The 56175-nt window shown below is 71.3% G+C and carries 51 protein-coding genes, 1 pseudogene and 1 riboswitch (2 of these 53 only partly in view); of the genes and pseudogenes, 24 read left to right on the forward strand and 28 right to left on the reverse strand.

The window, feature by feature from the left end; all coding sequences use genetic code 11:
* The 6 genes from J7F03_RS13890 to J7F03_RS13915 form a co-directional block, all read right to left on the reverse strand.
* Positions 1-10, reverse strand: partial view of a ribonucleotide-diphosphate reductase subunit beta gene (locus tag J7F03_RS13890; RefSeq protein ID WP_214949309.1) — the 5' end (the start) only. The gene continues 1025 nt to the left of window position 1, outside the view; 10 of the gene's 1035 nt are visible here — the first part of the coding sequence; its start codon is at positions 8-10; the stop codon falls past the left edge of the window.
* Positions 10-2406 carry a ribonucleoside-diphosphate reductase subunit alpha gene (locus J7F03_RS13895; RefSeq protein WP_214949310.1) on the reverse strand — a complete coding sequence of 799 codons (2397 nt, stop codon included), beginning with the start codon at positions 2404-2406 and terminating at the stop codon, positions 10-12. Before J7F03_RS13895 ends, J7F03_RS13890 begins: the two co-directional genes overlap by 1 nt.
* Positions 2407-2581: 175 nt before the next feature.
* Positions 2582-2664, reverse strand: a riboswitch (cobalamin riboswitch).
* Between the two features lie 91 nt (positions 2665-2755).
* Positions 2756-3253, reverse strand: coding sequence for a GNAT family N-acetyltransferase (locus J7F03_RS13900; RefSeq protein ID WP_214949312.1), 498 nt, complete (start codon positions 3251-3253; stop codon positions 2756-2758).
* Positions 3254-3340: 87 nt separating this feature from the next.
* Complete coding sequence (locus tag J7F03_RS13905) at positions 3341-3538, reverse strand: YbdD/YjiX family protein (RefSeq protein WP_214949313.1); 198 nt, start codon at positions 3536-3538, stop codon at positions 3341-3343.
* Positions 3535-5688 carry a carbon starvation CstA family protein gene (locus tag J7F03_RS13910; RefSeq protein WP_214949315.1) on the reverse strand — a complete coding sequence of 718 codons (2154 nt, stop codon included), beginning with the start codon at positions 5686-5688 and terminating at the stop codon, positions 3535-3537. The genes J7F03_RS13905 and J7F03_RS13910 overlap by 4 nt, the downstream gene beginning before the upstream one ends.
* Positions 5689-5912: 224 nt before the next feature.
* Positions 5913-6677, reverse strand: coding sequence for a GntR family transcriptional regulator (locus J7F03_RS13915; RefSeq protein ID WP_214949462.1), 765 nt, complete (start codon positions 6675-6677; stop codon positions 5913-5915).
* A 295-nt stretch (positions 6678-6972) separates the two neighbouring features.
* Here J7F03_RS13915 and J7F03_RS13920 point away from each other — a divergent pair, with 295 nt between their 5' ends.
* The 4 genes from J7F03_RS13920 to J7F03_RS13935 all read left to right on the forward strand — a co-directional run bounded on the left by J7F03_RS13920 (position 6973) and on the right by J7F03_RS13935 (position 11883).
* Positions 6973-8256 carry an extracellular solute-binding protein gene (locus tag J7F03_RS13920; RefSeq protein WP_214949317.1) on the forward strand — a complete coding sequence of 428 codons (1284 nt, stop codon included), beginning with the start codon at positions 6973-6975 and terminating at the stop codon, positions 8254-8256.
* Positions 8257-8449: 193 nt separating this feature from the next.
* Complete coding sequence (locus J7F03_RS13925) at positions 8450-9475, forward strand: carbohydrate ABC transporter permease (RefSeq protein WP_214949319.1); 1026 nt, start codon at positions 8450-8452, stop codon at positions 9473-9475.
* A gap of 56 nt (positions 9476-9531) precedes the next feature.
* The gene (locus J7F03_RS13930) at positions 9532-10368 is read left to right on the forward strand and encodes a carbohydrate ABC transporter permease (RefSeq protein WP_251071905.1); all 837 of its coding nucleotides are present in this window, start codon (positions 9532-9534) and stop codon (positions 10366-10368) included.
* A gap of 6 nt (positions 10369-10374) precedes the next feature.
* Positions 10375-11883, forward strand: a complete 1509-nt coding sequence (locus J7F03_RS13935) for a glycoside hydrolase family 3 protein (RefSeq protein ID WP_214949320.1) — start codon at positions 10375-10377, stop codon at positions 11881-11883.
* A 145-nt stretch (positions 11884-12028) separates the two neighbouring features.
* Here J7F03_RS13935 and nagB read toward each other — a convergent pair whose 3' ends face one another.
* On the reverse strand, positions 12029-12814 hold the full coding sequence (gene nagB / locus J7F03_RS13940) for a glucosamine-6-phosphate deaminase (RefSeq protein WP_214949321.1): 786 nt from the start codon (positions 12812-12814) through the stop codon (positions 12029-12031).
* Positions 12815-13060: 246 nt separating this feature from the next.
* Between nagB and J7F03_RS13945 the strand changes: the two genes are divergently transcribed.
* On the forward strand, positions 13061-13654 hold the full coding sequence (locus tag J7F03_RS13945) for a TetR/AcrR family transcriptional regulator (protein WP_214949323.1): 594 nt from the start codon (positions 13061-13063) through the stop codon (positions 13652-13654).
* 396 nt (positions 13655-14050) lie between these two features.
* On the forward strand, positions 14051-15520 hold the full coding sequence (locus tag J7F03_RS13950; protein ID WP_214949466.1) for a sensor histidine kinase: 1470 nt from the start codon (positions 14051-14053) through the stop codon (positions 15518-15520).
* Between the two features lie 170 nt (positions 15521-15690).
* Here J7F03_RS13950 and J7F03_RS13955 read toward each other — a convergent pair whose 3' ends face one another.
* Both J7F03_RS13955 and J7F03_RS13960 read right to left on the reverse strand, forming a co-directional pair.
* Entirely contained in the window at positions 15691-15948 is a 258-nt protein-coding gene (locus tag J7F03_RS13955) for a WhiB family transcriptional regulator (RefSeq protein ID WP_004937597.1), read from the reverse strand.
* Between the two features lie 332 nt (positions 15949-16280).
* Positions 16281-17246, reverse strand: coding sequence for a diacylglycerol kinase family protein (locus J7F03_RS13960; protein ID WP_214949325.1), 966 nt, complete (start codon positions 17244-17246; stop codon positions 16281-16283).
* A gap of 85 nt (positions 17247-17331) precedes the next feature.
* On the opposite strand from J7F03_RS13960, the gene J7F03_RS13965 reads away from it, so the two are divergent.
* Entirely contained in the window at positions 17332-17769 is a 438-nt protein-coding gene (locus J7F03_RS13965) for a hypothetical protein (protein ID WP_214949327.1), read from the forward strand.
* Positions 17770-17798: 29 nt separating this feature from the next.
* On the opposite strand, the gene J7F03_RS13970 is transcribed toward J7F03_RS13965, so the two are convergent.
* The 3 genes from J7F03_RS13970 to J7F03_RS13980 form a co-directional block, all read right to left on the reverse strand.
* Positions 17799-18851 carry an RNA polymerase sigma factor SigF gene (locus J7F03_RS13970; protein ID WP_214949329.1) on the reverse strand — a complete coding sequence of 351 codons (1053 nt, stop codon included), beginning with the start codon at positions 18849-18851 and terminating at the stop codon, positions 17799-17801.
* On the reverse strand, positions 18848-19261 hold the full coding sequence (locus tag J7F03_RS13975; RefSeq protein WP_214949331.1) for an anti-sigma regulatory factor: 414 nt from the start codon (positions 19259-19261) through the stop codon (positions 18848-18850). The genes J7F03_RS13970 and J7F03_RS13975 overlap by 4 nt, the downstream gene beginning before the upstream one ends.
* A 226-nt stretch (positions 19262-19487) precedes the next feature.
* Complete coding sequence (locus J7F03_RS13980) at positions 19488-19748, reverse strand: UBP-type zinc finger domain-containing protein (protein ID WP_214949333.1); 261 nt, start codon at positions 19746-19748, stop codon at positions 19488-19490.
* A 64-nt stretch (positions 19749-19812) separates the two neighbouring features.
* Between J7F03_RS13980 and J7F03_RS13985 the strand changes: the two genes are divergently transcribed.
* Positions 19813-21393 (forward strand): Na+/H+ antiporter, encoded by a 1581-nt coding sequence (locus J7F03_RS13985; protein WP_214949338.1) that lies wholly within the window; start codon positions 19813-19815, stop codon positions 21391-21393.
* A gap of 21 nt (positions 21394-21414) precedes the next feature.
* On the opposite strand, the gene J7F03_RS13990 is transcribed toward J7F03_RS13985, so the two are convergent.
* The 4 genes and pseudogenes from J7F03_RS13990 to J7F03_RS14005 form a co-directional block, all read right to left on the reverse strand.
* On the reverse strand, positions 21415-22305 hold the full coding sequence (locus J7F03_RS13990) for a 1-aminocyclopropane-1-carboxylate deaminase/D-cysteine desulfhydrase (protein WP_214949340.1): 891 nt from the start codon (positions 22303-22305) through the stop codon (positions 21415-21417).
* A 114-nt stretch (positions 22306-22419) separates the two neighbouring features.
* Positions 22420-23010: an N-acetylmuramoyl-L-alanine amidase gene (locus J7F03_RS13995; RefSeq protein ID WP_214949342.1), complete on the reverse strand. Its 591-nt coding sequence runs from the start codon at positions 23008-23010 to the stop codon at positions 22420-22422.
* Between the two features lie 88 nt (positions 23011-23098).
* A pseudogene (locus J7F03_RS14000) lies at positions 23099-24023 on the reverse strand (globin domain-containing protein).
* A gap of 167 nt (positions 24024-24190) precedes the next feature.
* Positions 24191-24643, reverse strand: a complete 453-nt coding sequence (locus J7F03_RS14005; RefSeq protein ID WP_214949345.1) for an Rrf2 family transcriptional regulator — start codon at positions 24641-24643, stop codon at positions 24191-24193.
* Between the two features lie 226 nt (positions 24644-24869).
* Here J7F03_RS14005 and J7F03_RS14010 point away from each other — a divergent pair, with 226 nt between their 5' ends.
* The 4 genes from J7F03_RS14010 to J7F03_RS14025 all read left to right on the forward strand — a co-directional run bounded on the left by J7F03_RS14010 (position 24870) and on the right by J7F03_RS14025 (position 28783).
* Positions 24870-26276 (forward strand): family 2B encapsulin nanocompartment shell protein, encoded by a 1407-nt coding sequence (locus J7F03_RS14010; protein WP_214949348.1) that lies wholly within the window; start codon positions 24870-24872, stop codon positions 26274-26276.
* 46 nt (positions 26277-26322) lie between these two features.
* On the forward strand, positions 26323-27369 hold the full coding sequence (locus J7F03_RS14015) for a family 2 encapsulin nanocompartment cargo protein polyprenyl transferase (RefSeq protein ID WP_214949350.1): 1047 nt from the start codon (positions 26323-26325) through the stop codon (positions 27367-27369).
* A 159-nt stretch (positions 27370-27528) separates the two neighbouring features.
* A complete protein-coding gene (locus tag J7F03_RS14020; RefSeq protein WP_214949352.1) occupies positions 27529-28116 on the forward strand; it encodes a GNAT family N-acetyltransferase in 588 nt (195 codons plus the stop codon).
* A gap of 82 nt (positions 28117-28198) precedes the next feature.
* The gene (locus tag J7F03_RS14025; protein ID WP_214949353.1) at positions 28199-28783 is read left to right on the forward strand and encodes a dihydrofolate reductase family protein; all 585 of its coding nucleotides are present in this window, start codon (positions 28199-28201) and stop codon (positions 28781-28783) included.
* A 343-nt stretch (positions 28784-29126) separates the two neighbouring features.
* Here the strand turns inward: J7F03_RS14025 and snpA are convergent, their stop codons facing one another.
* Entirely contained in the window at positions 29127-29786 is a 660-nt protein-coding gene (snpA, locus tag J7F03_RS14030; RefSeq protein WP_214949354.1) for a snapalysin, read from the reverse strand.
* Positions 29787-29997: 211 nt separating this feature from the next.
* Between snpA and J7F03_RS14035 the strand changes: the two genes are divergently transcribed.
* From J7F03_RS14035 to J7F03_RS14045, 3 genes are all read left to right on the forward strand, one after another.
* Positions 29998-30930 carry a LysR family transcriptional regulator gene (locus tag J7F03_RS14035; protein ID WP_214949355.1) on the forward strand — a complete coding sequence of 311 codons (933 nt, stop codon included), beginning with the start codon at positions 29998-30000 and terminating at the stop codon, positions 30928-30930.
* Between the two features lie 419 nt (positions 30931-31349).
* On the forward strand, positions 31350-32276 hold the full coding sequence (locus tag J7F03_RS14040; protein ID WP_251071863.1) for a DUF4097 family beta strand repeat-containing protein: 927 nt from the start codon (positions 31350-31352) through the stop codon (positions 32274-32276).
* A gap of 1 nt (position 32277) precedes the next feature.
* Entirely contained in the window at positions 32278-33213 is a 936-nt protein-coding gene (locus J7F03_RS14045) for a PadR family transcriptional regulator (RefSeq protein WP_214949357.1), read from the forward strand.
* A 208-nt stretch (positions 33214-33421) separates the two neighbouring features.
* Here the strand turns inward: J7F03_RS14045 and J7F03_RS14050 are convergent, their stop codons facing one another.
* Together J7F03_RS14050 and J7F03_RS14055 are read right to left on the reverse strand one after the other, a co-directional pair.
* A complete protein-coding gene (locus tag J7F03_RS14050; protein WP_214949359.1) occupies positions 33422-34384 on the reverse strand; it encodes a zinc-binding dehydrogenase in 963 nt (320 codons plus the stop codon).
* Between the two features lie 117 nt (positions 34385-34501).
* Positions 34502-35704 carry an NADP-dependent malic enzyme gene (locus J7F03_RS14055; RefSeq protein ID WP_214949361.1) on the reverse strand — a complete coding sequence of 401 codons (1203 nt, stop codon included), beginning with the start codon at positions 35702-35704 and terminating at the stop codon, positions 34502-34504.
* A 526-nt stretch (positions 35705-36230) separates the two neighbouring features.
* Between J7F03_RS14055 and J7F03_RS14060 the strand changes: the two genes are divergently transcribed.
* The 3 genes from J7F03_RS14060 to J7F03_RS14070 are packed head-to-tail and all read left to right on the forward strand — an operon-like array spanning position 36231 to position 38934.
* The gene (locus tag J7F03_RS14060; protein ID WP_214949363.1) at positions 36231-37187 is read left to right on the forward strand and encodes an ABC transporter substrate-binding protein; all 957 of its coding nucleotides are present in this window, start codon (positions 36231-36233) and stop codon (positions 37185-37187) included.
* 38 nt (positions 37188-37225) lie between these two features.
* The gene (locus J7F03_RS14065; protein WP_214949365.1) at positions 37226-38167 is read left to right on the forward strand and encodes an ABC transporter permease subunit; all 942 of its coding nucleotides are present in this window, start codon (positions 37226-37228) and stop codon (positions 38165-38167) included.
* A complete protein-coding gene (locus tag J7F03_RS14070) occupies positions 38167-38934 on the forward strand; it encodes an amino acid ABC transporter ATP-binding protein (protein ID WP_285440448.1) in 768 nt (255 codons plus the stop codon). Before J7F03_RS14065 ends, J7F03_RS14070 begins: the two co-directional genes overlap by 1 nt.
* Positions 38935-39033: 99 nt before the next feature.
* Here J7F03_RS14070 and J7F03_RS14075 read toward each other — a convergent pair whose 3' ends face one another.
* Positions 39034-39723 (reverse strand): class I SAM-dependent methyltransferase, encoded by a 690-nt coding sequence (locus J7F03_RS14075; protein WP_251071911.1) that lies wholly within the window; start codon positions 39721-39723, stop codon positions 39034-39036.
* A gap of 148 nt (positions 39724-39871) precedes the next feature.
* Here J7F03_RS14075 and J7F03_RS14080 point away from each other — a divergent pair, with 148 nt between their 5' ends.
* A complete protein-coding gene (locus J7F03_RS14080; RefSeq protein ID WP_214949368.1) occupies positions 39872-40501 on the forward strand; it encodes a CGNR zinc finger domain-containing protein in 630 nt (209 codons plus the stop codon).
* Here J7F03_RS14080 and sodX read toward each other — a convergent pair.
* A complete protein-coding gene (gene sodX, locus J7F03_RS14085; RefSeq protein WP_214949370.1) occupies positions 40405-40872 on the reverse strand; it encodes a nickel-type superoxide dismutase maturation protease in 468 nt (155 codons plus the stop codon). The two genes, J7F03_RS14080 and sodX, sit on opposite strands and share 97 nt — an antisense overlap.
* Before the next feature lie 183 nt (positions 40873-41055).
* On the opposite strand from sodX, the gene sodN reads away from it, so the two are divergent.
* Positions 41056-41451 carry a superoxide dismutase, Ni gene (gene sodN, locus J7F03_RS14090; protein WP_214949372.1) on the forward strand — a complete coding sequence of 132 codons (396 nt, stop codon included), beginning with the start codon at positions 41056-41058 and terminating at the stop codon, positions 41449-41451.
* Between the two features lie 89 nt (positions 41452-41540).
* On the opposite strand, the gene J7F03_RS14095 is transcribed toward sodN, so the two are convergent.
* Entirely contained in the window at positions 41541-41729 is a 189-nt protein-coding gene (locus J7F03_RS14095; protein ID WP_214949374.1) for a DUF6104 family protein, read from the reverse strand.
* Between the two features lie 138 nt (positions 41730-41867).
* On the opposite strand from J7F03_RS14095, the gene J7F03_RS14100 reads away from it, so the two are divergent.
* Positions 41868-43100, forward strand: a complete 1233-nt coding sequence (locus tag J7F03_RS14100; RefSeq protein ID WP_251071864.1) for an HEXXH motif-containing putative peptide modification protein — start codon at positions 41868-41870, stop codon at positions 43098-43100.
* A gap of 109 nt (positions 43101-43209) precedes the next feature.
* Here the strand turns inward: J7F03_RS14100 and J7F03_RS14105 are convergent, their stop codons facing one another.
* The 4 genes from J7F03_RS14105 to J7F03_RS14120 form a co-directional block, all read right to left on the reverse strand.
* Positions 43210-47103 (reverse strand): multifunctional oxoglutarate decarboxylase/oxoglutarate dehydrogenase thiamine pyrophosphate-binding subunit/dihydrolipoyllysine-residue succinyltransferase subunit, encoded by a 3894-nt coding sequence (locus J7F03_RS14105; RefSeq protein WP_214949376.1) that lies wholly within the window; start codon positions 47101-47103, stop codon positions 43210-43212.
* Positions 47104-47361: 258 nt separating this feature from the next.
* Positions 47362-48456 (reverse strand): HAMP domain-containing sensor histidine kinase, encoded by a 1095-nt coding sequence (locus J7F03_RS14110; RefSeq protein WP_308379487.1) that lies wholly within the window; start codon positions 48454-48456, stop codon positions 47362-47364.
* The gene (locus J7F03_RS14115; protein WP_214949377.1) at positions 48453-49196 is read right to left on the reverse strand and encodes a response regulator transcription factor; all 744 of its coding nucleotides are present in this window, start codon (positions 49194-49196) and stop codon (positions 48453-48455) included. The genes J7F03_RS14110 and J7F03_RS14115 overlap by 4 nt, the downstream gene beginning before the upstream one ends.
* A 200-nt stretch (positions 49197-49396) precedes the next feature.
* Entirely contained in the window at positions 49397-51169 is a 1773-nt protein-coding gene (locus J7F03_RS14120; RefSeq protein WP_214949378.1) for a glycoside hydrolase family 3 protein, read from the reverse strand.
* Between the two features lie 253 nt (positions 51170-51422).
* Here J7F03_RS14120 and J7F03_RS14125 point away from each other — a divergent pair, with 253 nt between their 5' ends.
* Positions 51423-52130 (forward strand): TetR/AcrR family transcriptional regulator, encoded by a 708-nt coding sequence (locus tag J7F03_RS14125; protein ID WP_214949379.1) that lies wholly within the window; start codon positions 51423-51425, stop codon positions 52128-52130.
* Between the two features lie 62 nt (positions 52131-52192).
* Here J7F03_RS14125 and J7F03_RS14130 read toward each other — a convergent pair whose 3' ends face one another.
* Both J7F03_RS14130 and J7F03_RS14135 read right to left on the reverse strand, forming a co-directional pair.
* On the reverse strand, positions 52193-52735 hold the full coding sequence (locus tag J7F03_RS14130) for a GNAT family N-acetyltransferase (RefSeq protein WP_214949380.1): 543 nt from the start codon (positions 52733-52735) through the stop codon (positions 52193-52195).
* A 138-nt stretch (positions 52736-52873) separates the two neighbouring features.
* On the reverse strand, positions 52874-53200 hold the full coding sequence (locus J7F03_RS14135) for a protealysin inhibitor emfourin (protein ID WP_214949382.1): 327 nt from the start codon (positions 53198-53200) through the stop codon (positions 52874-52876).
* A 465-nt stretch (positions 53201-53665) separates the two neighbouring features.
* Here J7F03_RS14135 and J7F03_RS14140 point away from each other — a divergent pair, with 465 nt between their 5' ends.
* Positions 53666-55132 (forward strand): hypothetical protein, encoded by a 1467-nt coding sequence (locus J7F03_RS14140; RefSeq protein ID WP_214949384.1) that lies wholly within the window; start codon positions 53666-53668, stop codon positions 55130-55132.
* A gap of 225 nt (positions 55133-55357) precedes the next feature.
* Positions 55358-56175 carry the 5' portion of a sulfurtransferase gene (locus J7F03_RS14145; RefSeq protein WP_214949386.1) on the forward strand. The gene runs 40 nt beyond the window's last position, so only the first 818 of its 858 coding nucleotides appear in the window; the start codon lies at positions 55358-55360; its stop codon lies off the right edge, out of view.

Here is a 56175-nt window from a genome sequence, read left to right on the forward strand (position 1 = left end):
TGGAGCTCATTACTGGCAGGCCTCGCAGGACTCGGGGTTCTCAAGGGAGCAGGCCAGCGCGTCGGCGTCGACGGCCTGCGGGAGGGGCGTGGCGGCGGCCGGGACGGTGCTGCCGGAGGCGGCGCGGGCGATCTTCGTCGCCGGGCGCGAACGCAGGTAGTACGTGGTCTTCAGGCCCTGCTTCCAGGCGTACGCGTACATCGAGGACAGCTTCCCGATGGTCGGCGTCTCCAGGAACAGGTTCAGCGACTGCGACTGGTCGAGGAACGGCGTACGGGCCGCCGCCATGTCGATCAGGCCGCGCTGCGGGATCTCCCACGCCGTCCGGTACAGCTCGCGCACCTCCGCCGGGATCCAGCCGAAGCCCTGGACCGAGCCGCTGGCCTCGCGCAGCGCCTCGCGGGTCTGGGCGTCCCAGACGCCGAGCCGCTTGAGCTCCTGCACCAGGTAGCCGTTGACCTGGAGGAACTCCCCGCTCAGCGTCTCGCGCTTGAAGAGGTTGGAGACCTGCGGCTCGATGCACTCGTACACGCCCGCGATGGAGGCGATGGTCGCCGTCGGGGCGATGGCCAGGAGCAGCGAGTTGCGCATGCCGCTCTTCGCGACACGGGCGCGCAGCGCGTCCCAGCGCTCCGGCCAGTTCAGCTCGACGTCGTAGTGGTCGGGGTGCAGGACGCCGCGCGCGGTGCGGGTCTGCTCCCACGCCGGGAGCGGGCCAACGCGCTCGGCGAGGTCGCACGATGCCTCGTAGGCGGCCAGCATGATGCGCTCGGAGAGCTTGGTGGACAGGGCCTTCGCCTCGGGGGAGTCGAAGGGCAGCTTCAGCTGGAAGAAGACGTCCTGCAGGCCCATGGCGCCCAGGCCCACCGGGCGCCAGCGGGCGTTGGAGCGGCCGGCCTGCTCGGTCGGGTAGAAGTTGATGTCCACGACGCGGTCGAGGAAGGTCACGGCGGTGCGGACGGTCTCGTCCAGCCGCTCCCAGTCGATCTCGCCGTCCACGACGAAGGCGCCGAGGTTGACCGAGCCGAGGTTGCAGACGGCCGTCTCGCCGTCGTTGGTGACCTCGATGATCTCGGTGCAGAGGTTCGAGGAGTGGACGACGCTGCCCGGCTCGGCGGTCTGGTTCGCCGTGCGGTTGGAGGCGTCCTTGAAGGTCATCCAGCCCTGGCCGGTCTGCGCGAGGGTGCGCATCATCCGGCCGTACAGGTCGCGCGCGGGCATGGTCTTGCGGGCCAGGCCCCCGGCCTCGGCCTTGCGGTACGCGGCGTCGAACTCGTCGCCCCACAGGTCCACCAGCTCGGGGACGTCGGCCGGGGAGAACAGCGACCAGTCGGCGTCGGCGTTCACGCGGCGCATGAACTCGTCCGGCACCCAGTGCGCCAGGTTCAGGTTGTGCGTACGGCGCTGGTCCTCGCCGGTGTTGTCGCGGAGCTCCAGGAACTCCTCGATGTCCGCGTGCCAGGTCTCCAGGTAGACGGCGGCGGCGCCCTTGCGGCGGCCGCCCTGGTTCACCGCCGCGACGGAGGCGTCGAGGGTCTTCAGGAACGGCACGATGCCGTTGGAGTGGCCGTTCGTGCCGCGGATCAGCGAACCGCGGGCGCGGATGCGGGAGTACGAGAGGCCGATACCGCCGGCGTGCTTGGACAGGCGTGCGACCTGGTGGTAGCGGTCGTAGATCGAGTCGAGCTCGTCCAGCGGGGAGTCCAGCAGGTAGCAGGAGGACATCTGCGGGTGCCGGGTGCCGGAGTTGAAGAGGGTGGGGGAGGAGGGCAGGTAGTCGAGGCGGCTCATCAGCCGGTACAGCGAGGCCACTTCCTCGACGGCCTGGACCGAATCGTTCTCGGCGAGGCCGCAGGCCACGCGCAGCATGAAGTACTGCGGGGTCTCGATGACCTGGCGGGTGATCGGGTGGCGCAGCAGGTAGCGGCTGTGCAGGGTGCGCAGGCCGAAGAAGCCGAAGCGGTCGTCCGCGCCCTCGGCGAGCGCGTGCTCGACCAGCGCGTCGAGCCGGTTCGCGTGCAGGCGTACGAAGTCCGCGGTGCGCTCCGCGATCAGCCCCTCGCGGTGGCCGACCTCGACGGAGCCGGAGAAGGAGGTGGCGCCCTGGCCGGCGGCCTCGTCGCGGACGGCCAGCGTCAGCAGGCGGGCGCCGAGGCGGGAGTATGCAGGGTCCTCGGAGATCAGCCCGGCGGCCGCCTCGGTGGCGAGCGTACGCAGCTCCGCCTCGTCGGCGGCGGCGCTGCGGCCGCGCAGCGCGGCGGCGGCGACCCGGCCGGGGTCCGTGTCGGGCAAGTCGGCGGTCAGCTCGGTGAGCGTGCGCAACAGCGCGGCCCCAGGGCCCCCGGTCACCGTGTCGTATGCGGACGGGTCGGACTCGGCGCGCGGTGCGGAAGGCGCGATGGTCACGGGGGGAGCTCTCCTCGCTCGGCCCGGGAACACCGTGGTGCGGGGCGCGAGGGGGCGCACGTGGAAAAGCGCGGGCCCGGCAGGGCACACATGCACCACGTGGCGTCCACCGGCCCAACCGCGGGGCCCGGACGTATCTGCACCCGGTTCGGTCGAGCCGGGCGCACTGTCGACAGGTCCTCGGACTTGCGGATGCGCCGAGCGGATCGGTGCATTTCATACCGTTGCGGGACAGTTCCGGATTCTCACCGGATTCCCCTGCGGCGACAGCGAGCATGAGCATACATGTGGGGGCGGTCCCTCGCGGTAGCCCCCACATGTTGTGTCGTTCACCGAAGTCGGCGCACCGTCACAGCTCGACACGGTAGGTGAGCAGGGGGAGCCCCGGGACCGGGTACCAGTCCCGTTCCGGCGTCCGGACGAAGCCCAGGCGGTCGTAGATCCGGTGGGCTCCCAGCATCTTCTCCGTGGTCGAGAGCACCAGGTGGCTCACGTCCTCCAGGTCCCGGGCGCGGGCCATGCAGGCCCGCACCAGGGCCTCGCCGGCGCCGCGGCCGCGCGCCGCGGGGGACACGGCGAGCATCCGGAACTCCGCCTCGCCGGGTCCGGCGATGTCGGCCAGCGGGCTGCCGGGAGGGGCGAAGGTCACACAGCCGAGCAGCGTGCCGTCGTACTCCGCGACGAGCACCTCGCCGTCGGCGGCCCGGCCGGCGACATCGCGCAGCCGGCCCAAGTAGGGGTCGCCCTCGGCGAAGTCCAGCAGCCCGTCGTCGAGGTACGCCCGCGCGGTGATCTCGCCCAGCTCTTCGTATTCGGCGGCCACTGCCGGCCTGATGAGGATGTCCATGGCTCCGAGTGTGCGACAGGGCGGGAAAAAGGGCCGCCACGTTTCCCGCGGTGCGGGAGGCGTGACGGCCCTGTAGGACCCACGGATTCAGCAGCAGCGGAACCCTTCGCGCGGGTCGGCCTCGCGGGCGTCCGTACGGGCGCGTTCGAAGGCCCGGCGGGTCTGGACCTCCGCGTCCGGGTCGTGCGTACGGGCGTGGGCGACGTAGCGGTCGTACGCCGCCTCGCCCGAGAACTCCCGTACGAAGAACCGGGCGCGGCCCAGCGCACGGCGAAGGCCCGTCACGTGACGGGCTCCTTCACGCGGCCCCCGCCCGTGTCGAGGCCGGCGGCGGCGAGTTCCGCGCGCTCCTCGGCGGTCGGGATCAGCCCGGCCGGCGCGACGAGCCTGGACTCGGTCCAGGGTACCTCGGCCAGGGTGACCGACTCGGGCTTGCGGATGGCCTTGAGACAGGTCCGGGCCGCGTCCACCAGCACGATGATGATCAGCAGCGCGAAGAACACCGACAGGACACCGTCCACCGTGGCGTTGGTGACCACGGTGTGCATCTCGTCCATGGTCTTCGCGGGCTTGAGGACCTTGCCCGCGTCGATGCCGTCCTGGTAGACGTCCCGCTGCGCGAAGAAGCCGATCTTCGGGTTGTCGGAGAAGATCTTCTGATAACTGGCGGTGAGCGTGACGGCCAGGTCCCACGCCAGTGGAACACCCGTCACCCAGGCCCACTTGAGCCGGCCGGACTTGATCAGCAGGGTGGTGCAGACGGCCAGGGCGACCGCGGCGAGGAGCTGGTTCGCGATGCCGAACAGCGGGAAGAGCTGGTTGATGCCGCCCAGCGGGTCCTTGACGCCGACCCACAGGAAGTAGCCCCAGCCGCCGACGACGACCGCGCTCGCGAACCAGACGCCAGGCTTCCAGCTGACGTCCTTGAAGGACTTGTGCACGTTGCCGAGGGTGTCCTGCAGCATGAAGCGGCCCACGCGGGTGCCCGCGTCGACCGTGGTCAGGATGAACAGGGCCTCGAACATGATCGCGAAGTGGTACCAGAACGCCTTCATCGAGGCGCCGCCGATCACGGCCGAGAAGATCTCCGACATTCCGAGTGCGAAGGTCGGCGCGCCGCCCGTACGGGAGAGCAGGCTGGTCTCTTCCACGTCCTTCGCGGCCTGCGCGAGGGCCTCGGGGGAGATGGCGAAGCCGAAGTTCGTCACCGCCTGCGAGGCGGTCTCGACGGTGGCTCCGACGACTCCGCCGGGGGAGTTGATCGCGAAGTACAGGCCCGGATCGATGATGCAGGCGGCGATGATCGCCATGACGGCGACGAAGGACTCGGTCAGCATCGCGCCGTAGCCGATGACCCTGACCTGGGTCTCCTTCTGGATCATCTTCGGGGTGGTGCCCGAGGAGACCAGCGAGTGGAAGCCGGACAGTGCTCCGCAGGCGATGGTGATGAAGACGAACGGGAACATCGAGCCGGCGAAGACCGGGCCGTCGCCGCGCGAGGCGAAGTCGGTGACCGCCGGCATCTTCAGCGTCGGCACGGCGATGACCACGCCCACGGCGAGCAGCCCGATCGTGCCCACCTTCATGAAGGTGGAGAGGTAGTCGCGCGGGGCGAGCAGCATCCACACCGGCAGCACGGACGCCACGAAGCCGTACGCGATCATCCAGATGACCAGCGTCTCCTTCTCCAAGGTGAAGGTGTCCGCCAGCGAGGACTCCGCGACCCAGCCGCCCGCGACGATGGCGAGCAGCAGCAGCGCGACACCGACGACGGAGACCTCGGTGACCCGGCCCGGGCGCAGGACGCGCAGGTAGAAGCCCATGAAGAGGGCGATCGGGATGGTCATGCCGATGGAGAAGACGCCCCACGGCGAGTGCGCCAGCGCGTTGACGATGACCAGGGCCAGCACCGCCAGCAGGATGATCATGATGGCGAACACGCCGACCAGCGCGGCGGCGCCGCCGACCGGGCCGATCTCGTCCCGGGCCATCTGGCCGAGCGAGCGGCCGTTGCGCCGGGTGGAGAAGAAGAGCGTGACCATGTCCTGGACGGCGCCCGCGAAGATCACGCCCACGACGATCCAGATGGTGCCGGGCAGGTAGCCCATCTGCGAGGCGAGTACGGGACCCACGAGCGGCCCGGCGCCGGCGATGGCGGCGAAGTGGTGGCCGAAAAGCACCCGTCGGTCGGTCGGGTGGAAGTCGACACCGTTGTCAAGGCGTTCGGCGGGGGTGGCGCGGGTCTTGTCCACCTTCAGGACACGGTTCGCGATGAAGCGCGCGTAGAAGCGGTACCCGATGGCGTACGAGCCCAGCGCGGCGGCGAGCAGCCAGGCGGCCGAGATCTCCTCGCCGCGCGAGAGCGCCAGCACGCCCCAGCCGATGGCCCCCACAAGGCCGACGAGCACCCACAGGGCCACCGACCTGGGGGACATGCCCCCGAGGCCGCCCCGCGCGTCCGCCGGGCCCCCCGATGGAGAGGGCGAGCCCGGCGTGGTGCCCGGACCCGCCGCGTTCCGTTCTGTTTCCGATGCTTCCGGTTCCGGCATTATCTCTCGTCCCCTCGTCGATCATCTGCGTAAGCGCAGGGAATCTACGGGGGCCCGACCGCTGGAGGTAAGCCCCCGTCCGCATAGCGGGAACGAGAGTCAACTACGGATCAGAGGGCGGGGCGCTGGAGTCGGGCGACGAACTTGTAACGATCGCCGCGGTAGACGGAACGCACCCACTCGACGGGCTCTCCGTCGGCATCCAGCGAGTGGCGCGAAAGCATCAGCATCGGCAGGCCGACGTCGGTGCCGAGCAGGCCGGCCTCCCGCGGGGTGGCCAGCGAGGTCTCGATGGTCTCCTCGGCCTCGGCGAGGCGTACGTCGTACACCTCGGCCAGGGCGGTGTAGAGGGACGTGTACTTGACCAGCGAACGGCGCAGCGCGGGAAAGCGCTTGGCCGAGAGATGGGTGGTCTCGATGGCCATCGGCTCGCCGCTCGCCAGCCGGAGCCGCTCGATGCGCAGGACCCGGCCGCCCGTGGCGATCTTGAGCAGACCGGCGAGGGTGTCGTCGGCCGTCACGTAGCCGATGTCCAGGAGCTGGGACGTGGGCTCCAGGCCCTGGGCCCTCATGTCCTCGGTGTACGAGGAGAGTTGGAGCGGCTGGGAGACCTTCGGCTTGGCGACGAAGGTGCCCTTGCCCTGGATCCTTTCCAGCCGTCCCTCGACGACGAGCTCCTGGAGCGCCTGTCGCACCGTGGTGCGGGAGGTGTCGAATTCGGCCGCGAGCGTGCGCTCGGGCGGTACCGGCGTGCCCGGTGGCAGTGTTTCGGTCATGTCGAGCAAGTGCCGCTTGAGTCGGTAGTACTTGGGCACGCGTGCCGTGCGGGTGGCTGCCCCGCCATCCGGCTCCGTGGTCGCCCCTTCGGTGGCCATCGCCGCCCGCCTTCCCGACTCCAGTTTCGTTGCCGTCACCGGCTCCTCCGATATGTGCGGTCACATCGTGACACGGGTGGGAGGACAGGCCTCCTCCCTCCCCCAGGTGTCGGTCCGATAACGGACCGAGCACCCGCTCATTAGACCCTTGACACCCCTAAAGGTCTAGGCCAAGCTCCAGCTACTGGTCTACACCAATATGGATCGGATCCCGGCCCCACGGGCAGTACTTGACGCTTTTGAGTCACCGCGGCGGGCGAGGGAAGTTGCAGGCAGCATCCCTGAGGAGGGTGGCGTGAAGCGCAAGCTCATCGCGGCGGTCAGTGTCGCGGGCATGATGGTCGGAGTCGCGGCGTGCGGCAACGGCGGCGACGACAAGGCGAAGACCGACGCGGGTGGCGCCAAGGAGATCACCGTCTGGGTGATGGACGGCTCCGCACCGAAGACCTGGATCGACGCGGTCAACGCGGAGTTCTCGGCCAAGCACCCCGGTGTCACGGTCAAGGTGGAGGTCCAGCCGTGGAAGGGCATCCAGGAGAAGGTCACCACGGCCCTCTCCGAGAACACCCCGCCGGACGTTCTGGAGCTCGGCAACACCCAGACCGCCGGTTACGCGGTCACCGGTGGCCTCGCCGACCTGACCAAGGACAAGCCCAAGCTCGGCGCGGACGCCTGGAACAAGAGCGGTCTGGCCTCGGCCGAGATCGACGGAAAGCTCTACTCCGCTCCGTGGTACGCGGCCAACCGCGTCGTCATCTACGACAAGAAGGCCTTCGAGAAGGCCGGCGTCACGGCGCCGAAGACCCGCGACGAGTGGGTGGCCGGTCTGGAGAAGCTGAAGGCGGCCGACCCGGCCTCGCAGCCGATCTACCTGCCCGGCCAGAGCTGGTACGTCCTCGCCGGTCTGATCTGGGACGAGGGCGGCGACCTCGCCACCAAGGACGGCGACAAGTGGAAGGGTGGTCTCGGTACCCCCCAGGCCGCTTCCGCGATGGAGTTCTACAAGAAGCTCCAGTCCTTCTCCACCGCCCCGAAGGACAAGGACGAGGCGAACCCGCAGCAGTCCACCGACGTCGTTCCCAAGGGTGGCGTCGCCTCCTGGATCGGTCTCGGCTGGGAGGCCGGCGGTGCCGAGAAGGCGCTGAAGGAGGCGGGCAAGGAAGCCGACTTCGGCTACTTCCCGATCCCGGGCAAGACCGCCGACAAGCCGGGCACCGTCTTCCTCGGTGGCTCGAACCTGGCGATCGCCGAGCGCTCCAAGAACAAGGACCTCGCCAAGGAGTGGCTGGCCCTCGCCGCAGGCAAGGACCAGATGACCAAGTACGCCGCCGAGACCAAGGGTGCCCTGCTCCCGAACCAGGTCGGCGCGAACTTCACCCCGGCGGCGGGCTCCTTCGCCGAGGCGATGGCCAAGGCGGGCGCCAACGGCAAGATCACCCCGGTGACCCCGGGCTGGGCGAACGTCGAGACCGAGCCGAACCCCATCAAGGAGTTCATGGCCAAGGTCCTGAAGGGTGAGGACGCCGCCAAGGCGGGTGCGGACGCGGACAAGGAAATCGCGAACCGCATCAACAAGTAACACCCCGAAGTACCGGCGGTACCGGCAGCACCAGCAGTACCTGGAGTACCAGAAGTGAACGCACCGGGGGGTGCGGCGGGCGCCCGCAGCGCCCGCCGCGCCCCCGGTCGCGCATTGACAGACGTAAGCGCCGCCTGCTCCGAGCGGGGAAGCGGGTGCGAGTCGCCACAGTCAACCGCGAGGAAGCCAAGACATGACCGTGCACTCCCAGGGAGCGGCGACCTCCGCTCCACAGGACGCACCACAGAAGTCCGCCGGGCCGGCCCAGACGCCGCCGCCCACCGGAGCGACGAAGGCAGCGTCCACGTCTCCTCGCGGGGGCAGAAAGTCGCTCCCCTCAGGGTGGTTGCCCTACCTCCTGATCGGGCCGGCCGTGCTCAGCATGGCGATCCTGCTGCTGTACCCGCTGGTCAAGAACATCATCCTGTCGTTCCAGAAGGTCGACAAGATCGAGTTCATCCAGCGGAAGTCGCCGTTCAACGGCGTGGACAACTACACCGAGCTGCTGGGTGACGCGCAGTTCTGGACCGTGGTGGTCCGCAGCTTCCTTTTCACCGCCGCCAACGTCCTCCTGATCATGGTGATCGGCAGCCTCATCGGCCTGCTGCTGAACCGGCTCGGCAAGTGGATGCGCCTGGTCCTGTCGATGGCGCTGGTGATGGCCTGGGCCATGCCGATCGTCGCCTCCGTGACCGTCTTCCAGTGGCTGTTCGACGAGCAGTTCGGCGTCATGAACTGGGTGATGCGCACGCTCGGTTTCGCGGGCTACGACCAGCACAACTGGTTCGAGACCGGCCTGTCCACCATGGTGATCATCACGGTGCTGGTGGCCTGGGGCTCCATCCCCTTCGTCGCCCTCAACATGTACGCCGGCCTGACCACCGTCAGCGGCGAGCTGTACGAGGCCGCGCGCATGGACGGCGCCAACGGCTGGCAGACCTTCTGGAAGGTCGTCTTCCCGAACCTCAAGTCGTTCTTCCTGGTCACCACGTTCCTCGAGGTCATCTGGGTCTTCAAGGCCTTCACCCAGATCTACGCGATGAACAAGGGCGGCCCCGACCGCGGCTCCGAGACCCTGACGATCTACGCGTACGTCGAGGGCCAGAGCCAGGGCCATTACGGCCTGGCCGCGGCGATCTCCGTCCTGACGATCGTGATGCTCGTGATCGTCATGTCCTTCTACTTCCGTCTGATCCTGAAGCAGGAGGAGGAGCAGTGAGCACCACCACCGCCCCGAAGCCCGCGCCGTCCGCGCCGTCCGCGAAGCCCCAGCAGCTGCGCAACCGCCGGCCGATCCGCCCCGCTGCGGTCGTCAAGAACGCAGGCGCCCTGCTGCTGGCCGTCCTCTTCGTCTTCCCCGTCTACTGGATGTTCTCCTCGGCGCTCAAGCCGTCCAGCGAGATCCTCTCCAAGGACCCCGTCTTCGTCTTCACCCCGACGACGGACAACTTCACCAAGGCCACCGGCGTCGACCTGTTCTGGACCTACGTCACGAACAGCTTCATCGTCACCGTCGGAGCCGTCGGGCTCGCCCTGATCGTCGCCCTCGCCGCGAGCTTCGCCATCGCCCGCATGAAGTTCAAGGGCCGCAAGGGCCTCGTGCTCGGCGTGATGATGGCCCAGATGGCCCCCTGGGAGGTCATGGTCATCGCGATGTACATGATCGCCCGTGACTCCGAGATGCTGAACAGCCTCCCGCTGCTCACCGCGATCTACTTCGTGATGGTCCTGCCCTTCACCATCTGGACCCTGCGCGGCTTCATCGCCGCCGTCCCGGTGACCCTGGAGGAAGCCGCCCAGATCGACGGCTGCACCCGCGGCCAGGCCTTCCGCAAGGTGATCTTCCCGCTGCTGGCCCCCGGCCTGATGTCCACCTCGCTCTTCGGCTTCATCACGGCCTGGAACGAGTTCGCGATGGTCCTGATCCTGAACAAGGACAAGACCGCGCAGACCCTGCCGCTGTGGCTGACCCAGTTCCAGACGGCCTTCGGCAACGACTGGGGCGCCACCATGGCCGCGTCCTCGCTCTTCGCGGTCCCGGTGCTGCTCATCTTCGTCTTCCTCCAGCGCAAGGCCGTCGGCGGCATGACCGCCGGCGCCGTGAAGGGATAACGGCCCATGACTGTCCTTGCGCACCGCAGGACTGCGCCTGATTCGAATGACGGCTTGACCCGGGACGCGCTCGCGGTCCTCCAGCCCGGCTTCGAGGGCACCACCGCCCCCGCCTGGCTGCTGCGCCGGGTCTCCGAGGGCCTCACCGCCGTAGGCCTCTTCGGCCGCAACATCGCCTCGCCCGAGCAGCTCGCCGCGCTGACCGCGCAGCTGCGGGGCGAGCGGGACGACGTCCTCGTCGCCATCGACGAGGAGGGCGGCGACGTCACCCGCCTGGAGGTCCGGGGCGGCTCGTCCTTCCCCGGCAACCTGGCGCTCGGCGCCGTGGACGACGTCGACCTGACCCGCGACGTCGCCCGCGAGCTGGGCCGCCGCCTCGCCGAGTGCGGGGTCAACCTCAACTGGGCCCCGTCCGCCGACGTCAACTCCAACCCGGACAACCCGGTCATCGGCGTACGGTCCTTCGGCGCCGACACCCGGCTCACCGCCCGGCACACCGCCGCGTACGTCGAGGGCCTCCAGGCCGCCGGCGTCGCCGCCTGCACCAAGCACTTCCCCGGCCACGGCGACACCAACGTCGACTCGCACCACGCGTTGCCGCGCATCGACGTGGACCTCGACACCCTGGCCGCGCGCGAACTCGTACCGTTCCGGGCGGCCATCGAGGCCGGCACCAAGGCCGTCATGAGCGCGCACATCCTGGTGCCCGCCCTGGACCCGACCCGGCCGGCCACCCTCAGCCCGCAGATCCTCACCGGTCTGCTGCGCAAGGAGCTCGGCTACGACGGCCTCATCGTCACCGACGGCATGGAGATGAACGCCATCGCCGGGACGTACGGGATCGAGCGCGGATCGGTGCTGGCCATCGCGGCCGGCGCCGACGCCATCTGCGTCGGCGGCGGGCTCGCCGACGAGGACACCGTGCTGCGGCTGCGCGACGCGCTGGTCGCGGCCGTGCGCGAGGGCGCACTGCCCGAGGAGCGGCTCGCCGAGGCCGCCGCCCGGGTCCGCTCGCTGGCCGAGTGGACCCGTCAGGTCCGTCAGGGCGCGCGGTCGGAGGGGAGCAGCGCGCCCGGCATCGGACTGGCGGCGGCCCGCCGCGCCGTGGTCGTGACGGGTTCGCCCGCCGCGGCCGCCCCGGTCAACGCGCCGTACGTCGCGACGCTCACCCCGGTCGCCAACATCGCGGTCGGCGACGAGACCCCGTGGGGGGTGGCCGGGGAACTGGCCGCGCTGATCCCGGGTACCGAGTCGGGCGTGTACCCGCAGGGTTCGGCCGCTTCCGGCATCCTGGCCGCGGCGGGGAGCCGTACCGTCGTCGCGGTGGTGCGCGACGCGCACCGCCACCCGTGGATGACGGAGGCCCTGGACGCGCTGGTCGCGGCGCGGCCGCAGACGATCGTGGTCGAGATGGGCCTGCCGCGGGCCGAGCCGCGCGGCGCGCTGCACATCGCCACGCACGGCGCCGCCCGGGTGTGCGGGCGGGCGGCCGCGGAGATCATCGCGGGCGTCTAGCCGCCGCAAGGACCGGAGCCGGGCACCCGTCACGGGGGTGTCCGGCTCCGCCGCGTCCGCTCCGCCCGTGTGCGGGTACACGGCGAAGGCCGGGCTTCCCCCAGGGGAAACCCGGCCTTCGCCGTACTCGCGGGCGCCTGCGCGCTTACAGGCCCTGCCAGGCGGGCTTGTTGGCGTACGTGTGGCGGAAGTAGTCCGCCAGCTTCAGCTTGGACGCGGCGGCCTCGTCCACGACGACCGTGGCGTGGCGGTGCAGCTGGAGCGCGGAGGCCGGTACGAGGGCGGACAGCGGACCCTCGACGGTCTGCGCGACGGCCTCGGCCTTGCCCTCGCCGGTGGCCAGCAGGACCAGGTGGCGGGCGTCGAGGATCGTGCCGATGCCCTGGGTGATGACGTGGTGGGGCACCTGCTCCATGTCGTTGTCGAAGAAGCGCGCGTTGTCGACGCGGGTCTGCTCCGTCAGCGTCTTGATGCGGGTGCGGGAGGCGAGCGAGGAGCAGGGCTCGTTGAAGCCGATGTGCCCGTCGGTGCCGATGCCGAGCAGCTGGAGGTCGACGCCGCCGGCGGCGGCGAGGGCCTGGTCGTACGCGTCGCACGCGGCGACGATGTCGGCGGCGCTGCCGTCGGGGCCCATGAAGGAGGCCTCGGACAGGCCCAGCGGCTCGACGACCTCGCGCAGGACGACGGCGCGGTAGGACTCGGGGTGCCCGGCCGGCAGGCCGACGTACTCGTCGAGCTGGCAGATGCGGGCCTTCGAGGCGTCGACCTTGCCGGCCTTGACCTGGGCGGCGAGGGCCTCGTAGATGGGCAGCGGGGTAGAGCCGGTCGCCACCCCGAGCAGGGCGTCGGGCTTGCGCCGGACCAGGGCGGCCATGGCCTCCGCGATGAGCTCGCCGCCTGCCTTGGCGTCCGGGACGATGACAACTTCCACGCGGGGCCTGCCGATCTGGAGTGTGACGTTGTGGTATAGACCAATCTAGCAGAGGCGGCCGCCCGTTGTCGGGCTTTCGCCACTGTCCATCGTGGTCCGGATCGGCCGTCGAGGCCTCCCGGGGCCCGGCCGCCGGCGGAGCCTTTCCCTCCCCTCGGGCCCGCCCACGGCGCCCCCCTTTCGGTAGCGGTCGCCAGGGAAGGGGACCGTGCCGGATTCCATAGTGACCGCTATAGAATGTGCCGCATGGTGACCGGACAGCGCGGCAGGCCCCGCTCCTTCGACCGCGACGCGGCCCTCGGCAAGGCGATGTTCGCTTTCTGGGAGCGCGGCTACGAGGCGACGTCGATCTCCGATCTCACCGCCGCGTGCGGGATCGGCGCGCCGAGCCTCTACGCCGCCTTCGGCGACAAGCGCAAGCTCTTCGACGAGGCCGTGGAGGCCTACGGCGGCCGGTACGGGGACTTCGGGGCCGTCGCGCTCGCCGAGGAGCCCACAGCCCGCGCGGCCGTGGGGCGCATGCTGCGCGAGGCGGCCGCGGTCTACACGGACCCGGCCCACCCGCGGGGCTGCATGGTGATCAGCGCGGCCGTCAACACCACCTCGGACGAGGTCGCGGAGGCGCTGCGCGAGCGGCGCGAGGCCAACTTGAAGACGTTCGAGCGCCGGATCGGGGCCGATGTGGCCGCGGGCGTCCTGCCGGCCGGTACGGACGCGCGGGCGCTGGCCCGCTTCGCCGGGGCCGTGCTGCAGGGGATGTCCCAGCAGTCGCGCGACGGCGCGAGCCGCGAGGAGCTGGAAGCGGTTGCGGAGACGGCCCTGCGGGCCTGGCCGCGATAGCGGCGGCGCGGGATGGTGCGGGACCCGGGAGCGGCACGGGATCCGGCGCGGAATTCCTCTGGGCCACGGTGCCGAACGGGACCCTCGGCCCGCCCGGCACCGTAGCCCGGAGTACTTACGGCCGACGGGTGTGCGGTGCCCGACAGCCGGTGGGAGGAGTCCGCGCGGTCAGGGCAGAGCGCGCTGCTTACCTCGATCCGTCCTCCTGTGCGGGGAGGGCGGAAGTCTGATGCAATTGTGGACTAGACCAATCTGTTCTGTCCATCCAATGCCGGGGCCCACGTTCCCGTCACTTCCTCCAAGCCTACGCGGAACCGGGCTCTTGTGGATACTCCGCGGTATCGCGCTGAGGAAAGTCATGGCCCATACCCGGGGTACGCTCGCCACGTGCCCTCCATGAACGACCTCGTACGCCAGCACACCGCTCTCAGTGAAACCGAGCTGGAGTGGCTGCACCTGCTGGTCTCGGAGTGGCAGCTGCTCTCCGACCTCTCCTTCGCCGACCTCGTGCTGTGGGTGCCCACCCTCGACGGCACCCGGTACGTCTCGGTCGCGCAGATGCGCCCCAACACCGGCCCCACCTCGTACCAGGACGACATGGTCGGCCACCTGGTCCCGCGCGGCCGCCGTCCGCTGCTCGACGCCGCGCTCGACGAGGGCCGCATCGTGCGCGAGGGAGACCCGGAGTGGCGTGAGGAAGTGCCGGTCCGGGTCGAGTCGATCCCCGTGCGCCGCGAGGGCCGCGTACTCGGAGTGATCGCCCGCAACACCAATCTGCTCACCGTGCGTACACCCAGCCGGCTGGAGCTCACCTACCTCCAGTCCGCCTCCGACCTGGCCCAGATGATCGCCGCGGGCTCCTTCCCGTTCCCCGGGCAGCAGGTCGACATGGACGCCTCCCCGCGCGTCGGAGACGGCCTGATCAGGCTCGACGCCGAGGGCGTGGTGACCTACGCCTCCCCGAACGCGCTCTCCGCGTACCACCGGCTCGGCCTCGCCTCCGACCTGGTCGGCCAGCACCTGGGCAACATCACCTCCGAACTCGCCCCGTCCCGCGGTCCGGTGGACGAGGCGCTGGTCAAACTCGCCAGCGGCTGGGCCCCGCGGGAGACCGAGGCCGAGGGCAACGGCGGGGTCATCCAGCTGCGCGCGATCCCGCTCAAGCCCAAGGGGACCCGGATCGGCTCCCTGGTCCTGTGCCGCGACGTCACCGAACTGCGTCGTCGCGAACGTGAATTGATCACCAAGGACGCGACCATCCGGGAGATCCACCACCGGGTGAAGAACAACCTCCAGACCGTGGCCGCGCTCTTGCGCCTGCAGGCCCGCCGGATGGATTCGCCGCAGGGCCGCGAGGCGCTGAACGAGGCCGTCCGCCGGGTCGGTTCGATCGCGATCGTGCACGAGACGCTCTCTCAGAACCTGGACGAGCGGGTCGAGTTCGACGAGATCGCCGACCGCGTGATCGCGATGGTCGCCGAGATCTCCCCGGGCAAGGTCGACTGCCGGCGCACCGGCCGCTTCGGGATCCTGGACGCGGAGGTCGCCACTCCGCTGTCGATGGTGCTGACGGAGATCCTCCAGAACGCCCTGGAGCACGCCTTCACCCAGGGGGAGGGCGGCACCGTCGAGGTGTCCGCGGCCCGCTCGGGCACCGGCCGCGGCGATGCCCGGCTGCTGATCTCGGTGGTCGACGACGGCTGCGGTCTGCCCGCCGGATTCGACCCCCAGCGCGCCGGCAATCTCGGGCTGCAGATCGTACGGACCCTCGTGGAGGGCGAGCTCGGGGGCACCTTCGACATGGTCGCGGCCGAGCCGCGCGGTACCAAGGTGGTCCTCGACATACCGGCGAGCCCGCAGAAGTAGGCCGGGCGGGACCGGGAGGGGAGCACCGTCCCGGTCACTCACCGTGACGTACTGGGCCCCGGACAGCACTGAACCCCGTACCGAATGGTTTTCGGTACGGGGTTCGAGAGCACGTTGCTGAGCGCTTGACGGGGTACTACGCGCTGCGGCTCGAGGCTCGAAAGTCGATGTCAGGCGGTGGCGTTGCGCGCCCGATTGCGAGCGGCGCGGCGCTTCATCGCGCGGCGCTCGTCCTCGCTGAGACCGCCCCAGACACCGGAGTCCTGACCGGACTCGAGCGCCCACTGCAGGCACTGCTCCATGACGGGGCAACGGCGGCAGACGGCCTTGGCTTCCTCGATCTGCAGCAGCGCAGGACCGGTGTTGCCGATGGGGAAGAAGAGTTCCGGGTCTTCCTCGCGGCAAACGGCGTTGTGACGCCAGTCCATGGCTGCTCCATCTCCTTGTATTGCGGGCAGGTTGCTTGTGAATGTGAACGCTTTCACGAATCCCTTCGCGAGGGAAGGGAGACCACCCAGTTTGGTGAAAAGCTCGCCCTGGGAGGCCGGAGATTCGTGGAGGGGTTCTGGCGGTCTGTGTGGGTGCCGGGTTCTGCGGGCTGTCCCGATCGCCATGTAGAGATTCGCAAACCTCGGACGGGGATACAACCCCTTCCGGAAAGTTTTTTTTGATTCGTCGGTGTCTAGTAGGTCACAGCCCTACTTCGTGAGGGTGGACCGGCGTGTAAACGTTCGAGTGAAAGGCCTTTGGGCTCTTCCGCTCACACAATCACACGCAGTGCACGACGTACGCCTGTGAACCGAACGCTGGTGCGCAGGCCGAGGTGGTCTCCGTCCATCTGGAACGGAAGCGGAACCTTCGAATGCAAGGTGAAGTCCGTCAGATCGTGCAGAGACACCGCATGCTTGCCGTGCGGGCCGCGCTCAGGAGTCGAGGTCAGGAGCTGTGTCGCGTAGCGCGCGACCGCCGGAGTTGACAAACGATCGAGCGCCAATACGTCAAGTGCGGTATCGAACGACGCCTCCGGGGAGGCGTAAAGCGGGCGATTGCCCAGATACGTCCACGGTGAGGTGTTGCACACTATCGACAGCACCAGGTCCGTCACCGGATCCGCGCCGGGGCGCTCCAGCGTGACCGTACCGTGCCTCCGGTTGGGCTCCTCCCAGAACTGGCGCATGAGCTGTCGTACATACAGGGCGTGCGTCGAACGCTTACCCCGTTCGCGCTGTTGTTCGACCCGGCCCACCACGCCCGCGTCGAAGCCGAAGCCCGCGCAGAAGGTGAACCAGCGCGCCGGCACCGACTCGTCCTCGGTACCCGGGGTACCGGCCGCCAGCCCCAGGCCCACCGTCCGCTCGCGCCGCTCCCGCAGCGCGTCCAGCAGGGCGCCGGTCGCCTCGACCGCGTCGTTGGGCAGGCCGAGCGCGCGGGCGAAGACATTGGTGGAGCCGCCGGGAACCACCGCGAGGCCGGGCAGCCGCTCCGGATCGGGGCCTTCGTGCAGGAGTCCGTTGACCACTTCGTTGACGGTGCCGTCACCGCCCAGCGCCACCACCAGGTCGATACCGGTCTCGGCCGCCCTGCGTCCCAGGTCCCGGGCGTGGCCGCGGTACTCGGTGGTGACGGCCTCCAGCTTCATCTCGCTGGCCAGCGCATGGGTCAGGACATCGCGCGTGCGCGCACTGGTGGTCGTCGCTGCTGGGTTGGCCACGAGAAGTGCACGCATGGGCGCCAGCCTACCGACCCGTTCGGACGCGGCCCATACTGGCCGTCCCCTCCGGCGTCGCGCGGCCCGCGGCTACCCTGCTGGGGTGAGTACGAAGCCCAGCCCCACCACGCCCGCCGTCCCCACCGCGCTGCCCCGCCGGCTGACCGCGGCCGCCGCGCTCACCGCGCTGGAGGGACTGGCCCTGGCCGGCCTCGGCGTCTACATGCTCTACGTCGGCATCGCCGGCGACCCCGACTCCCCGCAGCAGGCCGAGACGGGCGGGATCACCCTGCTCCTGATCGCCGCGCTGCCGCTGGTCGCGGCGCGCGGACTGCGCCTGGGCCGCCGCTGGAGCCGCGGCCCGACGCTGATCACCCAGCTGCTCGCCCTCCCGGTGGCCTGGACGCTGTGGAGCTCCGGCGGCGCGATGACCGCCGCCGCCGCGGCCCTGGCCCTGGCCGCGGTGGCCGTCGTAGGACTCCTGCTGAATCCGACGGCCACCGAGGCGCTGGGCTTCGACTCCGGTGAAGAGGCCGGCTAGCCCGTACGCCTGACCGGGCGCCGCGGGGGCTACTCCTCGACGAGGAGCTTCTCGCGGAGCTGGGCCAGGGTGCGGGCCAGCAGACGGGAGACGTGCATCTGGGAGATGCCGACCTCCTGCGCGATCTGCGACTGGGTCATGTTGCCGAAGAACCGCAGCAGCAGGATCCGCTTCTCCCTCGGCGGCAGTCCCTCCAGCAGCGGCTTGAGGGACTCGCGGTATTCGACGCCCTCCAGCGCCTCGTCCTCCGAGCCCAGGGTGTCCGCGACCGCCGGCGACTCGTCGTCGGTGTCCGGGACGTCCAGTGAGAGCGTGCTGTAGGCATTGGCCGATTCCAGGCCTTCCAGCACCTCTTCCTCGGAGATCCCCAGCCGCTCGGCCAGCTCGTGCACCGTGGGGGAGCGGCCGTGCTGCTGGGACAGTTCCGCCGTCGCCGTGGTCAGCGAGAGCCGCAGCTCCTGCAGGCGCCTGGGGACCCGTACGGCCCAGCCCTTGTCGCGGAAGTGGCGCTTGATCTCGCCGACCACCGTGGGCGTGGCGTACGTGGAGAACTCGACCCCGCGGTCCGGGTCGAACCGGTCCACCGACTTGATCAGCCCGATGGTGGCGACCTGGGTCAGGTCGTCCAGCGGCTCGCCGCGGTTGCGGAAGCGCCGCGCCAGGTGTTCGACCAGCGGCAGGTGCATCCGTACGAGACGGTTGCGCAGCTCGGCCTTCTCCGGCGAGCCGTCGGGCAGGGCCCGCAGCTCGATGAACAGGGCCCGCGCGCCACTGCGGTCGCGCGGATCCGGCAGTGGCGCCGGCGCGGTGAACACCGGGGCCGCGGGGGCCCCCGGTGTGTCCGAGGCCGGGGCCGGCGGGGCCGTGGCAGCGGCCCCCGGTGGCTGGACCGGCAGTGGTTGGTCGTGCTGGTTCTCGCTCACAGGGCCCGCCCGTCGCTCCGCCGAGTCCAAAAAGCCGTCTTCCGCATCCGTGTCAGCCGGGTGCGGCCGGGCGTGCTGCTGCTCCGGAATGCCGCCGTCGACCTCGTGTCGTACCCGGGGCCGATCCCCGCCCCACACCGGGACCTCCCCGCCGCTCACGCCGGGCCTGGTCCCGCGCCGCGCTGTTTGTAGAGGCTGATGCTCACCGTCTTGTTCTCCTCGACCGTCGCCTCGACCTTCCCGGCCAATGCCGAGAGGACCGTCCACGCGAACGTGTCGCGCTCCGGGGCCCGGCCGTCGGTGGTCGGGGCGGAGACGGTCACCTCCAGCGAATCGTCCACCAGCCGGAAGACGCAGCTGAGGACGGAGCCGGGCACGGCCTGCTGGAGCAGGATCGCGCAGGCCTCGTCCACCGCGATGCGGAGGTCCTCGATCTCGTCGAGGGTGAAGTCCAAACGTGCCGCGAGGCCGGCCGTGGCCGTCCGCAGCACAGACAGGTAGGCACCCGCAGCGGGCAGCCGGACTTCCACGAAGTCCTGGGTCCCGGGCTCGCCTGCGATCTGGGACACCCTCACCTCCAAGGTGGTACGAGCTCTGTTCGCCGGTGACGCTATCGCGATCCGGGCGATCGTGTCGCGGCCCCCCTGCTGGAGAGCGCGAGGCCCCGTCGAACATAGCTGGCCGAGCGGCCGTGCCTGCGACCAGTGACTGATGGTAAGCCCATCAGTACGCACAGTGGCTAGGGGTCTGCGGGCCCAAATCAGGGGAACCGGCGGAGGGTTGACCTACCCCGCTTCAGACGATCGAACCGTCGACAAAACACCATCGCCAGGTCTCACCCGGTTCGAAGCTGCGCATCACCGGGTGGCCGGTCTCCTGGTGGTGCGCCGAGGCGTGCCGGTGGGGCGAGGAATCGCAGCAGGCGACGTGCCCGCACCCCAGGCACATCCGCAGCTGTACGGGATGACTGCCGAGCGCCAGACATTCGGTGCAGGTCTGGGCAAGCGGGATCGGCTCGGGGCGCGGCAGTTCGGGAACGTGGGTGCACTCGCTCATGATGGCCAGCGTACTGAGGCGCGGGCGCGCGAGGGCGATTCGAATCAAACGAGGGTGATCTTCGATGGAGGTATTGCCGCTGGTGGCGCTGGTCGCGGGCTGTGCGATCGTCGCGGGCCTCGCCCGCCGCACCCCGGTGCCTGCGCCGCTGCTGCTGGTCGCCGCCGGGCTCGTCGCGGCCTATGTGCCGGGCGTGCCCCCGTACGGCCTGGACCCGCACATCGTGCTGCCCCTGCTGCTCCCGCCGCTGCTGTACACGGCCGCGGTGGACAGCTCGTACCTGGACCTGCGGGCGAACATGCGGCCCGTGGCGCTGCTCTCGGTGGGGTACGTGCTCTTCGCGACGCTCGCCGTCGGATACGCGGCCTACCTGGTGGTACCGGGGCTGACGCTGCCGGTGGCGCTGGTGCTGGGCGCGGTCATCGCGCCGCCCGACGCGGTCGCGGCGACGGCCATCGCGCGCAAGCTCGGGCTGCCGAACCGGATCACGACCATCCTGCAGGGTGAGTCCCTGGTCAACGACGCCACCGCGATCACCGCGTACAAGGTCGCGCTGGCGGCGGCGGTCGGGACGAGCACCGGCTGGACGGGCGGGATCGCGGAGTTCCTGCTGGCCTCGGTGGGCGGGGTCGGAATGGGCCTGCTGCTGATGGTGCCCATCCACGTCCTGCGCAAGCGGCTGCGCGAGCCCCTGCTGCAGAACACGCTGTCGCTGCTGATCCCGTTCGTGGCCTACGCGGCCGCCGAGCGGGTGCACGCCTCGGGAGTCCTGGCGGTCGTGGTGGTCGCGCTGTACCTCGGGCACCGGAACTGGCAGGTCGACTTCGCGACCCGGCTCCAGGAGGAGGCGGTGTGGAAGATGGTCGCCTTCGTACTGGAGTCGGTGGTCTTCGCGCTGATCGGACTCCAGCTGCCGGTGGTGCTGAAGGGGCTGGGCGCGTACGAGGGCGTGGCCGCGGCCGGCTACGCGCTGGCGGTCTTCGCGGTCGTCGTGGCGGCCCGCTTCGCGTGGGTCTTCCCCGCGACGTTCCTGCCGAGGCGGCTCTCGCGGCGGATCCGGGAGCGGGAACCGGGGACGAACTGGAAGGCGCCGGTCATCGTCGGATGGGCCGGGATGCGGGGCGTGGTCTCGCTGGCGATCGCCTTCTCCGTGCCGATGAACGTGCCGCACCGCAACCTGATCCTGTTCCTGACGTTCACGACGGTCATCGGCACTCTGGTCGTCCAGGGCCTGACGCTCCCCCCGCTGATCCGCCTGCTGCGCCTGCCCGCCCGGGACGCGCACGCCGAGACCCTGGCGGAGGCGCAGGCCCAGAGCGAGGCCTCGCGGGCGGCGGACGAACGCCTGACGGAGCTGCTGGCCTCACCGGCGAACGCCCTCCCGCCGCCGCTGGCGGACCGGCTGCGGACGGTACTGGAGCGCCGGCGCAACGCGGTGTGGGAGCGGCTGGGGGAGGTCAACGCGGTGACCGGCGAGTCGGCGGACGAGGTGTACCGCCGGCTCGCGGGAGAGATGATCGCGGCGGAACGCGAGGTCTTCGTGTCCCTGCGCGACGCGCGCCGCATCGACGACGAGATGCTGCGGGCCCTGCTGCGCCGCCTCGACCTGGAGGAAGCGGCGGCCTACCGGGAGGAGTCGACCTAGCCGGGGCCCCGCGGGGCCGGCCTACGGGCGGCCCGTGACGACCGCCGTCAGGGTGGTGCCCCGGGGGAAGGCGCCGGCGCGGGCCAGGGCGAGCAGCGCCCAGAGGAGCTTCGCCACGTAGATCCGCTCCACCGGCAGGCCGTGACGGGACTCGAAGTCCGCCGCGAAGGCCTCCAGCGCGTCCGGGACACGGGCGTAGCCGCCGTGGGCGAAGCCCTCGGCGAGCGACCAGTCGCCCGCCGGACCGCCGAACGCCGCCGCCTGGAGGGAACGTATCTCCGCTTCCAGGAAACCGCCCCCGACCACGGGCACGCCCACCGCCCGCTGGCCCGCGGCCAGCCCCGCCGCCAGCCCGGCCAGCGTGCCCCCGGTACCGCAGGCCACCGCGACGACGTCGCACGCCCCCCGCAGCTCGTGCCCCAGCTCGGCGCAGCCCCGTACGGCGAGCGCGTTGCTGCCGCCCTCCGGGATGACGTAGGCGTCGCCCGCGCCGGCCTGCGCGGGCAGCCCCGACTTGTCCCGGTAGGCGGACCGCGTCACGAAGTGCAGCCGCATGCCGTCCGCCGCGCACCGGGCCAGCGAGTCGTTCAGGGGGAGCCCCGCGAGCTCGTCGCCCCGGACGATCCCGACCGTCTCCAGCCCCAGCAGCCGGCCTGCGGCGGCGGTGGCCCGCAGGTGGTTGGAGTAGGCCCCGCCGAAAGTCACGAGCCCCGTACGGCCATCCGCGACGGCGGCCCGCAGATTCGGCGCGAGCTTGCGCCACTTGTTGCCGGGCAGCTCGGGATGGACTAGATCGTCCCGTTTGAGCAGCAGCCGCACTCCGTGCCGCTCGAACCGCTCGTCGCCGGCCTCCCGCAGCGGAGAGGCCGGGCGAGGCCGCAGGATGAGATCAGGCTCGACTGGACGCTTCACACCCCCATTGTGTGCCGCCCCAGCCCCTGCCGTGCACGTCAGAGCCGTGATGCGCGGACGGCGCGGGGCCGGTCGGCACGTGCACGGACCCCCGCGCAGGGCCTGTCGCGGGTGTCATTTCAGGCGTTCCTCGATGCGGTCGCGCATCGAGGACATGGTGAAGCCCTTCGGGTCGATCTTGCCCGGCTGCCATTCGAGGTGGCCGATGACCGAGCGGGCCGACCAGGCGTGGGCGCGGCACAGGGCGGCCGACGCGCGGGCCATCGCGTCGAGTTGGGCGGGCGGCCAGGGGTCCTCGCCGTCGCCGAGGTTCTCGCACTCGAAGCCGTAGAAGTGCCGGTTGCCGTCGGTGTCCGCCTGGCGGTCCGGCGGGAGGCGCTTCTCCGCGATCACCGCCGCCAGGACGTCGGAGTCGCCCGCGCCGGCGTGGTTGGCGCGGCCGTGGCCCACGAGGTGGACCCGGCCGTCCTTGGTGATCACGCCGTGGCAGAGCGGGCCGGGGAGGGCCTCGTCGCCGTCGCGGCAGAGGCGGACGGTGTACGCGGTCCCGTGCGTGACGGTGTGATGGAGCATCACCCCGTGCACCGGGCCCCAGGCTCCCTTGTGGTTGCGGTTGTGAGTGCGCCAGCCGCCGACTTCGACGACGGTGAGGCCCTCGGCCCGCAGCGCGTGGATGAACCGGTCGGCGGACAGGGGTGCGGACATGGCCGCCTCCTTGACTGTGTGTGAGTGGACCGTCGCACACCGGTGTAGTGGAGGTAGTCATTCCGCCGCAAGGGCGCAAAAGCGCACGCTACGCCGAGGCGAGCCACAGGTCGGGGCCGAAGACCTCGTAGTTGATGTCCGCCGGCGCCACGCCCTTGGCGATCAGCTGCTCGCGCGCCGCCCGCATGAAGGGGAGCGGCCCGCACAGGTACGCCGTGGTGCCCGGGGCGACCGGGATGCCCTCCAGGTCGAGCCGGCCCTCGCGGTCGCCCGGCTCCGCCCCGGCCTCGTACCAGAAGTGCGCCTCGGTGTCCGGGAGCTCGTGGGTCAGGGCCCGGTGGTCCGTGCGCAGGGCGTGGTCGGCGGGGGAGCGGTCGGCGTGCAGGACCGTCACCGGGGCCGTGTGCGCGGCCGTCGGGCAGTTCGACCTGGACGGAGACGTACTGGCCGGGCTTGAAGCCGGGCGCGGGCGCGCCGTCGGCCGGGGTGAGGTGGAAGGTGGCGCAGTCCGCGGTCTCCTCGACCCGGGCGGCGACCGTCCAGGCGCGCCACACGTCGCCGGCGACGACCCGCTGCTCGGCGTAGAGGCGCTCCTCGATGGTGACCAGGGCGTTCGCCATCAGCCAGTAGACCTCGTCCCAGGCCTCGGCGGCCTCCGGGGTGACGGCCTCGCCGAGGATCTCGACGATGGCCTCGAAGAGGTGCTTGTGGACGACCGGGTACTGCTCGCGGGTGACGCCGAGCGAGGCGTGCTTGTGGGCTATGCGGTTCAGCATCACGTCGGGGCGGGTGTCCGGGTGCTCGACGAGATGAGTCGCGAAGGCGGCGATGGAGTCGGCGAGGGCCTGCTTCTGGAGGCCGGCGTTCTGGTTGCCGCGGTTGAAGAGGTCGCGGATCAGCTCGGGGTGGGCCGCGAAGAGCTTCCCGTAGAAGAGCTCCGTGATGTCGCCGATCGCCGCGCCGACGGCGGGCAGGGTGGCTCGTACGGTCGCGGTCGACTTCTCGGAAAGCATCGGTGGACTCCTCGCGTAGGGGTTTCGTGAATTGGCATATGAGATGCACATTTTTGGAAACAGGCATACAGAGGTCTGCCGCGGTGCGGACTTCTGTTCGAGGGTTCTGTCGGGTTCAGGCTAGGCGGGCCGGCCGCCGGCGCGAACCGGCCATCCGGCCCCCGTCATCAGGGCCTTCCGGCCCCCGGGGATCCGCCCGAAATGCCCAGCAGGAGCGGGCCGGTCGGTGCCGCGACCAGGTCGTTCACCGTCAGCGGGTCCAGCGAGGCGAAAAAGGCCTCCTGGGCCCGGCGCAGCGCTCCGCGCAGCACGCAGGCGCCGCGCAGCGGGCACGGGGCGGCGCCGTCGCAGTCCACGACGTCGCCGGCGCCCTCCAGTTCGCGGATCACCGCGCCCACCGACGCGGCGCGCCCGGCGGAGGTCAGGGTGAGCCCGCCACCGCGCCCGCGCCGGGCCTCGATCAGGCCGAGATGCTGCAGCTTGGCGACCACTTTCGCGGTGTGGGTGTACGGGACCTCCATGGTCGCCGCCACGTCGCGCGTGGTGGGGAGGTCCGTCTCCTCGACGGCCAGGCGCATCAGTACGCGCAGCGCCAGGTCGGTGAATCGGGTCAGCCGCATGGGTCCACCGTAGAAAACTTGCATCCGAGCTGCAATTTCAAACGCACCGCTCGCCGGGGATGGCTGAAACGGGTGGGGTCAGGAGGGACTCCTGAGGAGTAGTTGAACCCGAGAGGGTGCCCAGCCACGGACGGAGTAGTCCCACCCTTTTGTGTAATGGTCCCACCACGGACCGTACTGAAACGCTCGACCCGCAGATCCATGGAGTGATCGAAGGGGAAACAAGATGTCGGTCCAGGCAGGTTCCGAATCCGAGACCCAGGCACCGCAACGCAGTCTGGGTACATCGGCCGCGCGGAACTTGGCAACCACGACCAAGTCCGCGCCGCAGATGCAGGAGATCACCTCGCGGTGGCTCCTGAAGATGCTCCCGTGGGTGTCCGTGCAGGGCGGCACGTACCGGGTCAACCGGCGGCTGAGCTACTCGGTCGGCGACGGGCGCGTGGAATTCATCAAGACCGGCACGCAGGTGCAGGTGATCCCTGCGGAACTCGGCGAGCTCCCGCTCCTGCGCGACTACGACGACCTCGACGTCCTGACCGAACTGGCCGCGCGCTGCCACCAGATCGACTTCGAGACGGGCCAGGAGCTCACCTCCTTCGGCAGCCCGTCCGACAAGGTCTTCCTGCTCGCCCACGGCCGCGTCGACCAGATCGGCACCGGCCCCTACGGTGACGACGCCGTCCTGCAGACCGTCGCCGACGGCGCCTACTTCGGCGAGGACTCCCTCGTCGACGAAGAGGCCGTCTGGGAGTACACCGCCCGCGCCGCCACCGCCGGCACCGCGCTCGTCCTGACCCGCCAGGACTTCCGGATCCTCGCCGACCGGGTCGATTCGCTGCGGGCGCACGTGGACGCCGTACGGGACCTGCCCGAGCAGCGCACCAACAAGTACGGCGAGGCCGCCATCGACCTCTCCGCCGGCCACCAGGGCGAGGCCGTCCTGCCCGGCACCTTCGTGGACTACGAGGCCCGCCCGCGCGAGTATGAACTCTCCATTGCACAAACGGTCCTGCGGGTCCACACCCGCGTCGCCGACCTGTACAACCAGCCGATGAACCAGACCGAGCAGCAGTTGCGGCTCACGGTCGAGGCGCTGCGCGAGCGCCAGGAGCACGAGATGCTCAACAACCGCGACTTCGGCCTCCTGCACAACGCCGACTACGACCAGCGCATCCAGCCCCACGACGGCGCGCCCAGCCCCGACGACATGGACCAGCTGCTCAGCATGCGGCGCGGCTCCAAGTTCTTCCTCGCCCACCCCAAGGCCATCGCCGCCTTCGGCCGCGAGTGCAACAAGCGCGGTCTGTATCCGGAGTCGGTCGAGATCGGCGGGCACCGCGTGCCGTCCTGGCGCGGGGTCCCGATGTTCCCGTCCAACAAGATCCCGATCAGCGACGCCCGTACGACGTCCATCCTCTGCATGCGCACGGGCGAGGACGAGTCGGGCGTGATCGGCCTGCACCAGCCGGGGATCCCGGACGAGATCGAGCCGAGCACCTCGGTGCGGTTCATGGGGATCAGCGAGCAGGCGATCATCTCCTACCTGGTCACCGCCTACTTCTCCGCCGCTGTGCTCGTACCCGACGCGCTCGGCGTCCTGGAGAACGTCGAGATCGCCCGCTGGCGCTGAGCCGGCCGGCAGCAGAGCAGCGGGGACAGGACGGGACGGACGGGCCATGTCGACCACTGAGGCGATCACCACCGGCGAGGGGCAGGAAGCCGACGCCCTGCTCCAACGAACAAGAGAAACGGTTAACCCGGAACTGCGCCGGACCGTCGAGGGCCTGCCCGGCTCGATGCGGCGCGTGGCGATGTACCACTTCGGATGGGAGCACGAGGACGGCACCCCGGCCGCGGGCAGCGCCGGCAAGGCCATCCGGCCCGCCCTGGTGCTCGCCGCCGCCCAGGCCCTGGGCCCGGGCGGCAGTGCCGGGGAGGCCGTACGGGCCGCGGTCGCCGTGGAGCTGGCGCACAACTTCACGCTGCTGCACGACGACGTCATCGACGGGGACGCCCGGCGGCGCGGCCGGGCCACGGCCTGGACGGTCTTCGGGATACCGGACGCGATCATCACGGGCGACGCCATGATGGCGCTCGCCCTGCGACTGCTCGCCGAGGACCCGCACCCGGCCTCGGCGGCGGCCTCGGCCCGGCTCGCGGCCTGCGTCATCGAGCTGTGCGCGGGCCAGCAGGCGGACTGCGCCTTCGAGCAGCGGCCGTACGTCTCGCTCGACGAGTGCCTGACCATGGCGACGGCCAAGACCGGGGCCCTGCTGGGCTGCGCGTGCGCGCTCGGCGCGCTGTACGCGGGGGCCGGCCCGGACGAGGTCGACGCCATGGACGCCTTCGGGCGGGAGGCCGGACTGGCCTTCCAGCTCATCGACGACCTGATCGGCATCTGGGGGGACCCGGGCCACACCGGCAAGCCCGCCGGAGCCGATCTGCTCGCGCGAAAGAAGTCCCTGCCGGTCGTGGCCGCCCTCACCTCGGGCACCGCGGCGGGGCGGGAGCTGGCCGACCTGTACGCGGGCCCCATGACCGGGGACGACGTACGCCGGGCGGCCGACGCGGTCGAGCGGGCCGGCGGGCGGGACTGGGCGCAGGCCCACGCCGCCGACCGGATGGGACGGGCGGTGCAGCAGCTGTCGCGGGGCGTCGCGGACCTCGGGGCGGCGGGCGGGCTGCTGGCGCTGGCGGAGTTCGTGACGCGGCGGACGAAGTGAGCGCGCAAGGCTTCACGGAGCGAGCGCGCAAGGCTCCCGAGGGGGACGCAAGCCCTGTTCCGGCACCTCATGGTGCCGGATCAGGGCTTTCGGTCGTTCTCCGGCCAACTCTAGGATCACTTGCGGTTGTTGATCGGTGAGCGAAGGGTGTGGCCAGGAATGCTGGAAATGCGTCGGGCGGATCAGTCGGACCGGGACGCGGTGGCGCGACTGCTGGACGAGGCGTTCCGTGACGACCCGGTGAGCGGCTGGGTGTTCCCGGACCCCGGGCACCGGGCCGCGGTGCACGGCAAGTTCCTCGGGGTCTTCGTCGACGTGGCACTGGCCGAGGGCCGGATCGACTACGCGGCGGACGGTTCGGCGGCGGCGCTGTGGCTGCGGATCCCGGCCGGCGAGCCGGAAGGCGAGGACGAGATCCCGGCGAAGATGCGCGCGGCGGCCGACCCGGACAACGAGCGGTGCGAGCTCGTCGGACGGCTGACGGGCGAGGTGCACCCGACCGCCGAGGAGCACGAGTACCTGCTGATGATCGCGGTCGCCCCGGGCCGGCAGGGGGAGGGGCTGGGCACGGAGCTGATCCGGCCGGTGCTGGAGCGGTGCGACCGCGAGGGGGTGCCGGCGTACCTGGAGGCGAGCAGCGAGCGCAGCAAGGGGCTGTACGAGCGGCTCGGCTGGGAGTTCACGGGCACGGCGGTGCGGCTGCCGGACGGGCCGCTGATGTGGCCGATGTGGCGCAAGCCGCAGTGACCCCCTTGCCATACCACTTCAGATGAAGTACTTTACCCGGCGTGCCCTGATGGGAGTGCACTGTCGAACGGAAGAGAATCGCTTGCGCAAGCTCACGTACTTCATCGCCACCACCGTCGACGGCTTCATCGGAGCCCCCGACGGAGACGGCGATTTCTTCTACGGATACCTGGACCGCGAGTTCATCGATCACCTGAAGGCGGAGTACCCCGAGACGATCTCCGCCCAGGGGCGCGTCCAGCTCGGTATCGCCGACACCCCGCCGAAGCGCTTCGACGCGGTCCTGATGGGCCGGAACACCTACGAGCCGGGCCTCAAGGCCGGCGATACCAGCCCCTACGGCCACCTGCGCGAGCAGTACGTGATCTCGCGCTCCCTCACCACCGCCCCCGACCCGGGCGTCACGCTGCTCAGCGGCGACATCGCCGCCCGCGTGCGGGAGCTGAAGGCCGAGGACGGGCTCGACATCTGGCTGTGCGGCGGGGCGGACCTGGCCACCCAGCTGATCGACGAGATCGACGAGTACGTGGTCAAGACCTACCCCGTCTTCGCGGGCACCGGCATGCCGATGTCGCGGGCCGGCTTCGGGGTCCGCGGGCTGGAGCTGACCGGTGCCACGGTCCTCGGCGGCGGGCAGGTCATCACCTCGTACGCGGTCAAGCGCTGACGCTCCCGCCCCGTCGATCCCCCTCGCCCGGCCGGTCCCTGCCGCCCGAAACACACGGAACCGTCCTACCGTGGAGGTATGGCAGGCGAACAGCAGCACCAGCGTGAGAGCGGTACGGTCGCCCCGCGTGCCGGACACGACCAGCAGACGTGTCCGGCCTGCGGGAACCCAGTGGAGACGGTGGTCAGGCGCCGCAAGTCCCTCGGGATCTACGTGCCGGCGTGGAGCCCGGGTCCCTGTCGGAACCCGGACTGCGCACGGCACGAGCCGTCGGAGGCCTAGCCGGTCGGCCTCTCAGCCGACCCTGAGGTCCGGCCGTCCGGCGGCCGGTCTTCCCTCTGGGTCAGCCCTTCGCGTCCAGGCCCGACGCGACGAGGCCGTTGGCCCACAGCTGGTTCACGCGCGAACGCTCGGCGGAGTTCGGCGTGGCGTTCTGGCAGGAGGTGCCGGGGCCGCCGCCCGACATCAGCTCGCTGCACGGGCCCGAGTAGTGGTCCGGCAGGCCGAGCACGTGGCCGGTCTCGTGCGAGGTCACGCGGGTGGAGTTGTACTGCTGGTTCTGCCGGTAGTCGAGGAAGATGTAGCCCCGGCCGTGGCCGTCCGTGCTCGCGTACGAGCCGCGCGAGTCATTGCCCTCCCGGTACGAGAAGTTCCCGCCCGAGGACACTTCCTGCAGCTTGACGTTGGTCACCGAGCCGTTCCAGATCTGCGTGGAGCGCGCTATCTGGGTGCGGAAGCTCGGCGCGTTGCGCGTGTTGTAGGTGACGGTCACGGCGGCCAGGCCCGGGTTGGCGGCGCGCTGCTCGGCCACCGAGCGCTGGACGGCCTCGAAGAAGGCGCGGTTCGCGGCCTGGTTCTCCTGGGAGCGCCCGTACGCGGCGTACGAGCTCGGGCTGCCTGGGGCGGGCGCGGCGGAGGCGCTCGCGGCGGGGACGACGGCGCCGAGTACGGCGGCGACGCCGAGGCCGACCGCGGACAGGGTGGTCTTGCGGGAGTGACGCATGTGGGGAACTCCTGCTCATCCGGTGCGGGGGGTGGGTGGGGCGTTCGGTTCCGGATTCTGCGGGAGCGGGAGCGGTCGGCGGATGATGCCAGCCCCCGATAACGCCGGCCTATCGGGGAGTTTTCGGCAGGGCAACTCCCTTGAGAATGGCGGGATTCGGGGGCATGCCGGTGGCTGGTGCGGTGAGTGCGGCGCGCCCTACCCTCGGGGCATGGAGCTTGAGGTCAGGCACCTGCGCGCCCTGTGCGCCATCGCCGACGCCGGCAGCCTGCACAAGGCCGCCCGGCAACTCGGCGTGAGCCAGCCCTCGCTGACGACCCAGTTGCGCCGCATCGAACGGGCCCTGGACGGAGAGCTGTTCCTGCGCGAGCGCACCGGCTGCCGGCCGACTCCCTTCGGGCGCACCGTACTCGGCCGGGCGCGGCCGCTCCTCGCCGAGATGGCCGCCCTCGTCGCCGAGGCGCGGGCGCTGTCCCACGGGCCCCGGCTGCGGATCGGCTCGACGGCCAGCCGTGCCCTGCCGGGCTGGCTGCGGCGCCTGCACCGGCGGATGCCCGGCACGGAGACGGACCTGATCGTGGACGTCTCCGCCAACGCGCTGCTGCGGATGACCGCGTCGGGGCAACTCGACGTGGCGTTCGTGCACGAGGTGGAGGGCAGCCCGCTACGGGTGCCGGCCGGTCTGGAGCTGCGCGTGCTGATGGAACGGGAGCCGCAGTTCGTGTCCATGGCCCGGGACCACCCGGCGGCGGCGCGGTCCGTGGTGGAGCTGCGGGACCTCGCCACCGACCGCTGGACCGTGGACCCCTCGGTGGACGGCGAGTGGGCCGGCCTGCGCAGGGTCTTCGCGTGCGCCGGGCTCGACCCGCCCCTGCTGCACGCCGACTACCACACCGCCACCTCGCTGATCGTCTCCGGCGAGGCCGTCGCCCCCTGCCAGCCCACCTCCGGGCCGCGCGAGGACATGGCGATCAGGCCGCTCTCGGGCGACCCGCTCGCCGTACGCCTCCTCCTGGCGACCCGGCCGGGTGCCCACGCGGAGGTGTACGAGGACCTCCGCGAGGCCTACCGCGAAGCCGCGCTGCGGACCCCGCCGTACTGGGCCTGGCTGCATCGGCACGCGAGCCCGCTGCTGGTGGCGTAGGGGCGGTGGCGGTACGCGTGCCGGATCCGGTGCGGATCACAAAGCCGGTGCTCGTCCCGGTGCGCTCCTCCAGGTCCGGTACGGCGTCCAGGCCGAGCCGCGCCGCGAGCACCCGCATGGCGCCGGTGTCCGGACCGCCGTCGGGACGGCCCGCCGCGTCCCACGCGTAGGCGGCGGACCGCCGGAAACCCGAGGACAGGACCAAACCGGTCCGCCCGTCCTCCCGCCACAGGCTCAGCACCGGCGCCAAGCCAAATGACCCCAAAGCGAGGATTTCGGGTCTTCCAGACGTGCTTGACTTCCCCCAACCGCGATATATCGTGTTAGTCAGAAGACGCGATATGTTGCGTGCGCCGTCGCGTCGTCGAGGACTTGGCAGGCCCGGTCCGCGCGCACGTACGCCGAGGAGGAGCAGCACCATGGCAGAGGCAGCTCAGAAGACGTGGTCGGTCGCCGAACCGCAGAAGCTCACCTTCGATGAGCCGGTGACCGAGGTCCGCGTCCGCGTGGTCGGCGGCACGGTCAACGTCGTCGCCGCCGACGAGGGCCCGGTCCGCCTGGAGGTGGCCGAGGTCGACGGACCGCCCCTGCATGTGGTGCAGGAGGGCGGCACCCTCACCGTTTCCTACGAGGACCTCCCCTGGAACGGTTCCCAGGGCTTCAAGAAGTGGTTCGAGGGCAAGCCCTGGAAGGCCTGGTCCGCCTCCGACTCCGGCCGCAAGGCGTGGGAGCGCAGCGCGACCGTCACCCTGACGGTCCCGGCCGCCACCCACGTGCAGCTGGCCACCGTCAGCGCCACCGCCTTCGTCTCCGGCGTCGACGGCGGCACCGACATCCAGGGCGTCTCCGGCGACGCCACGCTCGTCGGCCTGTCCGGCAGGGTCAAGGCGCACACCGTCTCCGGCAGCGTCGAGGCCCAGTCCGTCACCGGAGAGCTCGGCTTCCACTCCCTCTCCGGCGGGCTGACGGTCGTCGACGGCGCGGGCGGCACCGTACGGGCCGACTCGGTCAGCGGAGACATGCTCATCGACCTGGCGCAGGGCGACCGGCCGGAGCCGCACCCGGTCGACATCTTCCTCAACTCCGTCTCGGGGCAGGTCGCCATCCGCCTCCCGCACCCGGCCGACGCCCGGGTCGAGGCCAACACCGCCACCGGCGGCGTCTCCAATGCCTTCGAGGACCTGCGTGTCTCCGGGCAGCTGGGCGCCAAGCGGATCACCGGCACGCTGGGCGCCGGCACCGGCACCCTGCGGGCCACGACCGTCTCGGGGTCCATCGCGCTGCTGCGCCGCCCGGCCGCGGACACCCCGGCCGCCCCCCTCGTGCTCGACAAGAAGGTGCTCTGACATGCCGCCCGTCTTCGCCCACGGCCGCCTCCGCCTCTACCTCCTCAAGCTGCTCGACGAGGCCCCGCGCCACGGGTACGAGGTGATCCGGCTGCTGGAGGAGCGCTTCCAGGGGCTGTACGCGCCCTCCGCCGGCACGGTGTACCCGCGCCTGGCCAAGCTGGAGTCCGAGGGCCTGGTCACGCATGCCACCGAAGGCGGGCGCAAGGTGTACTCGATCACCGAGGCGGGCCGCGCCGAACTGGCCGACCGCGGCGGCGAACTGGCCGACCTGGAGCTGGAGATCCGCGACTCCGTCTCCGAACTGGCCGCCGAGATCCGCGCGGACGTGAGCGGCGCGGCGGGCGAGCTGCGGCGCGAGCTGCGGGCAGCGGCCGACGCCTCGGCCACGCGGGTCGAGGACGAGTCCTGGAAGGCGGCCAAGGAGGAACTCCGCAAGGCCAAGGCGGAGTGGAAGGAGCAGGCGCGCCGGGCGAAGGACGAGAGCCGCCGGGCCCGCGAGGAGGCGCAGACCGCCCGCCGCCAGGCCAAGGAGGCGCAGGAGCGTGCCCGCGAGGAGGTCCAGCGCATCGCCGGCCAGCTGCAGGAGCAGTTCGTGAAGTCGGGCGGCGTCCTGGGCAATCTGGCGGGAGCCTGGCTCGGCGGTTCCATGTCGGGTGCCTCGACCACGTCGGGCGCCCCGGCCGGCCCGACCCCTTCGGACACCTCGGCTCCTTCGGCCGCCTCGGCCTCCGCCGCCGGCGCGGACTGGGCGCGGGACGTGACCCCGACCGGCGATCCGGCCCGTGACCTCGACCGGCTGCTGGACCGCTTCCGCGACGACGTCCGCGACGCGGCCCGCGACCACGGGGTCAGCCCCGCCCAGCTCGCCGAGGCCCGCGCCCACCTGGCGGCGGCGGCCTCCCACCTATCGGCGGCCCTGCGGCCCTCCCGCTAGCGGACCCCGCACGCGAAACGGCCCTCGCCGGCCCCCACCCCGAAGCGGGTGGCGGGCCGGCGAGCGCCGTATGGCGTACGTACGAGGTCCCGTGCCCCGGACCTCAGGCCACCAGGCGGGCTTCCGCGGCCGCGTAGGTGATCCCGTGGTCCGCGAGGGTCTCGGCGGGGGCGCCGGGGACACCGTCATTGACGGCGGTCGCCGGCGGCTACACCGTGAGGACGACCTTGCCGAACAGGTCGCCCGACTCCAGCTTCTCGAAGCCCTCGCGGGCCCGGTCCAGCGGCAGGGTCTCGTCGATCACCGGGCGGACGCCGGTCGCCGCGCAGAAGGACAGCAGGTCCTCCAGCTCGTCCTTCGACCCCATCGTGGAGCCGACCACCTTGAGCTCCAGGAAGAAGATCCGGGTCAGCTCGGCGTGCGCCGGGCGGTCCCCGCTCGTGGCGCCCGAGATGACCAGGGTGCCGCCGGGGCGCAGGGACTTGACCGAGTGCGACCAGGTGGCGGCGCCGACCGTCTCGATGACGGCGTCGACCCGCTGGGGGAGCCGCGCCCCGGGCTCGTAGGCCTCCACGGCGCCGAGCTCGACCGCGCGCTTGCGCTTGGCCTCGTCCCGGCTGGTCGCGAAGACCCTCAGCCCCGCGGCCTTGCCGAGGGCGATGGCGGCGGTGGCGACGCCGCCGCCCGCGCCCTGGACCAGCACGGAGTCGCCGGGGCGGACGCCGGCGTTGGTGAAGAGCATGCGGTAGGCGGTCAGCCACGCGGTGGGCAGGCAGGCGGCCTGTTCGAAGGAGAGCTCGGCGGGCTTGCGCAGGACGTTCCAGGCGGGGACGGTGACCTGCTCGGCGAAGGTCCCCTGGTAGCGCTCGGTCAGGATCGAGCGGGGCTCGTCGGGTCCGACCCCGTGGCCGGTCTGGCCGATGACGGAGTGCAGGACGACCTCGTTGCCGTCCTGGTCGATCCCGGCGGCGTCACAGCCGAGGATCATGGGGAGCTTCTCCTCGCCGAGGCCGACTCCGCGCAGCGACCACAGGTCGTGGTGGTTGAGGGAGGCGGCCTTGACGTTCACGGTCACCCAGCCGGGGCGGGCCCGCGGGGCTGGGCGCTCGCCCAGCTCAAGGCCTCGGAGCGGCTGGTCACGGTCGATTCGGGCGGCGTAGGCAGCGAACATGGGCAGACGCTACCGCTCGGTAGCCTCGGGGATCCACCCCGGCGGGTACGCGAAAGGGCCCGGCCGGAGTAATTTCCGGCCGGGCCCTTCCCGGCGAGCTCGGTGACCGCGGGGCGGTCAGGCCAGGCGGGCCACGCCGTCCGCCTTGGCGGCGGCCGCGACGGCCGCGGTGACGGCCTGTGCCACGCGCTCGTCGAACGGCGAGGGGATCACGTAATCGGCGGCGAGCTCGTCACCCACGACACCGGCGATGGCGTCGGCGGCGGCGATCTTCATGCCTTCGGTGATCCGGGTCGCGCGGACCTTCAGCGCACCCGCGAAGATGCCCGGGAACGCCAGCACGTTGTTGATCTGGTTCGGGAAGTCCGAGCGGCCCGTGGCCACGACCGCCGCGTACTTGTGCGCGACGTCGGGGTGGACCTCCGGGTTCGGGTTGGCCATGGCGAAGACGAAGCAGTCCTTCGCCATCGTCGCCACCGCGGACTCGGGGACCGTACCGCCGGAGACGCCGATGAAGACGTCCGCGCCCGCGAGGGCGCTCTCCAGGGAGCCGGTCTGCTTGGTCTTGTTCGTCAGGCCGGCGATCTCGGCCTTGACGTCCGTCAGGTCGTCCCGGTCGGCGGAGACGACGCCCTTGCGGTCGGTGACGCAGACGTCGCCGATGCCCGCATCGACCAGGATCTTGGCGATGGCGATGCCCGCCGCACCCGCGCCCGAGATCACGGCGCGCAGGTCCCCGAGGGTCCGGCCGGTGAGCTTCGCGGCGTTGCGCATGGCGGCCAGCGTCACGATGGCCGTGCCGTGCTGGTCGTCGTGGAAGATCGGGATGTCCAGGGCTTCCTGGAGCCGGCGCTCGATCTCGAAGCAGCGGGGCGCGGAGATGTCCTCCAGGTTCACCCCACCGAAGGACGGCGCGAGGCGGATCACGGTTTCGATGATCTCGTCCGTGTCCTTGGTGGCGAGCGCGATCGGAACCGCGTCGACACCACCGAACTGCTTGAAGAGAATGGCCTTGCCCTCCATCACGGGGAGGGAGGCTTCCGGCCCGATGTCACCGAGTCCGAGTACGGCCGTACCGTCGGTGACGACGGCGACCACGTTGGACTTCCAGGTGTACTCGTTCACGAGCTCGGGCTGCTCGGCAATGGCGCTGCAGACCTTCGCAACGCCGGGCGTGTACGCCAGGGACAGGTCGTCCTTGTTGAGGACCGGCACGGTGGCGACGATGGCCATCTTGCCGCCCCGGTGCAGTGCGAACACCGCATCGGGGTTGTTGTCCGTGACGCTGTCGCTGCGAGGATTGACGATCTCCGCTGCCACTGTCTTGACCCCTTAAGTCTTTGAATCGTTGAGGGTTTGACCACTCCTGGTTAAGGGGTGGGCGGGCACCGCGTCCGTACTCCGCATCGACGGTTGGCCCGTCTCCGCGAAGGGGAGGTTCGTACGCGCGGGCGCGCCGCACGCGCGCCCTGAGCCCCGGATGAGGGGTGTAAGGATCTGTTCTACCCGAAGAACACTCACCCAGACGAGTCGATTCCCGCTCGACCATAAGCCTCTTGTCCAGGTTTTGGCGAAAAGTCCAAACCTTCATGTCCGACAGTCGAGACGAGCCGCAAAAGCTTCGGTAAAAGTGCCTGGTCGCAGCGTTTAGTGCGGCCGGGAGGGCCCTTCCCCGCAGGGCTGTTGGGCCTCAGGGGGTGTCCGTTATCCGATTTTGACCTGACGGGCACCCTGAATGTCTCAGTCCGAATGGCAAGATGCCGTAATCACACAAGGTCGCGACACTCGATGGTGCGTGCCCGACCGTTCTCGGATGTGTTTTCCCCACTGCCGGAGGAATCAGCTCATGACCGCAAGCACCACCCGTCGTACGACCGCCGCCCGGTCCCGCATCGCCGCGGTCGGCGCGATCGCGGTTGCCGGCGCCCTGATCCTCACCGGCTGTGGTGACCAGACGGACAAGGGCTCCGCGACGCCGTCGGGCAAGGAGAACAGCGCTCCGCTGTTCTCCAAGCTGCCGAAGAAGATCCAGGACGCGGGTGTCATCAAGGTCGGCACGGACGCCACGTACGCGCCGATGGAGTTCACCGAGGGCGGCAAGATCGTCGGTGTCGACCCGGGCATCGCCGAGGCGCTCGGCAAGCAGCTCGGCGTCACGTTCAAGTTCGAGTCGGGCACCTTCGACACCCTGATCGGCAGCATGCAGACGGGCCGCAGCGACGTGGTCATGTCCTCGCTCACCGACACCAAGGCCCGTCAGGAGGGCCTCGACGACAAGGGCGCCAAGACCGGTGCGGGCGTCGACTTCGTCGACTACTTCTCCGCCTCGACCGGCATCCTGGTCAAGAAGGGCAACCCGGAGGGCATCAAGACCCTCGACGACCTCTGCGGCAAGAAGGTCGCCGTCCAGCGCGGCACGACGTACGAGCAGTCCGCCAAGGACCAGTCCGAGAAGTGCAAGACGGCCGGCAAGGGCGAGATCGCGATCGAGTCCTTCCCGACCGACGCCGAGGCCCAGACCCGTGTGAAGGCCGGCGGCGCCGTCGCCGACCTGAACGACTCCCCGGTCGCCGCGTACATCGCGCAGACCGCCGGCGGCGGCAACGACTTCGAGGCCATCGCCAACCCGACCGACGCCGGCCTCTTCGGCATCGCCGTGGACAAGAAGAACACCGAGCTGCGCGACGCGCTCAAGCTCGCCCTCGACGCGATCATCAAGGACGGCACGTACAAGGCCGCCCTCGACAAGTGGAACGCGGGCTCCGGCGCCGTTACCGAGGCCAAGACCAACGCAGGCCAGTAACCTCCGCGCACCACGCAGCACACTGAAGGGCAGTCACTGTGACTGACAAGCTCGACAAGGTCCCGGGCCCGGCGGACACCCCGCCGGCCGGGGCCGTACCCCCCGAGGCGATCCGTGCCATCCCGGTCCGTCACTACGGCCGCTGGGTCAGCGCCGTGGTCGTCATCGGCCTGGTCGTGGCGCTCGCCGTCGCCTTCTCGCAGGGCAACGTCCGCTGGGCGACCGTGCCGGAGAAGCTGTTCGACGGCACCATCATCCGGGGTCTGTTCAACACGATCTGGATCAGCGTCACCTCGATGGTCCTGGGCCTGGTGCTCGGCGTCCTCTTCGCGGTGATGCGGCTCTCGAAGAACCCGGTGACCAGCACCATCGCCTGGTTCTACATCTGGTTCTTCCGCGGCACCCCGGTGTACGTGCAGCTCCTCATCTGGTTCAACCTCGCCCTGATCTTCCCGGTCCTGAACCTGGGGTTCTACAAGGACGAGATGACCCAGGTCATGACGCCGTTCCTGGCCGCCCTGCTGGGCCTCGGCCTGAACGAGGGCGCGTACATGGCGGAGATCGTCCGGGCCGGCATCCAGTCGGTCGACGAGGGCCAGACCGAGGCCTCGCACGCGCTCGGCATGACGCAGGGGCAGACCATGCGCCGCGTCGTGCTGCCGCAGGCCATGCGGGTGATCGTGCCGCCCACGGGCAACGAGTTCATCAACATGCTCAAGACCTCGTCGCTCGTGGTCGCCGTGCAGTACTTCGACCTGCTGCGCGCGGCCCAGGACATCGCCTCCACCTCCTTCGCGGTGATGGAGATGTTCTTCGTCGCGTCGATCTGGTACCTCGCCCTGACCAGCGTGTTCAGCGTCGGGCAGTACTACCTGGAGCGCCGCTACGCCCGCGGTTCGCTGCGCACCCTGCCGCCCACCCCGCTGCAGAAGATCAAGGCGAACCTGACCCGCTTCTCGACCCGCAAGGCGGTGGCCTGATGACTTCGACTGCCATGGTGAAGGCCGAAGGCGTCCACAAGTCCTACGGCGCCGCCCACATCCTCAAGGGCATCGACCTGGAGGTCGCCCCGCGTGAGGTCTTCTGCCTGGTCGGCCCGTCCGGCTCCGGCAAGTCGACGTTCCTGCGGTGCATCAACCACCTTGAGCAGATCAACGCCGGACGGCTCTCCGTCGACGGGCACCTCGTCGGCTACCGCCAGAAGGGCGACAAGCTCTACGAGCTCAAGGACAGCGAGGTCGCGGCGCAGCGCAAGGACATCGGCATGGTGTTCCAGCGCTTCAACCTCTTCCCGCACATGACGGCCATAGAGAACGTCATGGAAGCCCCGGTCATGGTCAAGGGCGAGAGCAAGTCGGTCGCGCGGGCGCGCGCCGTCAAGCTGCTCGACCGGGTCGGCCTCGGTGACAAGGGCGGGAACTACCCCTCCCAGCTCTCCGGCGGCCAGCAGCAGCGCGTGGCCATCGCCCGCGCGCTGGCCATGGAGCCGAAGCTGATGCTCTTCGACGAGCCCACCTCGGCGCTCGACCCGGAGCTCGTCGGCGACGTCCTCGACGTCATGCGGGACCTGGCCGAGTCGGGCATGACCATGATCGTGGTGACCCACGAGATGGGCTTCGCCCGCGAGGTCGGCGACAACCTCGTCTTCATGGACGGCGGCGTCGTGGTCGAGTCCGGCCACCCGCGCGAGGTCCTGGGCAACCCGCAGCACGACCGGACGAAGGCGTTCCTGTCCAAGGTGCTGTAACCGCTCCACACGCGCCAGGGGCGGTACGGGTTCTCCCGTACCGCCCCTGGCGCATGTCCGGGCCGCTCCACTCCACGCCCGCGCCGCTTGACGGCCGCGCTACTTCACGCCCAGCACCAGAGCGTCCGAGGGCGAGCGCCAGACCGTACGGGCCTCCGCGAAACCGGCGTCGCGCAGCGTGGCCGCGTGCCAGGACTCGGGCGGGGTGTCGCCGTCCGCGTGCTCCCCGTAGATCTCGTAGCGGGCCTTCGTCGGCTCGGCGAGCGCCGGGTCGGCGGCCGCGAGGGCCCACCACTCGCGCCAGTCGAGCGCCCCGGCGGCCTTCGCCCGGTCCATGCCTCCGTGCCGGTGGGCGCGCTCGGCGGCGTTGATCCGCGGGGTGGCGGGGTCGGGCATGTGGTCGGCGTTCATGAACACCCCGCCGGGGCGCACCAGGGGCGCGAGCTGCCCGTACAGGACGCCGAGGTCCTCGCTGGGCAGCCAGTGCAGGGCTGTGGCCGTCAGAACGGCGTCGTAGGAGTCGTGGGGGAGGGCCGCGCGCCAGTCGGGGTCCTTGAGGTCGGCGGTCACGAAGGTGACCCGGGCGTCGCCCGCGAAGTGGCCCCGGGCGATCGTCAACAGCGCCGGGTCGAGATCGACGCCCGTACTGGTGGATTCCGGGAACCTCTTGAGGACGCGGTCCGTGATACTTCCCGTACCGCACGCGAGGTCCAGCACCCGGGGGGCGGTGCCCACCAGCGCCTCCACCATGTCCAGCATCACCCGGAACCTCTCCTCGCGGTCGGGCATGTACCACTCCTGCTGGCGGTCCCAGCTGTCCTGCCATGCCTGCCAGTCGGTGAACGCCGTATCCGACACGAAATCCTCCACGCGTAATACCCTCGAACATGTCGCAGCCGTTACCCGAGACACTAATCCGCAGCCGTAAGGACTACAAGTGGAACTGGCCCATTACTCGGACTACGCCGTGCGCCTGGTCAACACCGAGGAGCCGGCCCGCAACAAGGACTCGCTGACCTCCGTGGACGCCGTCCGCACGCTCTTCGGCACCAGCGTGCAGATGGCCCGGCGCGTCACGGACGGCGACGTCACCCGCTTCCGCAACGTCCGCGGCCGGCTGCGCTCGGTCTTCGAAGCCGCCGACGCGGGCGACCACGTCCTCGCCGTCGACCTGCTGAACTCCCTGCTCATGGAGTTCCCGGTCAGCCCCCAGGTCTCCGGACACGAGACGATCGCCGACCACGGCGGCCCCAACTGGCACATCCACCTCGCCGACCACCCCTCCAACGCCTCCGCCGGCTACGCCGCGATCGCGTCCTTCGGGCTGGCCTTCCACCTCACCGAGCACGGCCCGGGCCGGCTCGGCCTCTGTCAGGCGCCGCCCTGCCGCAACGCCTACCTCGACACCTCCACCAACCGCTCCCGGCGCTACTGCTCCGACCGGTGCGCCACCCGCGCCAACGTGGCCGCCTACCGCGCCCGCAAGCGCCTGGAGGCCGAGGAGTCCGCACGCAGCGGCCGCAGCGACGAGGAGACCCAGGAGAGCCACGCCCTCAGCGAGCGCTGATCCTCCACCGCGTGCTCGGGCCGCGGGCGCGGCCTGAAGCGCGCCACCGCGGTCGCCAGGACGAGGTCGTCGGGCACCGCCCCGTAGTCCGTGCTGTCGCCCGTCTCGTTGTACGGGTTGTCGCCCAGCACCCACCACCCGCCCGGTCGCCGCCCCGCCACCCGCTTCACGACCAGCAGGTCCTGCTGGAACGGGTGGCGCAGCACCACGACGTTGCCCGGCCGCACCGGAGCCCCGTAACGGACCAGCAGATGGTCCCCGTGCTCCAGCGTCGGAGCCATCGAGGGGCCCCTCACCTCCACGGTCCCGATCCGCTTCAACGGCGACGTCCACTCCCCCGTCCGCCGTCGCGAGCGCGCGTTCTCCGCCATCCGTGACCTCCTCGCCCGGCTCTCGTCCCCACCCGCATGCTGCCGCACTCTTCCGTACATTCGCGCACCGGCCCGGGCACGGCCCTGGACTTTTGTCCCAAGCACACGGGGGCGCCCGCGAAAACGGCCATCCCACGGAGTAATCTCCCCCTTGAGAAGACGATCACGAGGAGGACACACTCCATGCTTTCCCGCCTCTTCGCCCCCAAGGCGAAGGTCTCCGCCCACTGCGATCTTCCGTGCGGCGTGTACGACCCTGCCCAGGCCCGCATCGAGGCCGAGTCCGTCAAGGCCGTACAGGAGAAGTACCAGGCCAACGACGACGCCGACTTCCGCGCGCGCGCCATCACCATCAAGGAGCAGCGCGCCGAGCTCGCGAAGCACCACGTCTCGGTGCTGTGGAGCGACTACTTCAAGCCGCCGCACTTCGAGAAGTACCCCCAGCTGCACGGCCTGGTCAACGACACGCTGAAGGCCCTCTCGGCCGCCAAGGCGTCGAACGACCCGGCGACCGGCGCCAAGGCGCTGGAGCTCATCGCCGAGATCGACCGCATCTTCTGGGAGACCAAGGCCGCCTGAGCGCGCCCTGATCAGCCCTGTCCCACGGGACGATGACGAAGGGGCCCGACCGCGTCAGCGGCCGGGCCCCTTCGTCATCGTCCCGGGACCTACGCGTCGTCTTCGTCCTCGTCGTCGTCCAGGCGGGCCAGCCACGTGGCGAGGCGTTCCACCGGGACCTCGAAGTCCGGGTTCAGGTCGACGAAGGTGCGCAGCTGCTCGGCGAGCCACTCGAAGGTGACCTCCTCCTCGCCGCGCCGCTTCTCCAGCTCCTCGATGCCGCGATCGGTGAAGTACAAGTCGGGCTCCGTGCGGTGGTGGGGTGTGTTCCCGCCAGGATAATCCGCCCGGCGGCGGTGGTCGGACTTGACCGCTTTCCGCCGTTCGCGGAGCTCGTCCCCGGGGCAGGGATGGAGGGTCCGCGGCGGGAGGAATCGATGGACCATCCGGAGCCCGGCGACGGCGTGCTACGGGCGCTCGGCTCGACCGAGCCGTCCGCCGAGGGCACCGCGCTGGTGCGCGGCGTACGGCGGGCCCGGCGGCTGCGGCTGCTGCGCGAGGTGCTGCGGGAGGTGGCCGACGCCGTCCCCGGCGCCCAGGCGGCCGAGCACTGGGCCCTGCTGGAGGAGGCCGAGCGGCGCGACCCCGGCGCGGCCGGCGACGTGGTGCACTATCCGGCCACCGGGGTCTGGGCCGAGGAGACCCTGCGGCGGCTGCGCGCCCCGTACGGCCCGCCGCCCGACACCGGGCACCTCGGGGCACTCGCCGCCGCCGCGGCGCTGCGGGCCGGGATCGGCTTCAAGGCCACGCTGCGGCCCGCGAACGGACGCCTCGCACTGCCCACCCTCGGACTGCTGCGCCCGCCCCGCCCCGGCCCGCTCGTCCTCACCGAAGGCTCCTGGGACCCCGGGGACCCGGCGGCGCTCGCCCTGCACGCGCTGCCCGGCGGGCGGACCGCCCTCGACGACCTCGACCCCTACCGCGCCCCGGGGTCCGTGCCCGCGGCCCGCCGGCTCACCCCCAAGGGGCACAAGCGCTGGGACATCCAGTGGTCCGGCGCCCTCACCCTGCTTCGGCGCTACGACACCGCCCGCGCCGAGGAGGCGGGCCTGCTGCTGCGCTCCGTCGTCCCGCTGTCCGGCAGCTCCCGCAGCACCGGCGGGAACCTGCCCGAGGCCGCCGGCTGCGTACTGGCACGGGCGCAGGCCCCGCCCGCGCTGGCCGCGACCCTCGTGCACGAGGTGCAGCACGGCAAGCTGGCGGCGCTGGCGCAGACGGTCGCCCTGCACACCGCCGACCGCTCCGCGCGCTACTGGGCACCCTGGCGCAGCGACCCTCGGACCCTGGAGGGGCTGCTGCGGGGCGCGTACGCGCATCTGGCACTGGCGGGCTACTGGCAGCGCGCCGCGCTCTACGGGGCCAGGGGGGCGTGGGCGCAGCACGCCCGGATCCGGGCGCAAGTGGCGGCCGTGCTGCCCGTGCTCCTCGTGCGGTCGGAACTCACCGCCGCCGGGCGGGTGTTCGTCGGGGCGATGGACGCGGCCGAGCGGGCCATGGACTGCCTCCCGCCGCCGGGCGGCCAACAGGCGGCGGCGCGGGTGGCGGTGGAGCGGGACCGGGTCGCCTGGTGCGCGGCGCACCCGAACTTGACCGCGTACGCGGCCGGCTGACGCCTCGGGGGCCGCTGCGCGGGGTCGTCCCGAGTACGCCGGAAGGCCCGGCCCCTGGAATTCGCCCAAGGGGGCCGGGCCTTCCCGCTGGTCGAGCAGAGCGCGGCGGCTACGCCTCGAAGACCTCGCTCAGGAGGAGCTGCTGCTCCGCCTGGTGGCGCTTGGCCGAGCCGACCGCCGGCGACGAGCCGTGCGGGCGGGAGATGCGGCGCAGGCGCTCGCCGGCCGGGATGTCCGCGCCGACGGCCAGGTCGAGGTGGTCGATCAGGTTCAGCGCGATGAACGGCCACGCACCCTGGTTCGCCGGCTCCTCCTGGGCCCAGATGTACTTCGCCGCGTTCGGGAACTTGGCGATCTCCGCCTGGAGTTCCGCGCCCGGCAGCGGGTACAGCCGCTCGATGCGGATGATCGCGGTGTCGGTGATGCCGCGCTTCTCCCGCTCGGCCTCCAGGTCGTAGTAGACCTTGCCCGCGCAGAAGACGACCTTGCGGACCGCGTTCGGGTCCACGGTGGAGTCGCCGATGACCGGACGGAACGAACCGGTCGTGAACTCCTCCGCCTTCGACGCCGCCGCCTTCAGACGCAGCATCGACTTCGGGGTGAAGACGATGAGCGGCTTGTGGTGCGGGTTGTGGACCTGCCAGCGCAGGAGGTGGAAGTAGTTCGACGGGAGCGTGGGCATGGCCACCGTCATGTTGTCCTGCGCGCACATCTGCAGGAAGCGCTCGGGGCGCGCGGAGGAGTGGTCCGGGCCCTGGCCCTCGTAGCCGTGCGGCAGGAGGAGCGTGACGCCGGACGTCTGGCCCCACTTCTGCTCGGCCGAGGAGATGAACTCGTCGACGACGGTCTGCGCGCCGTTGACGAAGTCTCCGAACTGGGCCTCCCAGAGGACCAGCGCGTCCGGGCGGGCCAGCGAGTAGCCGTATTCGAAGCCCATGGCCGCGTACTCGGAGAGCAGCGAGTCGTAGACGTTGTAGCGGGCCTGGTCGTCCGACAGGTAGAGGAGCGGGGTGTAGTCCTCGCCCGTCTCCCGGTCGATGAGGACCGCGTGGCGCTGGCCGAAGGTGCCGCGGCGCGAGTCCTGGCCGGACAGCCGGACCGGGGTGCCCTCCATCAGCAGCGAGCCGAAGGCCAGGGTCTCGCCCATGCCCCAGTCGATGGTGCCGTCGTCGATCATCGCCGCGCGGCGCTGCAGCTGCGGCAGCAGACGCGGGTGGACGGTGACCGTGTCCGGGATGTTGACCTGGGCCTCGGCGATCCGCTTGACGACCTCCTGGGAGATCGCGGTGTTCATCGCCACCGGGAAGTCGGCCTGCGCGACGGGGACCGGGGGGATGGCCGCGGGCTGCGTGGCGGCCTCGCGGACCTCCGCGAAGACCTTCTCCAGCTGGCCCTGGAAGTCCTGCAGCGCCTGCTCGGCCTCTTCGAGGGTGATGTCGCCGCGACCGATGAGGGACTCGGTGTACAGCTTGCGCACCGAGCGCTTCTTGTCGATCAGGTCGTACATCAGCGGCTGCGTGAACGCAGGGTTGTCGGACTCGTTGTGCCCGCGGCGGCGGTAGCAGATGAGGTCGATGACCACGTCCTTGTTGAACGCCTGACGGAACTCGAAGGCGAGCCGCGCGATGCGGACCACGGCCTCCGGGTCGTCGCCGTTCACGTGGAAGATCGGCGCCTCGATCATGCGGGCCACGTCGGTCGCGTACATCGAGGAACGCGAGGACTCCGGGGCGGCGGTGAAGCCGACCTGGTTGTTGATGACCACGTGCACGGTGCCGCCGGTGCGGTAGCCGCGCAGCTGCGACATGTTCAGCGTCTCGGCGACGACGCCCTGGCCCGCGAAGGCCGCGTCGCCGTGCAGGGCGACGGGCAGGACCGTGAAGTCCGTGCCGCCCTTGTTGATGATGTCCTGCTTGGCGCGGACCACGCCCTCCAGGACCGGGTCCACCGCCTCCAGGTGTGAGGGGTTGGCGACGAGCGAGACCTTGATCTGCTCGCCGTCCAGGCCCGTGAAGGTGCCGTTGGCGCCCAGGTGGTACTTGACGTCGCCGGAGCCGTGCATGGACTTCGGGTCGAGGTTGCCCTCGAACTCGCGGAAGATCTGCGCGTACGACTTGCCGACGATGTTCGCGAGCACGTTCAGGCGGCCGCGGTGGGCCATGCCGATCGCGACCTCTTCGAGGCGGGCCTCGGCGGCCGAGTCGATGACGGCGTCGAGCAGCGGGATGACGGACTCGCCGCCCTCCAGGGAGAAGCGCTTCTGGCCGACGTACTTCGTCTGCAGGAAGGTCTCGAAGGCCTCCGCCGCGTTCAGCCGGCGCAGGATCCGCAGCTGCTCCTCGCGCTCCGGCTTGGAGTGCGGACGCTCGATGCGGTCCTGGATCCAGCGGCGCTGCTTCGGGTCCTGGATGTGCATGAACTCGACGCCGGTGGTGCGGCAGTACGAGTCGCGCAGCACGCCGAGGATGTCGCGGAGCTTCATCATCGACTTGCCGGAGAAGCCGCCGACCGCGAACTCGCGCTCCAGGTCCCACAGGGTGAGGCCGTGCTCGGTGATGTCGAGGTCGGGGTGCTTGCGCTGCTTGTACTCCAGCGGGTCGGTGTCGGCCATGACGTGGCCGCGGACCCGGTAGGAGTGGATCAGCTCGAAGACGCGGGCGGCCTTCGTGACGTCGTCGTCGTGCGAGGCGTCGATGTCCCGGAGCCAGCGGACCGGCTCGTACGGGATGCGCAGCGCCTCGAAGACGTCGTCGTAGAAGCCGCTCTCGCCGAGCAGCATGTTCGCGACGACGCGCAGGAACTCGCCGGAGGCCGCGCCCTGGATGACCCGGTGGTCGTAGGTCGAGGTCAGGGTCATGACCTTGGAGATGCCCAGCTTGTTCAGGGTGTCCTGCGAGGTGCCCTGGAACTCGGCCGGGTAGTCCATGGAGCCGACACCCATGATGACCGACTGTCCGGGCATCAGGCGGGGCACGGAGTGGACGGTGCCCAGGCCGCCGGGGTTGGTCAGCGAGACGGTGACGCCGGTGAAGTCGTCCATCGTCAGCTTGCCGATGCGGGCCCGGCGGACGATGTCCTCGTAGGCCTGCCAGAACTCGAAGAAGTTGAGGCTCTCGGCCTTCTTGATGCCGGCGACGACGAGCTGGCGGTCGCCGTTGGGCTTCACCAGGTCGATCGCGAGGCCGAAGTTGATGTGCTCCGGCTTGACCAGGGTCGGCTTGCCGTCCTTCTCCGCGAAGGAGTAGTTCATCGACGGCATGGCCTTGATGGCCTGCACCATCGCGTAGCCGATGAGATGGGTGAAGGAGATCTTCCCACCGCGGGCGCGCTTGAGGTGGTTGTTGATGACGATGCGGTTGTCGAACAGCAGCTTCACCGGGACGGCGCGGACGGACGTGGCCGTCGGCACTTCCAGCGAGGCGTTCATGTTCTTGACCACGGCAGCCGCCGGGCCGCGGAGCGTCACCAGTTCGGGGCCGGCAGGGGCCTCGGTGGCGGGCGCGGCCTTCTGGGGGGCTACGGAGGAGGCGGGGGCGGCGGCAGGAGCCGGAGCCTGAGTGGCAGGAGCGGCCGGTGCGGCGGCCGGGGCCTGGGAGGTGACAGTCACAGCAGGGGCACCAGAGGGGGTGGCAGGTACAGGGGCAGGAGCTGACACAGGTGTCGTGGTCGCGGCGGGGGGCGCGGCGGCGGCGAAGGCCTGCGGAGTCACGGCGGGGGCGGAGGCGGCGGCCTGTGCGGAGGCGCCGTCCGTCGTCGCGGCGGCGGGAGGAGGAGTCGGCTGCTCCGTGGGCTTATCCGCCTTGACCGGAGCGGCAGCGCCCCCCGGCTTGTAGTCGGCGAAGAAGTCCCACCAGGCCCGGTCTACCGAGTTCGGGTCCTGGAGGTACTGCTGATAGATCTCGTCGACGAGCCACTCATTCGCGCCGAAGCCTGGGGCGGGGTTCTTCCCGCCTCCTCCTGCTTCGGTCGTGGTGCTCGAGTTACTGGGGGACTGTGGCGACACGGCGGCAACCGCCCTCTTCCGCTTCACAAGGTATGGACAGCGGGAATAAAGGCTACGCCTCCCAGACGGTCGGATGCAGACCGGGCGGGACTTCCGTCGCGTACGTCACATCGAACGGCGGGTTTCATCGCCTGGAATGGCGGGAAACAAGCCTGGTTCGGGCAGGAGGCACCAAGGTTGCGGCCCCCTTGGCTTCGCACCCCTGACGGACCCCGGCGCGTGTGGCCGAGATCATGTCCTTCCCACTCGAACCCTACGTCAACCCGGCACCTGCGAGCTGCCCGGAAGCGTGACGAGGATGCGGCAGCCCCGTGACGATTCGGCCACTCCGATGTGCCCGCCGTGCAGCCCGACCGCCCACCGGGCGATGGCCAGGCCCAGACCGGTCCCGCCGTCGCCGCCCCTCGCGCTGCCCCGGTTGAACCGCTCGAAGACCCGGTGGCGCTCCTCCTCCGGGATTCCGGGGCCTTCGTCCCGGACCTCGAGCGCCAGACTCCCGGGCGCGTCGCCCGCCCGCGCCCGGACGGTGACCCGGCCGTGCGGCGGACTGTGCTTGACGGCGTTGTCGATCAGGTTCGCCACCACCTGGTGCAGCCGCTCGGCGTCCGCGTACGCCGTCAGCTCCGGCGGGAAGACGTCCAGGTGGAGGTGGACGTCGTTGCGGGTGTGCCCGCCCGAGCCCGAGGACAGCCCCGGACGGCCGGCCGCCGCAAGCCCCGACTCCTTCAGCACCCCCGACAGGTAGGGCCACACCTCGAAGCGGCGGGCCCGCAGCGGTACCACCCCGTTGTCCACGCGGGACAGGTCCAGCAGCGTCTCCACCAGCCGCCCGAGCCGCTCGGTCTGCTTCAGCGCCGTCCGCATGGTCTCCGGATCGGCGGCCGAGACCCCGTCCACCACGTTCTCCAGTACCGCGCGCAGAGCCGCGATCGGGGTGCGCAGCTCGTGCGAGACGTTCGCGACGAGCTCCTTGCGGTGCCGGTCCACCGCCTCCAGGTCGTCCGCCATCAGGTTGATGGTGGAGGCCAGGTCGCCCAGCTCGTCGCGGCGGCCCGCCCCGCGCACCCGGCGCGTGTAGTCCCCGTGGGATATCGCACGCGCCACCGTGGTCATGTCGTCCAGCGGCGCCGTCAGGCTGTGCGCCACGAACTGCGTGATCAGCATCGAGGCGATCACCGAGAACACCGTGATGAAGCGGACCTCGGTGGCGGTGCGCATCGCCACCATCAGCAGGCCCGTGGTGATGAAGACCGACACCACGACGAGCGTGCCCAGCTTGGTCTTGATCGAGAACGGCGAGAAGGGCCGCAGCCCCCCGGGAGGCCGCTGTCCCGGCGGCCGGTACCCGCTCACAGCTGCGCCGGGGTCTCCAGGGCGTACCCGACGCCGTGGACCGTACGGATCCGCTCGGCGCCGATCTTCCGGCGCAGGGCCTTGATGTGGCTGTCGACGGTACGGGTACCGGACGCGTCGGCCCAGTCCCACACCTCGGCGAGCAGCTGCTCCCGCGAGAGCACCGCGCGCGGCGTCCCGGCCAGGCACACCAGCAGGTCGAACTCGGTCGGCGTCAGGTGCACGTCCTCGGTGTGCACCCGCACCCGGCGCTGCGCGTGGTCGATCTCCAGGTCCCCCAGGCGCAGAGTGGCCCCGCGCGGAGCGTGCGCGGCCACGTTGGCCCGCTCCACCCGGCGCAGCAGTACGTGGACCCGCGCGGCCAGCTCGCGCATCGAGAAGGGCTTCGTCATGTAGTCGTCGGCGCCGACCCCGAGGCCGACGAGCATGTCGGTCTCGTCGTCCCGGGCGGTGAGCATCAGCACCGGCACCGGCCGCTGGGCCTGGACCCGGCGGCAGACCTCCAGGCCGTCGAAGCCGGGCAGCATGACGTCCAGGACCAGCAGCTCCGGCAGCCAGCTCTCGGCCGCCGTGACGGCGGCCGGGCCGTCGGCGGCCGTCTGCACCTGAAAGCCCTCGGCGCGCAGCCGGGCCGCGATCGCCTCGGCGATGGTGTGGTCGTCCTCGACGACGAGTACCCGGCGCTGCGCGCCGGGGGTGGCCGCGGCGCCGTTGTGGGTGGTGGTGTGCGTCTGTTCCATGTCCCGCCCCTGAAGATCCCGCGTGGTAGGGGTGCAGCGTAGAGGAGTGGTCGGCCTGCGGCTATGACGGGTTCCGGATGTGAGGTTTCCGCCACAGTGCTGTGCCCGCCGCGCGGGGTCCGCGGCGGAGTCCCGGGTCTTTCGGGCCGGTGCGGCGCCCTGGGAACGGTGGAAGGGCGGACAGGGGACGGCCCGCGGGGTCAGAGCATGAGGCCGTGCCCGTGCGGGAACACCGGATCGACGGTGTCGTTCGGGACGTCCGGACGGGAGGCCGCCACCGCCGCCATCGAGCGCGGCAGCTCGAAGGGCAGCCGCCCCTCGGCCGCGGCCCGGCCGAAGGCCACGTCCAGCAGCGCCGCGTCACTCGCGCCGTAGTCCGCGACCAGCGCTGCCGCGCGCTCCGCGATCTCGGGGATCACCGCGGCCCGCTCCAGGTTGATGCAGACCAGGGTGGGGACGGCGTCCAGGAGGGCGAGGATCCCCGCGAGCTCCGGCTCGGGGAAGGCCAGCGAACCCGAGTGGAAGAAGGACTCGAAGACGTTGGTGCGCGGCTCGTGCGGGGTGCGCAGCCGCAGCACCGCCAGGTCCGCCTCCGCGGGGTCGGACACGAGGTCCCCGTACGCGGCGGCGACCGCCTCGTCCACGTCCTTGACGTACAGCTTCGACCTGCCGGACAGGGGCAGGAAGCGCCCGGTGTTGGTGAGCACCGTCAGCGAGCGCCGCTGGGCGGCGGCGCCGGCCGCCGCGAAGTCGGCCCGGCCGACCGTTTCCGCCGCCGCGTCCGGGTCCACGTACGGGTTCTCGAACAGGCCGAGGACGAACTTCTCGCGCAGCAGCCGGCGTACCGACTCATCGACGCGGGACTCGGGGATCCGGCCCGAGCGGACCAGCTCCACGACGACCTCGGGGCACTGCTCTCCGCCGAACTGGTCCGCGCCCGCCTCCAGCGAGCGGGCCGCGCGCTCGGCGACGCTCAGGTGCTCCAGGCCCCAGGCACGGGCCGGGTGCTTCTCGCCGAAGATCGTCGAGTCCGTGAGCAGGCCCCAGTCGGTGCAGACGATGCCCTGGAAGCCGAGCTCCTCGCGGAGCAGGCCCGTGACGACGCCCTTGTTGAAGCCGAAGCCGACCTCTTCCCAGTCGGTGCCGATGGGCTGGCCGTAGTACGGCATCATCTGCGCGCAGCCGGCCGCGATGGCCGCCTTGAAGGGCTCCAGGTGGTGTTCGCGCATCCCGCCCGGGTAGATCTGCTCCTTGCCGTGCGCGAAGTGCGGGTCCTCGCCATCCTTCTGCGGGCCGCCGCCCGGGAAGTGCTTGACCATCGCGGAGACCGAGCCCGCGCCGAGGGCCTCGCCCTGCAGGCCGCGTACGTACGCCCGTACGAGCTCGCCCGTCAGCCGCGCGTCCGAGCCGAAGGTGCCCGACTGGCGCGCCCAGCGCGGTTCGGTGGCCAGGTCGATCTGCGGGTGCAGGGCGACGCGGAAGCCGACGGAGAGGTACTCGCGGCGCACGATGTCGGCGAACTCGCGGACCAGCTCCGGGTCGCCGATCGCGGCGAGGCCGATGGCCTCGGGCCAGGCGGAGAAGGCGCCGGCGTTGAAGGAGGCGCCGACGTTGTCGGTGAAGGAGTGCCGGGGGTCGGTGGACAGGGTCACCGGGATGCCGAGGCGGGTGCCGGCGGCCATCTCCTGGATGGCGTTCTGCCAGGTGGCCATCGCGCGGGCGCCGTAGCTGCCGAGGAGGTTGAAGTGGGTGAGGGAGCGGCCCTCGATCAGCTCGGGCGTGGTGAACGGGAGGATCGAGCCGTCGGTCTCGGTGACCGGGGTCCCGTCCGGATTCATCATCAGCATCGCGTGGAAGAGCTGGCCGGCCTTCTCCTCCAGGGTCATCCGGGAGAGCAGGTCCTCGACGCGCCGCTCTACGGGGAGGGAGGCGTCCTTGTAGGCGGGTACGGGGGTTGCGGGGGAGGTGTTCATGGCCGGGCTCCTGAGAGGGGTGGGCGCGGGCGGTCGGCCTCGTCGCCGGCCTGGCGGTTCACGGTAGGCGCGAAAACCGTGTACCCACTAGGTTTTGGTTTGTGACGTGGGTCACCCCGTTCGGGGGGCCGGGAGCGAGCCGCGGCGGGTGGGGTCCGGGGGACGGGGGCGTGCGTGGGGGATCTAGCTAGGCCGTCTCTTTCGGATCTTGCCGGGCGACAAGATCCGAAAGAGACGACCTAGGCTGCTCGGCATGGCAGAGGACAAGGACCGCACGGCCCCGAAGACGGCGGGCGGCCGCGGTGGGCGCGGCGGCCGGGGCGGCTACGCGGTGGGCGACGCACGCCGCCGGATGATCCTCGACACCGCCGTCGAGCACTTCGCGCAGTGGGGCTTCCACGCCTCCTCGCTGGCCCGGATCGCCCATGACTGCGGAATCACCCAGGGCGGCCTGCTGCACCACTTCCGGGGCAAGGAAGACCTGCTGCTGTCGGTCCTGGCACAGAGCGAGCAGCACGACGTGGACCGGCTCTTCACCGCACCGGACGAGGAGGTCCCCCCGGTCGCCGCGCACTTCGCCGCGGTCGTCGCGCTCGCCGCGGACAACGCCCGCCGGCCAGGCCTCGTACGCATGTACAACACGCTGGTCGGGGAGTCCGGGAACCCGGGCCACCCCGCGCACGACTACTTCCGGCAGCGCTACGCCCGGGTCCTCGGCTACAGCGTCGGCGTGCTGAGGGCGGGCGTGGCAGGCGGCGAGGTCAGGCCCGGGACGGACTGCGAGGCCGTCGGCCGCGAGATCCTCGCGGTGATGGACGGGTTCCAGATCCAGTGGGTCCTGGACCCCGAGGGCGTGGACATGGCGGGCCTGCTGGCGGGGTACCTGGACCGGCGGCTGCGGGAGATCACGGTGGCGGGGACGGGGCTGGGGGCCGGGGCCGGCCGGCCTGGTCCGGGCTGAAGCCGCGTCTGCCGAAGCCCGTGCGGCGTGACGGCCGCCCGGGCTTCGGCACGTGGGAAGACTCAGCCCTTCGGGTCCGGCTTCCAGTCCTGGACGAGGAGCCCGAGCAGCACCTCGTCAAGGAACTCGCCCATCACCCAGGCCGAGGAGCGCAGCACGCCCTCGCGGACGAAGCCGTTGCGCTCGGCCGAGCGCAGCATCGCGGCGTTGTCCGACAGCGTCTCGATCTGCAGCCGCCGCAAGCCGCGCACGACGAAACCGTAGTGGCACAGCACCGCGACCACGTCGGTGCCGTAGCCCTTGCCGCGAGAGGACGGCAGCAGTCCGAGGCCGATGTGCGCGGACCGGTTGTGGTTGTCGATGTTCGACAGCACCGCGGTGCCGACCAGCGTGCCGCCGTCCAGCTCCACTACGGAGAACGGGACGTGCCCCTGCTCCTTGTCGTCCACCACGAGCCGCGAGTCCTGCGAGCCGGGCGTGATCGGCCGCCACGGCCGGCCTTCGGCCCGCGCGGAGTTGACCACGTCGTCGTAGAGCTCGGCCCGCAGGATCGGGATGTCGTCCTCGTGCCGGGCCCTGAGCCCGACCTTGGTGCCTCTAAGCATGCAGGCTTCCTATCCGACCGGGTTCGCCGACGGCAAGCCGATAAGGCAACCGCATGGGCACCCCCCCAGGCCCCCGGGGCCTGGAGGCGCGTCGCCGGGCCCCGGAAGATCCGAAAGAGCCGGCCTACGGGACAGCCCTTAGTTCGGGCTGAAGGGCGGGAGCGCGCTCAGGACCTTCTCCAGGGGCTTGGGCAGCTTGCTCTGGTCGGCGGCGACCTCGTAGCCGCCGTGCCGGAAGGCGTAGGTGAACCCGTCCGCGACGGGCTGGTCGGACCTGGAGATCCGTGGCAGGTGGGCGAAGTCCGCCTCCTGGAGGGCGGTCCGCAGCTTCGCGAGGGCGTCCGCCGAGAGCTTGTCGGTGTCGATCACCGCGGCTTTCGTGTCGAGCCGCAGGAACGATCCGTCGCTCTTGATGATCAGCGTGCTGTTCTTCCCGGCGAAGCCGCCGCTACGGGTGACCGCCACGAGGGTCACTTCGGAGGCGGGCGGTGAGGGGCTCGGCGCGGGAGCGGACGCGGACGTACTGGGCGCGGGGCCGGTGCCGCCGGTGCCCGGGCTCGGGGTCTCGCTCTGACCGGGAGCCGGGGTGCCCGTGACCGGCGCACTCGGGGAAGCGCCGCTCGCGCCCGGTGTCGGGGAGGCCCCGTTCTTCGGCCCGTTCTTCGGCCCGCCGTCACCGTCGGACGAGCACCCGCCCAAGCCCGCCGCCACGGCCGCAGCCACGGTCGCCGTCACCAAGCCCACTCGCCATCCACGCGCTCGCATGCCCCACCCCCGCAGGTATTCCGGCTCGAACCCCGAGTATGGAGTCAGCACAACCCGCACGGATAGCACCCGGAGGCCCACATCAGCCGCTTCGCCCCTTGGCGCTGGCTGCCGCCGCTCACCGCCGTCGTACTCGGCCTCTGGGGTCTCTCGCGCGGCGGTTCCATGTGGCGCGACGAGTCCGTCACCTGGCAGGTCGCGCACCGGCCGCTCGGCGACCTGTGGGAGCTGCTCGGCCAGGTCGACGCCGTCCACGGCCTGTACTACCTGCTGATGCACGCCGTCTTCGCGCTGTCGGGCACCGGTCCCGACCCCACCGCCCTGTGGCCCCTGCGCCTTCCGTCGGTAGCCGCCACCGCCCTGGCCTCGGCCGGCGTGGCCGCGATCGCACACCGCCTGGTGGCGCAGGGCACGGGCCGGGGTGCCGCGGATGCCGGGGCCGGCGGGGTCGACGGGGCTGACCGGGCCGACGGGGCCGAGCCCGGCGAGCAGGGCGGTCGAGGGGAGCGGTCCCTCCGGGCCGGCCGAGGCGGGCCCGACGGAGCGGGCGGTCGGAGGCGGTGGGCGGGTGGGAGCGGGCGAGGCGATCGGGCCGGGCGGGCCGCGCTGTTCGCCGGGCTCGGCTACGCCGTGCTGCCGCCCGTGCAGATGTACGCGCAGGAGGGGCGCTCGTACGCCCTCGTCGCCGCGGCCGTGGTCTGGGCGACGTACCTGATGCTGCGCCGGTGGTGGGCCGCCTACGCCCTGGTGCTGGTGCTGGGGTGCTGGCTGCACGAGTTCGCCGTACTGGCGCTGCCCGCGCACGCGTTCACCGCGTGGCGTTCGCGCGGCTGGCGGCTCGCCGCCGGGGCCGTGGTGGCCGCGCTGCTGCCGCTCGCCCTGGTCAGCGCGCGGCAGGCGCAGCAGCAGCTGGGCTGGCTCGGGCGGCCGAGCTGGCAGGACTGGGCGGCGTACGGGGTCCTCGCGGCCGCCGCGCTGCTCCTCTCCCGGGGGGCCGCGCGGGAACTCGTACGGGTGGCGCTGCCGCTGGCCCTGCTGCCGCCCGGGCTGCTGCTGGCGGTCTCACTGGTGCACCCCTGGTACGTCGACCGGTACGTCCTCTACGCGCTCGCGGGCCTGGCCCTCCTCGCCGGGGTACGGCTCGCGGGGGCGCGGGGGTGGTGGCCGTGGCTGCTGATCGCGGCCCTCCTCGTCCCCGCCGCGCTCTGGTCGGCGTGGCTGCGCACCCCGGAGAGCCGCAAGGACGACGTCCTCGCCGTGGCCGCGGCCGTCCGCGAGCGCGCGCGCCCGGGCGACGCGGTGCTGTTCCTGCCCGCGCGGCGGCGCGAGTGGGTCCTGTCCTCGCCGGAGCTCTACGCGTCCCTGCGCGACCTCGCCCTGTCCCGGACCCCGGAGGCTTCGCGGAGCCTCCAGGGCGTGGAGCGGACGCCGGAGGAGATCCGCGAGGCCCTGCTGGACCCGGGCGTCGACCGGGTGGTGGCCCTGCTGGACCCCGCCGGCCAGCCGCTGGACGGCTACCCGGCGGAGGCGGTGAAGCGGCAGACGCTGGTCTCCGCCTTCGACCTGTGCTCGGTGACGCCCCTGCGCGGCGCCCGCGTGGCCGTCTTCGCCCGCCCGGGCAACTGCCCGTAGAACGGCGGGCCGTCCCTTTCGGGCTCGCGGCGGCCGTTGCCACAGCTTGCGGCGTTGCGGGGGGTGCCCGGTGGCCCGGCAGCGCGGTGCCGGCCCCCACCGCCGGGCGCGGGGCCACGCTGTCCGGCAGGTGGCGGGCCGGGGACGGGCCGGTGGGCGGGGCGTAGGAGGGTGGGCCGGGGGGCCGGTGGTCTCGGGCCCGTGGACCTGTGCCGGAGGTGCCGTATGGCCGCAGTTCGTTCCCGTTCGCTCACGCCGCCCGGGCCGCTCGTCGACGGCGACTGGCTCGCGGAGCGCCTCGGCACGCCCGGACTGGTCGTCTTCGACGCCTCCGTCGGCGCCCACCGCGACGCGGACCGACGCATCCCCGGCGCACGGCCCTTCGACCTCGACGGAGTGCTGTCCGACCACGACGCCGCCGCCCCGCACACCATGCCGGGCGCGGCCGACTTCGCCGAAGCCATGCGGGCCCTGGGCGTCGACGACACCAGCACGGTCGTCGCGTACGACGGCGCCGGCCTCTACTCCAGCGCCCGCGCCTGGTGGATGCTGCGCGCCATGGGCTTCGACCGCGTCGCCGTCCTCGACGGCGGGCTGCCCGCGTGGCTCGCCGCCGGGCGGACGTCGGAGGAGCAAGGACCGGCGTACGAGGGCCCGCGCGGCACCTTCACCGCCCGGCCCCGGGCCGGACTGCTGGTGGACGCGGCCACCGTCTCGGCGGCCCTGGCCGACCCGGCGGCCGCGGTACTCGACGCCCGTACCCGCGAGCGCTTCGCCGGCGCGGCTCCCGAACCCCGCCCGGGCCTGCGCGGCGGACACATGCCGGGCGCGGCCAACCTCCCCTTCGGCGAACTCCAGGGCCCCGACGGCCTGATGCGCCCCGCCGCCGAACTCCGTACGGCCTTCGGGGCGGTGGCGGGGGAGCGGGAGCGGCTCTACTTCAGCTGTGGGTCGGGTGTCACCGCCTGTGTCCTCGCGCTCGGCGCAGACCTCGCCGGCTACCGGGAACTCGCGGTGTACGACGGCTCCTGGAGCGAGTGGGG

The sequence above is a fragment of the Streptomyces sp. ISL-43 genome, assembly GCF_018614195.1.
Classification (GTDB): domain Bacteria; phylum Actinomycetota; class Actinomycetes; order Streptomycetales; family Streptomycetaceae; genus Streptomyces.

Excerpts from the sequence above, each read along its gene's own strand:
- J7F03_RS13900 (WP_214949312.1), bottom strand. The coding sequence starts at position 3,253 with ATGGACATCCTCATCAGGCCGGCAGTGGCCGCCGAATACGAAGAGCTG.
- J7F03_RS13910 (WP_214949315.1), bottom strand. The coding sequence starts at position 5,688 with ATGTCCCCCAGGTCGGTGGCCCTGTGGGTGCTCGTCGGCCTTGTGGGG.
- J7F03_RS13915 (WP_214949462.1), bottom strand. The coding sequence starts at position 6,677 with ATGGCCACCGAAGGGGCGACCACGGAGCCGGATGGCGGGGCAGCCACC.
- J7F03_RS13925 (WP_214949319.1), top strand. The coding sequence starts at position 8,450 with ATGACCGTGCACTCCCAGGGAGCGGCGACCTCCGCTCCACAGGACGCA.
- J7F03_RS13935 (WP_214949320.1), top strand. The coding sequence starts at position 10,375 with ATGACTGTCCTTGCGCACCGCAGGACTGCGCCTGATTCGAATGACGGC.
- J7F03_RS13945 (WP_214949323.1), top strand. The coding sequence starts at position 13,061 with ATGGTGACCGGACAGCGCGGCAGGCCCCGCTCCTTCGACCGCGACGCG.
- J7F03_RS13950 (WP_214949466.1), top strand. The coding sequence starts at position 14,051 with ATGAACGACCTCGTACGCCAGCACACCGCTCTCAGTGAAACCGAGCTG.
- J7F03_RS13955 (WP_004937597.1), bottom strand. The coding sequence starts at position 15,948 with ATGGACTGGCGTCACAACGCCGTTTGCCGCGAGGAAGACCCGGAACTC.
- J7F03_RS13960 (WP_214949325.1), bottom strand. The coding sequence starts at position 17,246 with ATGCGTGCACTTCTCGTGGCCAACCCAGCAGCGACGACCACCAGTGCG.
- J7F03_RS13980 (WP_214949333.1), bottom strand. The coding sequence starts at position 19,748 with ATGAGCGAGTGCACCCACGTTCCCGAACTGCCGCGCCCCGAGCCGATC.
- J7F03_RS13985 (WP_214949338.1), top strand. The coding sequence starts at position 19,813 with ATGGAGGTATTGCCGCTGGTGGCGCTGGTCGCGGGCTGTGCGATCGTC.
- J7F03_RS13995 (WP_214949342.1), bottom strand. The coding sequence starts at position 23,010 with ATGTCCGCACCCCTGTCCGCCGACCGGTTCATCCACGCGCTGCGGGCC.
- J7F03_RS14005 (WP_214949345.1), bottom strand. The coding sequence starts at position 24,643 with ATGCGGCTGACCCGATTCACCGACCTGGCGCTGCGCGTACTGATGCGC.
- J7F03_RS14010 (WP_214949348.1), top strand. The coding sequence starts at position 24,870 with ATGTCGGTCCAGGCAGGTTCCGAATCCGAGACCCAGGCACCGCAACGC.
- J7F03_RS14015 (WP_214949350.1), top strand. The coding sequence starts at position 26,323 with ATGTCGACCACTGAGGCGATCACCACCGGCGAGGGGCAGGAAGCCGAC.
- J7F03_RS14020 (WP_214949352.1), top strand. The coding sequence starts at position 27,529 with ATGCTGGAAATGCGTCGGGCGGATCAGTCGGACCGGGACGCGGTGGCG.
- snpA (WP_214949354.1), bottom strand. The coding sequence starts at position 29,786 with ATGCGTCACTCCCGCAAGACCACCCTGTCCGCGGTCGGCCTCGGCGTC.
- J7F03_RS14035 (WP_214949355.1), top strand. The coding sequence starts at position 29,998 with ATGGAGCTTGAGGTCAGGCACCTGCGCGCCCTGTGCGCCATCGCCGAC.
- J7F03_RS14040 (WP_251071863.1), top strand. The coding sequence starts at position 31,350 with ATGGCAGAGGCAGCTCAGAAGACGTGGTCGGTCGCCGAACCGCAGAAG.
- J7F03_RS14045 (WP_214949357.1), top strand. The coding sequence starts at position 32,278 with ATGCCGCCCGTCTTCGCCCACGGCCGCCTCCGCCTCTACCTCCTCAAG.
- J7F03_RS14050 (WP_214949359.1), bottom strand. The coding sequence starts at position 34,384 with ATGTTCGCTGCCTACGCCGCCCGAATCGACCGTGACCAGCCGCTCCGA.
- J7F03_RS14060 (WP_214949363.1), top strand. The coding sequence starts at position 36,231 with ATGACCGCAAGCACCACCCGTCGTACGACCGCCGCCCGGTCCCGCATC.
- J7F03_RS14070 (WP_285440448.1), top strand. The coding sequence starts at position 38,167 with ATGACTTCGACTGCCATGGTGAAGGCCGAAGGCGTCCACAAGTCCTAC.
- J7F03_RS14075 (WP_251071911.1), bottom strand. The coding sequence starts at position 39,723 with ATGCCCGACCGCGAGGAGAGGTTCCGGGTGATGCTGGACATGGTGGAG.
- sodX (WP_214949370.1), bottom strand. The coding sequence starts at position 40,872 with ATGGCGGAGAACGCGCGCTCGCGACGGCGGACGGGGGAGTGGACGTCG.
- sodN (WP_214949372.1), top strand. The coding sequence starts at position 41,056 with ATGCTTTCCCGCCTCTTCGCCCCCAAGGCGAAGGTCTCCGCCCACTGC.
- J7F03_RS14100 (WP_251071864.1), top strand. The coding sequence starts at position 41,868 with ATGGACCATCCGGAGCCCGGCGACGGCGTGCTACGGGCGCTCGGCTCG.
- J7F03_RS14115 (WP_214949377.1), bottom strand. The coding sequence starts at position 49,196 with ATGGAACAGACGCACACCACCACCCACAACGGCGCCGCGGCCACCCCC.
- J7F03_RS14120 (WP_214949378.1), bottom strand. The coding sequence starts at position 51,169 with ATGAACACCTCCCCCGCAACCCCCGTACCCGCCTACAAGGACGCCTCC.
- J7F03_RS14125 (WP_214949379.1), top strand. The coding sequence starts at position 51,423 with ATGGCAGAGGACAAGGACCGCACGGCCCCGAAGACGGCGGGCGGCCGC.
- J7F03_RS14130 (WP_214949380.1), bottom strand. The coding sequence starts at position 52,735 with ATGCTTAGAGGCACCAAGGTCGGGCTCAGGGCCCGGCACGAGGACGAC.
- J7F03_RS14140 (WP_214949384.1), top strand. The coding sequence starts at position 53,666 with ATGTGGCGCGACGAGTCCGTCACCTGGCAGGTCGCGCACCGGCCGCTC.